The organism is Rickettsia endosymbiont of Rhinocyllus conicus (assembly GCF_964026465.1).
Lineage (GTDB): Bacteria > Pseudomonadota > Alphaproteobacteria > Rickettsiales > Rickettsiaceae > Rickettsia.
Genome location: NZ_OZ032155.1, coordinates 1,325,679 through 1,383,349, shown reverse-complemented (window position 1 = coordinate 1,383,349; position 57,671 = coordinate 1,325,679). Strand labels below are relative to the sequence as shown.

Genomic DNA, 57,671 nt, shown 5'->3' with positions numbered 1-57,671 from the left:
TGATGAAACAGGACAAAAGCTTTCTATTATGGCAGCTTTTACATTATATCTAGACTTCATAAATCTTTTCTTATATCTAATGAGATTTTTAGGCAACAGAAGAGATTAATATATACTCATTTTATTGTCCCAAATTTGGGAGAAAAACCCCGCACTTGCAGTGCGTCGTTTTAACATATAGAATGTAGAGATGCAGTATTACAAGAAGATAAGCCACACAGTTTACGATTGCACTTATCATATAGTATGGGTGACTAAATATCGATATAATATATTGGTTGGTGATATTGGTAGGAGAGTCAAGGACCTAACCCAAGAGATATGTAAGGATAATGGAGTAGAGATATTAAGAGGGAAGATAGCTTCAAATCACGTACATATCTATGTATCTGTGCCACCTTATCAAAGTATTAGTAAGGTGGTACAGTATCTAAAAGGAAAGAGTTCAAGGAAGATTCAGCAGGAATTTCCAGAATTACGGAAACAGTATTGGGGTAAACACTTATGGGCTGTTGGATATTTTGTCAGAACCACAGGCAATGTGACTGACCAAATGATCAAGGATTATATTGATAAACATGAATCGAGAGATGATAAGTTTGGAAACTTTCAAGTTGAAAACTAGCTATAGCTAAGGCATTGATGCCATAATCTTAAGCCCTGCATTTGCAATGCAGGGTGGTTAACTTATCCCGCAACTTAATTACGGGATAGATAAGATAATAATCACCAAACATCTATCTTAGTTAATGCATAATTAGTACTTATTATATGCAAAGAAGTAAGTATTGTTTGTGTGGACTAGTTTCCTATATTACCTTATAACGGCATTGCCTACATCGAAAAACGTGATCGGTGTCATCTAGTTGCTTGTCTTATAGTACCGGACAGTTATTATTCTATGTCATTCCCGCGTAGGCGCAGTAGTGTCCGGAGAAAATTGGAGTATTATTAAAACCGTCATTGCGAGCGGTCGTAGACCGCGTGGCAATTACTTCGTAACGCCAGTTTAGGATAAGAGTGTAAGGAATAAAGATAATAAAGCAGGGTATTTACAAGAGAGGAGTGTTGAGTTACATAGATTTTGAATCAAAAAAATATGCACTCAACAATGAAAAGATGTATCATAACTCTATTTTGTATAATAGATAATTATTGTAAAGTTTACGAAGAATGGGAAGAAAGCAAATTAATACCCACCAGCGTTAGGAAGCGTAGGAGATCAGGGAGTTTAAGGCTTTCAGAACTATATAACTATAGTATTATATTTTTATATATCTCCATGCAAAGATTTTAAGAATTATTATTTATATCATCTATCATGTAAATATAGAGGATATTTTAGTCTTCCTAGTTACAGTCGGATAATCCAGTTGTGGCCAAGATTAGTATTACCTTTAACTATAATGTTACAATTATTTACAGGAGATGAGACTGGTATATATTTTGTTGATTCAACCAAATTATCGATATGTCATGCAAAACGTACAAATAATAATAAAGTGTTTAGTGGCATTGCTAAAATAGGTATGAGTAGTTACGGATGGTTTATGGGATTTAAATTACATATTGTAATTAATAATAAAGGTCAGATTATGGCAATTAAAATAACAAAGGGTAATGCTAGTGATTTATCTGCTGTAGACTCAATTACCAAAGGATTATGGGGTAAATTATTTGGAGACAAGGCTTATATTTCTAAGGAAATGTCCGCTAAATTATTTAGTCGTGGGCTACGGTTATTTACTGGGATTCGCAAGGATATGAAAAATCATTTATTAGATATAGAAGATAAAATACTCTTAAAAAGCAGATCAATAATTGAATCAGTATTTAATGTACTAAAAAACAGCATGAACCTTGAACATTCAAGACATCGCTCCCCTATTAATTTCTTAGTTCATATACTTTCTTGCGTAAATGCTTTTAATTTCAATAAATCTAAAAAATTTCTAACACTACTTGCTTATCCTCAGACCTCCTTATCCTAAACTGGCGTTATTATTTTTGGTACTTTATCCTACCTCAAATTAATTAAAATTTTCATCTATGATGAGAATGATTTTGCTCTAGATATAAAAGCCTTAAAAAGTAATGAAAATTATTTCTGGTCTTATAAAATCAATTATTTAAAAAAGCTGATCAATGTAGGAAAATAAAATGATTATTGCACATAGCATTAATTTATGTTACTATTAGCTCAAGGTCGTTAACTGCGTAGCGGGTAACGACCGCTATCAACGCTGGTTATTTAGGTAAAACTACTAATCCATACCCATCATAAATTCCCTTATCATTTTTTCTGAATTTTTGTTTAATAATTTGAAAATCTTCCTGAACCTTTTTACCGATTATATAACGCCCTATAGGCGATACTACTAAATCTGCCAATTGTAATCCTGCAATATTATTTTTTTTATTCTCTAACTTGAAGTCACAAATACGTTTTTTTAAATATTTTGCTTTAAAATGTCTTGTACCCTGTATTTTTAAATTTTCCCAAGCTATTTTTAATTGATTATCTAAAACAATATTACGACTTTCAGCAACTACTACGCCTTGATTCCCTTTTGATAATTCATAACCAAAACGTTCTAATAATATATTCAAACTCAAAATATATGGATCAAGTGCAGCAAAGCCATAACTATCTAAATGCTTATTTTTATGAATTACACAAGCAACTACTTTATATTGCAGCCTATTCATTAAGTTATTCAATTCTTGATAAAAAAACTCTCTAAAACCTTTATCTTTGAGACATAAAAATTTGTTTTTATTACGGCATATTTCTGCAGTATGCAATATAATATTGTCATTGCTAAAGTAAAGGGGACCACTAAATTGCACGAAAAAGGGACCAGAGAATTTGGTGTAACCTAATAAGGTTATAATGTGCAATATTCACTAGATAATTAATTAAAATAAATATCTAGTGATACAATGATAAGAATAAATATGTACACAACAATTATCACCCTTTATAAGCAAGGCAACAGTCAAAGAAATATTGCCAAACTAACAAGGATAGACCGTAAAACAGTAAGAAAAATAATAAATCGTTACGTAGAGTCTGGTACAGAATATCCTGCACCCTATGAACGATCTTCAGCACTGGATTCTTGGCACGAACAAATAATTGAGTTATTAGAAAAGAATCTAAGTTACATAAGAATTTTTGAAGAGTTAAAAATTCAAGGTTATACAAAAAGTTATGGTTCGCTAACCCGTTATATCAAAAAATATAAGATTCAGAATAACAGTTGCATTCGTTTTCATACTTTAGCAGGAGAGGAAGCACAAGTAGATTTTGGTGACATAGGCTTACAGTATAATGCCCAAGGGCGTAGAGTTAAAGCATATGTGTTTAATATGCGTTTAAGCTATAGTCGCCTTGATTATTATGAAGTAGTGTTTGATCAAAGTTGTAAAACATGGATACAATGTCATATCAATGCATTTAATTATTTTGCTGGTAGTCCAAAAGTAATAAAACTTGATAATCTTAAAGCTGGGGTGGTAGATAGCAATTTCTATGAGCCTGTATATCAGAAGGAATACAAACGTTTAGCTGATCATTATGGGATTTTACTTTCTCCTTGTCGTATATATCAACCTCAAGAAAAAGGCAAAGTAGAATCAGGCATAAAGTATGTCAAAAATAATTTTTTTGCTGGACGTAAATTTCATAGATATGAAGAATTAATACACGATCTTGCAAACTGGTTAAATAAAGCAAATAACCGAATACATGGTACTACTAAAAAAATTCCTCAGGAACTATTTGAGCAAGAAGAAAGTAATAATTTAATGCCCTTACCATTAGAAACGTTTGATTTATCATCGTGGCATAATCGAAAAGTAGCAAAAGATTGTCATATCACCATAGATAATAATTATTATTCCGTACCAGCAAAATATATATACAGTGAAGTATTGGTACAATTATCACCAAACCTTGTTCAAATATTTTCTATACAAAATGATTTAATAGCAAGGCACGTTAGAGTAGATGGCAAAGGAATATTTACCACTAATCCGTCTCATTATGCCAAATATAAACGTCTATGCCCAGGTTTTATAGAATATAGCGAACATTATCAACAACAAATGCAGCAGATAGGCAATAATTGCAGTTTATTATTAGAGTTATTACAACAAACACGAGTAAATGATTGGCAACGTTGTGCCAGAGGTATTATTTCTTTACGTAAGGTTTACAATGATGAGTTAATAGATAAAGCCTGTCATAGAGCATTACATTACGGTATAAGTTCTTACTCTAAAATTAAGAATATCTTAAATAGTAATGCAGTAAACTTACCATTGCCAGAGTTTGGAGGTCAGAATGCAGAACTTGCTTAATGACCTACGTAGTTTTAGATTATCAGGTATAGTCAATAGCTTAAATGAAAGGATTATTTATGCTCAAAATAATAAACTAGGATTTAAAGAATTTCTCTCACTATTATGTGAAGATGAAAAATCTCACCGTAAGGATAATAATTACCGTCGTCGTAAAAATGCTGCTAAATTACCGGTAACTAAAAATTTAGAAGACTTTGATTTTCAGTTCCAACCAAGTATTGATACCAAAGTAATAAGTGATTTATCTACTTGTGATTATATTAATACTAAGGGCAATGTCATATTCATAGGTAATTCTGGAACTGGCAAAACTCATCTTGCTATTGGATTAGCATTAAAAGCTTTAACACGAGAATACTCTGTATATTTTACTACGGTATCGGATATGCTTTATAATTTACATATTGCAAGAGCAGATAATAGCTATCACAAAAAAGTTAAATTACTCTTATCATTTGACTTATTAATTCTTGATGAGTTAGGTTTTAAGCAATTACCAAAACATTCAGTAGATGATTTTTTTAATATTATTGCTAAACGATATGAAAATAAATCTACCATTATCACCACAAACAAGGATTTTGAAAGATGGAATGAAATATTTGCTGATGAGTTATTAACTCATGCAATTATTGATCGAGTAGTACATCATGCACATATACTAAACATCACAGGTAAAAGTTATCGTATTAATAACTATAAATCTGGAGGTAATATGACATAAAAAATTTTAAATAAAGTGGTCCCTTTTTCACGTAATTTAGTGGTCCCTTTTTATTTGACAATGACAATAATATCTGTAGTACCAAAAACTTTTTGCTTAAATTTATTCATTTCATATATTAATTCATTATCAGCATAATTTTTTTCTATAATTACACCTCCAAGTACAAAAATAGGATACGAAGGGTCAATCTTTGTAAGATTGTGATCACCTGACTCGTCAATAAATAATATATGCATTAATTACTACCTTATAAACCAAAAAAGTTATTACATGTTATTCGCCTATTAGCTATAAATTCTACTTTATTTTCATCCTTAAGTTTATACAAATTGTCTATATTTACAACTTGGCAGTAGTTTTGTAAAGCTAATTTTCATCTATGATTAGAATGATTTTGCTCTAGATATAAAAGTCTTAAAAAGTAATGAAAATTATTTCTGGTCTTATAAAATCAATTACTTTAAAAAGCTAATTAATGGGGAGTGATTAAGAAGTGGTGGCCATGGTCGGAATCGAACCAACGACACAAGGATTTTCAGTCCTTTGCTCTACCAACTGAGCTACATGGCCAAATATACTCGTTTTATTTGAAAAATTGGCTCTGCAAAGCTCTAGGAACTCACATGCTCACCTATTAAGTATAGGCTCCGCGTGTTCGCCCCTTGTTTTACATTCCAATTCTCTAAATCATTTGAGTATGTACTCGTTTTATCTAGAAAAGTAATCTAATCCTTATAATAGATTAATTGGCTTTTGTCTATTCTTAATTTACTAGTATTAGACAAAAATAAGAAATTATAGTATAATGCGTAATTATTTATATAGCATTTTCTATGATAAAAATTGGTAATATTGAACTTTCTTCAAACGTAATCCTTGCTCCGATGTCTGGTGTAACGGATTTAGAATTTAGAAGATTAGTGAAAAGATTCGGAGCAGGGCTTGTGGTGTCGGAAATGATTGCAAGCAGAGCAATGATTGTAGAATCTAGGCAATCACTGCAAAAATGTTCTATTATGCAAGACGATGCAACAAGTGCCTGCGTGCAGCTTGCCGGTTGTGAGCCGAACGTTATAGCTGAAGCTGCTAAGATGAACGAGGATATGGGAGCAAAGATTATTGATCTGAATTTTGGCTGTCCGGCGAAAAAAGTTGTAAACGGCTATTCAGGTTCGGCTTTGATGAGGGATGAGGGGCTTGCAGCTAAAATTTTTGAAGCAGCGGTTAAAGCAGTAAAAATTCCTGTAACTGTCAAAATGCGTATGGGCTGGGACGATCAGACAAAAAACGCTCCAACTCTAGCTAAAATTGCAGAAAGATCAGGAATTCAAATGGTGACAGTTCACGGTAGAACCAGATGCCAATTTTATTCAGGTAAAGCCGATTGGGAGTTTATCAAAAACGTTAAAGAGGCAGTAAAAATTCCGGTTATAGCTAACGGCGATATCACTAATTTTGCCAAAGCTAAAGAAGCATTAGAGAAATCCGGTGCGGACGGGGTTATGGTCGGTAGAGGGGCATATGGCAAACCTTGGCTTATTTCACAAATTGACCACTACCTTAAAACAGGCGAGGAAAAACCGGCACCATCTATAGAGAGTCAGCTAGATATAGTGCTTGAGCATTATCAGACTATCGTTGATTATTATGGCGAATCTGCAGGCGTACCTATCGCTCGTAAACATATGGGTTGGTATAGTAGCGGGCTGCCTAACTCGGCAGAATTTAGGGGAGCTGTTAATTTAATGAATGATCCAATAGCAGTAAAAGATAAGATTGTGGAGTTTTATACAAGCGTTATAAATAGAGAGTAATGAGAAAAGTTTTAAGTTTTATTTTTATAATATTGTTTTTTAATTCGAGCTATGCAAATGAAAGGATAGTTGACTATAAATCGGTCTTTTTGCCTGTAATCACTAGCGATAAAGAAACAAAAATTGCTATACGTTCGTACTTAACTAATTCTAAAAAATATTTTGTTTTAGTCGATCCAAATTCCTTTAAAACTGCTCTAATTCCGCAAGACCAAGTGAAGTTACCTAGAAATGAAGCAGAAAAACAAAATCTGCTAAAAAAATTAGGTAATACTCCTTATATCAAAGCTTTAAATAAATATACAAAGCCACCTTATGTGCAGCAAAATTATGGTGCTACTCATTCAATGTATGAGGTGAAAGGACAATTTCTTACAATTGATATGTGTCCTTCTTCTAAAAGCTTTGAGGAAGAATTTTTTAACAAACTTGTTGAGCTATCTGTTAAGTTAAATAAACCTATTCCAATTGCTATATGCGTTTCAGGTTTATGGATTAACAAACATGAGAAAGAATTTTTATGGTTAGTGCAGCAGCAAGAAAAAGGTCATTTACAAATTACTTGGGTTAATCATTCATTTAGCCACCCGTATTTCAAGGATAAACCTCTTGAGAATAATTTTCTTCTCTCTAATAAAGAAAATTTTGAAATAGAGGTTCTTGAAGCAGGGAAAGTATTAGTTGGCCATAATATTGCTCCGTCACCTTTCTTTCGTTTTCCCGGTTTAGTTTCAGATCAAACATTAATAGAAAAGCTAAAAGATTTTGGATTTATTCCGCTCGGAAGCGATGCTTGGCTTGCAAAAGGTGAAAAAGTTCAAGATGGTTCTTTTATCTTAGTGCATGGTAACAGCAACGAAAAAGCCGGAATAAAATTAATTATGCCAATGTTACCAGGTCTCAAATTATTACCTCTTGAAAAGGCATTTCTCTTGGCGAACTAAAAAGATTAGCGTTGTCCACATGGGTCAGAAAGCACGTTCGGTGTCATGCCGTGGCGGTATTGCCCGCGTGGATCGAAAAACGCCCACGGTGTCATCTAGTTGCTTGGGAACTAGATCCAGTTAAAAATATCAATAAATATTGATATTTTTAGTTGTTTTTTTGGATTTAATTCCCAAGCCACGGCAGGACTACCTTAGGGTATTTTTCATTCCACAAATAGCTATTAGTGGCTGTCTGCTACGTTTCCTAATGATACCATTTCATCTGAAGTATGAGTATCATGACCGGAGTTAGAAAAATTATTTAATCCATGATCTCCTGATGTATGCATAGGGGAATCAGAAGAAGTAATAATTGGAGACTTTGAATCATGTTGTAATGTATCTTGTAACGTATGTAAAATTTGTTGACTAATATTTGAACTTAATTCGTGTTGTTGATTTATAATTCCCTTTAATTCGTTTAATATTTGCAATATGTCTGGAGTATTTTTTAAAGTATTATTAAATTTCTCTAATAACTTAACAAGTAGATCGTAGTTTAATTCTGAATTCGTATTGTCTTCTATTTCTTCATATCTCTCTTCACTTTTTGATAATTCCTTAAGGCTTTGTATCAGTGTTGGTATGAATTTTTTTATTTGGTAAGTATTATTGCTTGTTTCTAATAATAGATTTTCTTCATCATGATTTATCTTATTTTTCCCTTTATACCAATCTATTCCACGCTTAATCCCATATCCTAGTAATCCCCCTAATACTATTCCTCCTGCTAAGGTAGTAATAATATAAGCAGCTGTATAGCCACCATCATTTGTATCATCGTTAGGAGTTCCTGCAGTTGTAGGAGGAGTTGTAGTGTCTGGAACGGAAACACCTAACATATGTAGAAACTTTTTTCCCGCTTCATATGCATCATTTGAAGTAATATTAAGATGATTTTTAATATCCCAACCCTTATCAATAGGTGACTCTGTAGTCGTTGTTGTTGTAGTTGTGGTGGTGGTAGGTATCAAGCTTATTAAATAATCTTTAAATTGTTGAAGTGCATTATTAGCTGTTTCAGGGCTACAATCTTCTAAACCTAAATAAGAAATAGTACCATTTGAAGATAATCTAGTATCCATTACCTCATAAAGTTCGTCTAAAACAGTAGCTGTATCATTTTGAGAAACAGTTGCAGCTTGATTTAAAATAACATGATTTTGACCATCTTCATTAATAAGACCCGCTATTTCATGTATTGCATTTCTATTACCACAATTCTTAAATACTGTTGTTAAACTTGCTCCTTCTTGCTTACTATCCTTATAAATCTGCGGTAAATCACATGATAAAATATTAGCGGAATAACCTTCTCTGAATTCTCCATCATCATTTGTTGTATAAACAGACAGAAATGTTTTGCTGGCTATTTGAGAAATTGCATATTTCATATTATTACCTAAATTACTGGTAATTTCGGTTAAACCTACAGGCATAACACATTTAAAAACTTTAGGTATATACATAATTTATTCTCCAATTTAAGTTAAAAACCATAAAATACGGTCCTTTACTAAAGGATATTAATATGTAAGTCAAGAAAAAGTTAAAATAATTTAATGCTAAAAACACTTGAAAGTAATTTTATTAGTTTTAATATTCTACCAAATACAGTATGCTTATATATGATATAAGTTTTTTTGGTTGTTCGTACAAAAAGCTATTCTCTATATATTTTTTCTAGAGACTAATAATAAAACAGGAGAAAAATAACATGACTTATTGTGATAAATCTAATCAAACTTCCTATCCTTTTGTGCTACCTAATTTACCTTATGACAAAGAAAGTTTTAAACCACATTTTACTGCTGAAACTTTTGAGTACCATCATGGTAAACACCATAATGCTTACGTGCAGAATTTAAATAATTTGCTAAAAGATAAAGAAGAACTACAAAAAAAGAATTTAGAAGAAATTATAGACTGGTCATCGCAAAATCAAAATATTGCAATTTTTAATAATGCTGCACAGGTTTGGAATCATACATTTTTTTGGCATTCAATAAAGCCGAATGGTGGAGGAAAGCCAAGTGGTAAAATATTAAAGCAAATTAATGACGATTTTGGTAGTTTTGAAGAGTTTTGTGAACAGTTTAAAGCAGAAGCAACGGGGCAGTTTGGTAGTGGCTGGGCTTGGCTTGTATATCATAATAACAGATTACAGATTGTAAAAACTGCAAATGCTGGTACGCCTATAGCAAATGGTATGCAACCGCTTCTTGCATGTGATGTTTGGGAGCATGCTTATTATATTGATTATCGTAACAAACGTCCTGATTACGTTGACATTTTTATTAAGCATATGATCAATTGGGAATTTGTAGAAAATAATTTAACTAAATGAATATAAATTATGGCAGAAATAGAAAACTTTAAAAAAAATCGAAATTTTATTAAACCTATTGTTGATTTAAAGGAAGTTCAAGAAGAGCAAGTCAAATATATAGATGATCTAAAAGAAGTTCAAGAAACTCCAATTAGAAATATAGAAGATTCTAAAGAAGCTCTTATAGAATATGTAGCTTTTAGTGGTGGTGGGGCTAAAGGGGCTATATATTCAGGTGCTTATGCTGCACTAAAAAAAGCTGATCTTTTAGATAATGTAAAAGCTGTTGCAGGCTCATCAGCCGGTGCTATAACTGCAGCAATAGTGGCATTTGGTACACCAGCTGAGCGATTTGAAGAAATATCTAAAACTACTAATTTACAGGATTTACTAGGACAAAAAGGGTTTTCTGCTGGTGTTCTACAGTTAAATAAAGATGGTAAACCTTTATATAATTTGCTTGATAAAACTATAAAAGATAATGTAGGTGATTTTTTACAAAGACCAGATATTCTAAATGTCAAAGATGATAAAGATTTAGATGAGTTAAGAGAAAGACATAAAAGCGGTGGTAAAATATATTTTAGAGATTTAGCATTACTTCGAAAATATGATCCTGTTAACTATAAAGATTTAGTGGTTACGGCTGTTGAGAAAGATGCAGGTGTGCTAACTATTTTTAGCAGCCTTGATACGCCTGATGTTGAAGTTGCTTTAGCATGCCGTGCTTCTGCTTCTATCCCACTTGTTTTTGAACCAGTAGAAATTAATGGCAAAAAATATGTTGATGGTGGTTATTTGGATAACGTACCGACAAAATATTTTAAAGATAATGAGCCGGAATTTGATGTAAAAGAAATAACGAATGATACAGATGAGATTATATTAGCTAAAAAGCAAGGTAGAACTCTTTCTATGGCTTTTGGTGTTGGCATGGAAGCGGATGCAAATATTGCGATATATAGTGCTAGAGAATTTAAAAGTCCAGGTGAAATTGTAAAATTTTTAGCTGACGTATTATTTAAAATGATTGCAAAAATAGGTGGAAAATTTAAATATACCGACACTCTAAAAGAAACAAATGAGCAGCTACGTGAAAATGCTTTAAATACTGTTGTTTTAGATACCCAAGGAATTGATACTCTTGATTTTAAAGATGCCCAAAAATATGCTAACTATCTACATATTAAAGGATATTGCCAAACTATAGAATATGCTAATAATCATGGGCTTGCTAAAGAAAAAGATAAAACGCTTGAACATCAGAAATTTCTATTAAATGTTTATGAAGTTTATGACAACAAGAATTTAAATAAAACCTTTGGAACCAAATTATTAGAAATGTTTATTCCGTCAAAGGAAAATAATGATTCCAAATGGCAACAAGGAGTCGTTGAAAACCATGATGATAAAGCAAAAATACTATTATCATTTTGTAATGTTAATGCTTTAACTAAAGAAAATTTACAACCACTTCTTACAGAATATGTAATAGCAGCTGCAACTAGCCGTAATGGTACATTAAAAGACAATACAAATTCAGTAAAAGCTTTATTCCATGTATTGAATGATCCGAGTACTTCTAATGAAGTAAAAGAAAGTTTTATAGAGGTGTTTTCTATAGATAAAAGTAAAGATACAAGATTTAATAAAACTAAAACTTATGATGAAAATATTGCTAAGTTCAAATTTACTAAAGATGATTTAGAATCGTTTATAACTAAAAATAAAAGCAATGCAATAAAGGTTCAAAATAAATATGCTCCACCTAAGCATAGGCAGCATGGGTAAACATATTGCTATTTATCTTTTTCTAAGATATTAATAGGGTCATCAAACTCTTTTAAATTTAAAGCTTTACTATCAAAGCTTATAGTAGAATCACATCCAGATATTTTATTAATTTTACCCAATAAAATATCTGAAAAGTCAGTATTATATTTTTCATAATCATTGAGAGAGAGCCATAATATTTCAGCTTGCTCAAATGTAAATTCCGCAGTAGATAATATAATTCTTACTACTGAAATAATTTCTTTTTTAGAGTATTTATAGCCTCTTTCTAAAACCCAAATAAGTTCACAGATTACTATATTATTAATAAATATTGATCCTGTTTGATGCTCATATTGGTGGGCTATGAATCTATTCACTATATTTGCCTGCTTTTCATCATCTTGCGTTAAATATCTAACTAAAATATTAGTATCAACTCCTATCATATCGACCTCTAATAATTTCATTCATTTCATCACAATTTATAGCTTTTTTAGGCTTAGGCAGAATACCTTTTAACTTGTGTACTGAATTATTAATTGGGACAAGAGCTATGTAATTATCTTGGATAATAAACTCAAGTTTAATACCTGAGGTTAAATTTAGCTGTTCTCTTATAAAATTGGGTATAGTTAACTGCCCCTTACTGGTAAGTGTAGAATAATAATTTTTCATAATTACCTTACTTTAAATATAAATTCTTACTTAACATAATAAAGTAAGGAAAAGAATTATTCAATTAAATTATTATTTATTTTGTTAATGAAAAAATTGTTTACTAACTTATTAATGTTATTTATAACTAATTAATATTAACATAATCTAAAGATTATTCATGGAATTACACCCACCTATCGATTCCAAATATGATTATAAAATCAATAATACAACCTCTAAAATTCTAAAAACATTCTTCTAATCTTAAAGCCATTAAAACCAGATAATGATCCAAGTGTTAATGTTGAAACTTTGGGTGCTGCACAGAATGACTCAGAGTTATTAAATTCTGACTAATTTATATTATGGAGTTTTTTGTTGTGTGGATCATTTACCCCTGTCATCCCGTGATTTATTCACGGGATCCAGTTAAAAATACTAATAAAATTAGTATTTTTTATTATTTTCTGGATACCGTGGACAAGCCACGGTATGACACCGAGGGCGTTTTTTTATCCACGCAACAATGCCACCACGGGATAACAATACAAAACTTTAAATAAGTCAATCTGATTTGTAAACTTTGTATGATAATTTGCAAAATGTCATTGCAAGAAAAATTAAATAAATCTAAAGATCAAAATAATTTATTTGTTATTAGTTAATATATATAGTATTATAGGTATATTAAGTATAATACGTAAAACTATATGAATATATCTGCAACTGAATTAAATAAGAATCCTGGAAAAATTATTGATCAAGCATTAAGAGAGCCAATAGTCATTAACAAACAAGGTAGACCTACTGTTGTTTTAGTAGATTATGAATATTTTACTAAACTTGAAGATGATTATTGGGGAAAGGCAGCAAAAAATATTACAGAACAACCGGAGTGGCTATCAGCAAAAGAATCAGAAAAATTTCTTAGAAGCTAATCCATGAGAGAAATAGTTTTAGAAAAAAGAGTAATAAAAACGTTAGAGCGTTACCCTGAAAAGCATCAGCGTCAAATAAAAAATAAAATTCTGTCTTTAATGGAAAATCCAATACCGAATGATAGTAAATTATTAGTAAGTTATCCTCATTTTCATAGATGCGATATCGGAGAATATAGAATAATTTACAGCTTTAATGAAAGTACGATTTACGTCATATTAGTTGGCAAACGTAATGACTCTGAAGTGTATAAGTTATTAAAAAATATTTTCTGAAAATAAAATCTTTATAAGTCTTACACTTTTTATTTATGGCGGTTAGCAAATCATATTTATTTGCTTCCACCATTTAAGTTATACTCTTCAATCACTCCCAATTAATCAATTTTTTAAAGTAATTGATTTTATATGACCAGAAATAATTTTCATTACTTTTTAAGGCTTTTATATCTAAAGCAAAATCATTTTCATCATAGATAAAAATTTTAATTAACTTGAGATATGATAAAGTACCGAGGATAATAGAGCGGAATAAACCTAAGAAAGATTTTAGCAATTGTTTATCAATTATAAGTATAATTTTATTGCATGGCAATTTAAATAAACTACGAATTAAAGTATAATAAGCATAGGATTTATAAGGTTTTTTAGCTAGAATAAATTCTATCATTAAATCCCTATCTATCCCATCTGGATAGATTTCTCGCAATAATTCTTCGCTTTTAATAATAAAATCTAAATATGGCTCGATAAGGGTTATTCTTTTTTCTACACTATTATTCATGGCGGTTTAATCTCCTTTAAACTTAAATTATTCAAGTTGATCACCAAGAAACTAAATATCTCAATGGTGATCAGGGGATTGACAAACCGCTAACAAGAACAGCCATGATAACCTTTAAGCTTAAAATAATATTTAATTCTAAGCTCTGAACATGCGTTACCATCCCCCCGATCCTATGATTGAGGGTTACATCAATTAATGGTAGATGAAGCCACTTGTTAGTTAAGGGATGTCAAGCCCTGAAACAGCCCTAGCTGTTCCAAAAAGATTCTAAGCAAAACTTCAAATAAGTCAATCTGATTATTGATTAATCTTCAAAAATTATTATTTATTTTAAATTAAATATCTATTGTTTTTTTAAAACCCATCGTTATAATTCACTCATGTTTTTATTAACTTTAACTAAATTATAAAAATGAATATAAAAAGCTTTATATTAAGATTTTTTATTATCATATTTATTAGCATACATAATTTTACAGCATTGGGACAAAAAAGCCTACATTATGCTTTTATAACGACTCCTCTATTTGGCTATGTAAATCCTACCCTTGAAATTGTGCAAGCCTTAATTAAGTCAGGACATAAAGTTACTTACTTCAATGTTCCAGCTTATCAAAAACAAATAGAGAATTCAGGAGCAGTTTTTATACCATATCAAGGAACTGCGGCTTCAAATTTTGTAAAAGATGTAAGTTCTAAAACTATTGAATTGAATATATTATATACACAACTTGATAATATTCTTACAGAGGTAGAACCTGCCATCATAGAATTTTTTAATAAAAATGAAATTAATATAGTGATATATGATCAATTTGCGGTATGGGGGAAAGTTATAGCAGAAAAATATCATATTCCTGCTGTGTGTTCTAACCCCATGTTACTAGCTAAGCCTGAAGAATGGACAAAGTCACCTAATGTTATCCCTAGTGATAATAAAAATTTCCCATTTAATTATATGATAAGTAATCTTAGCTGTAGTAATGCTGATGAGATTATAGCTTATACTTCTTCTGAATTACAACCTGAATTTAGTAATCAAGAAAATATAATTTTTTTCGGTAAAAGATTTATTGATAAGCCTATAAGTGAAGCAGTGTTAAAAGATAACTCTTTAATTTATATCTCTTTAGGTACAGTAAATACTAATTTTGATTTATTTAATCAATTAATAGAATTTTTTAAAAATACATCTTATAAAGTTATAATTTCTGTAGGTAATAATGAAGAAATGTATAAAGAATTATCTTCAAAAAAATCTAGAAATATAGAGATTCATAAATTTGTTGATCAAACAAAAATTTTATCAGAGGCAGCTATATTTTTCACACATGTAGGTGCTAATAGTTTATATGAATCAATAAATGCTACTGTTCCAATAATAATTATTCCTCAAGCTGATGAACAAAATCTTAATGCTCGTAGAGCTAAGGAATTGCAATTAGGTTATATTCTGCAATCAGAAAATATTTCTAAGCAAGCAATACAAGATGCTTTTAATGATATGCGAAGTAACTGGAGTAAGTATAAAGAAAATATGCGTAAGTTAAGGGAAACTTTTGTAGATTCTGAGGATGCAAATGCATTAGCTTCAGATTTATCTCATTTGGTTACTATCGAAAATAGCGAAAGTCAGAGCGTTGCTAAATAGTTTTGGTCAATTTCTGCTTTGTTGCATGGCTTGGAAAATGCCCTATATGTCATTCCTGCTTAAGTCATTGCCTGCGTAGATCAAAAGCACCCTCGATGTTATCCCGTGGCTTGTCCATGGGATCCAGTCAATAAAAAGCATGAACATATTAAATTTCTCAAATTAAAAGCTCGATTACTCTTGCTTTTTTCTGGATCTAGTTCCCAAGCCACGGGAGGCATTGTTGCGTGGATCATTTTCTCGTCATTGCGAGGAAATTACGAAGTAATTGACGAAGCAAGGAAGTAAAAAAATGCTAACTTATAGCATTTTTTATTATTTTTTCTGGATTGCCACGCTCCTTTTAGTCCGCTCGCAATGACGATTTGGTATCCACGCAACAATGCCGCCACGGGATGACAATACAAAACTTCTTGCAAATGTTGTTGCATAATAAAGCTATCGCTTATATACTTTACGGGATAAATTAAATCCGTTAAAATTCTGCATGGTAAATAGTAATTTTTATAGAAATCTGGGACCAAGAAAGCTAACGGCAATTGCAGATTTCCTACAAGATTTTATAGAAGCTCCTAAAATTCATGAAGATGTAGCTATTCATGATATTAAAATTTTACAAGAAGCCTCTTCTAATGATATTAGCTTTTTGAGCAATATTAAATATTCTCAATTTTTAAAAAATACTAAAGCTGCAGCTTGTATCGTGCCAAAAGACTTTACTGGAGAAGTAAATCCCAATACTGTTTTATTGCGTGCTGAAAATTCATATTTTGCTTACGGCAAGCTAATAGATTTTTTCTATGCTCCGGTAAAATCGTATACTGCTAAAATAATGAAATCAGCTTATGTTGCAGAATCAGCAACTATAGGTAAAAATTGTTATATAGGTCATAATGCAGTTATTGAGGATAATGTTGTTATAGGCGATAATAGCATAATAGAAGCAGGCAGCTTTATAGGGACAGGAGTGGTTATTGGCAGAAATGCTAGAATCGAATCTAATGTATCAATAAATTATTCTGTTATAGGGGATGATGTTGTAATACTTTCAGGAGCAAAAATCGGACAAGACGGGTTCGGCTTTTCTATTGAAAAAGGTATGCATCATAAAATATTTCATACTGGAATTGTTAAAATCGGTAATAATGTTGAAATCGGTGCTAACACTACTATCGATAGGGGATCGCTGCAAGATACTATTATAGAAGATTTATGCCGTATAGATAATTTAGTGCAGATCGGGCATAGCGTCAAAATAGGTAAAGGCTCTATTATTGTAGCACAAGCAGGCATAGCTGGAAGTAGTGTAATCGGTAAATATTGTGCTCTTGGAGGGCAAGTGGGAGTCGCCGGACATTTAAATATAGGTGATGGAGCTCAGGTAGCAGCACAAGGCGGTGTAGCACAAAATATAGAAGCGGGTAAAATTGTTGGCGGTAGTCCAGCTGTACCTGTTATGGATTGGCATAGGCAATCTATTATTATGAAACAATTAATAAATAAGAGATCTAAATAAATGACTATCGATATTACCGAAATTATGGATTTGATACCTCATCGTTATCCGTTTTTATTAGTGGACAAAGTAGTTGAAATTGATTCTAATAAATCAATAACTGGCATTAAAAATGTTACTGTTAATGAGCCGCAATTTACAGGACATTTTCCGGCAAGACCTGTCATGCCTGGAGTTTTAATGGTTGAAGCTATGGCACAGCTTGCAGCTATATTAGTTGCTAAATCTCTCGGCTCTACTAAAAATAAAGAAGTATTTTTAATGGCTATCGAGAACTCAAAATTTCGCAAAGTTGTCCAGCCAGGGGATACAATGCATATTCATGCTACTATTGATCAGCAAAGAGCTAATGTATGGAAGTTTTCAAGTACGGTTAAAGTTGATGGTGAAATGGCAGCGGAGAGTAAATTTACCGCAATGATCAAAGATAAATCTTAAGGGTATACTCGATCAACTTGAAAAATTGGCTACGTCGCTTCTCATTTTTGATCCTCACGTTACTCGCGTGTACGCTGCGGTCAAAAATTCCGAGGCTTCTTGCTCTTTTCCAAGTTGATTCTCGTCTACCCCTTATATATTTGGAGTATAAATAGTGTCAAGTTCTAATACACAACCGGTAATCCATCCAACTAGTATAATTGCTGAAGGTGCAAAACTTGGTAAGAACGTAAAAGTTGGTCCATATTGTATTATTGGTCCAGAAGTAATACTGCATGATAATGTAGAACTAAAGTCTCACGTAGTTATTGAGGGGATTACTGAAATCGGGGAAAGTACAGTAATTTATCCGTTTGCGTCTATTGGTCAACCTCCGCAAATCTTAAAATATAATAATGAGCGGTCAAATACGATAATCGGTTCTAACAATATTATTAGAGAATATGTTACAGTGCAGGCAGGAAGCCAAGGCGGCGGAATGATTACAAGCATAGGAAATAACAATTTATTTATGGTTGGCGTTCATATCGGTCATGATTGCAAAATCGGTAATAATGTAGTGTTTGCTAATTATGTAAGCCTAGCTGGGCATATAGAAGTGGAAGACTATGTCATAATTGGCGGCTTATCTGCTGTTCATCAATATGCAAGAATCGGGAAATACGCAATGATTGGCGGTTTATCACCAGTTGGAGCTGATGTAATCCCTTTTGGTCTTGCAAGCGGTAAACGTGCAGTACTTGAGGGGCTAAACTTAATCGGCATGAATAGGAAAGGGTTTGATAAAGCAGAGTCTTTAAATGCTTTAAAAATAGTTCAGGAAATCTTTTTAGGTGAGGGTAATTTCGCTGATCGAATCAAGCAAGCTCAAGAGAAATATAAAAACAATTCTATAGTAATGCAAATTATCGATTTCCTTGAGCAGGGTAGTAACAGATCATTTTGTTCTTTTGAAAAAACAATGTCATTACGAGGAGAGCTACAAAGTAATTTGACGAAGCAACCCAATTAAAAAATCCTAAAATTAGCACTTTTTAAATATTTTTGTCATTACTATGCTCTTTAATATAGTAAGTCTATTAATACAAAAAAGCTTAACAAAAGAATTGTTAAGCCTTTTTTCTTTAAACAATAAAAATCTAGTCTTATTTATTATTCTAAATCAAGATTATTTTCTAATTCACCTATTATCTCTATAGATGTTTTAGAAAAGTTTATTAGATTATATGGATTATTAAAGTCTATTTTGCCTAAACTTAGCTCTAATGTACTTGCTCTTTCTGAAAAAATGATATTATTGTTTGGTTGATTTGTATTATGCGAATTAAGATAAAGGTTTGTAATAGTAGTATTTTGTTCAAGTGCATCGCTCAAATGAAGTATAGAAATATCTAAATTTCCAGATCCTGTTTCATTAAAGGTTTGATAGAATTTGATATAAACTTGCTGTTAAAGTCTTGATCAAAATCTAAAATATGCTCGATTTGATAACTAATTACCCCAGGATTTGTTTCGCTTTTTTGACTATCAATAATCTCTTTTTGACTTTTTATAGTATCACTTAATTTTTGCTCAAGCTTTTTTTGATAATTTTCAACGATTTTATTTTTTTCTACTTCTGAGCTATTAAACCATTTAAGAGCAATTTCTTCCTCCTCATTTTCAGACTTACAATTTTTAATTCGGTCTATTTTATCAGTAATTTCTGAAATAGTTTCATCAATAAATTTAATATTAAGAAAATATATTTGATTTAAAAGTTCAGCGGTAGTTTTTTCTAAATTTACTGATTCCACTTTATTGGATAATTTCCATTTAATATATTCTCTGAAATTTGCCTTAAGGTCTATAAATTCATCTATATATTTTAGAATTAGAAATAGTTTTGGGTAATATATAGCTTTTTGAATTAATATTAAATTTAATATATTTAAAAACTTCTTTTTGTGTTTGGTAGTCAAATAAAAATTTTTGCTGTATAGATTCTGCAATAATTTGGATAACGCTATCTCTAAAATTAACTGCTTCTAATTCAATACTTATATCTGTCATCTTAAAAATCTTAATTTAAATTAACTTTTGTAGCGACAAAAATATATTAATAGTTAACTTATGTCAATAATGTTATAATTTAAATTATAGATATTATAAGGATGAATTAACAAAAATAAAGCTAGGGATTTAAAATAAGTAGTAGAATTTTAAATCCCTAAAGTATCTCTATATAACTCAAGCATAGCGTCCTGTTCAGCTAGCTTATCTTTATCAAGTTTTTTTAGCTTTAAAACAGTTTTCATCGCTTTAACATCAAATCCGTGTGAAGAAGCATCTTGAAAAATATCCTTAATTTCTTCAGATAGATCAGCTTTTTCTTGCTCTAACCGCTCTATTTTGCTTAAATATTGCTCTAATTGTTCTTTTACTACTACTTCAGACATAAAAAATTATTTAACCTTTTTGAATTTACTATATAATACAAATATCATTCTTATTCAATAAAATATTAATAATGCAAATTTATCCTTTGAGGCTTTTGCCTAATAAAATCGATTTTGATTTTATGAATTTTAAAAAAGTCAGTTACACTTTCTCAATTATTTTATCACTCATTAGCTTTATTTGGATTGGTATGTACAAATTTAATTTCGGTATTGATTTTGCCGGAGGTATAGTTATAGAAGTAAGGCTTGACCAAACGCCAGATTTACCAAAAATGCGTCAAGTTTTAGGTGAGCTTGGAATTGGTGAAGTAGTGCTGCAAAACTTTGGTAGTGAGCGTGACTTATCGATTAGATTTGGTAGTAGTAGCGAAGATAATTTAATGAAAAATATTGAGCTAATAAAGACAGCTTTACAAAATAATTTTCCTTATAATTTTGAATATCGTAAGGTGGATTTTGTTGGTCCGCAGGTCGGTAGGCAGCTAATTGAGGCAGGTACTATGGCAATGCTATTTTCGTTTGCGGCGATTATGGTTTATATTTGGGTGCGTTTTGAATGGTATTTTGGGCTTGGTATACTTATTGCTTTAGTGCATGATGTTATATTAGCACTTGGATTTATGAGTATAACAAAACTTGATTTTAACTTAAGCACCATTGCGGCAGTGTTAACTATCATAGGATATTCTGTTAATGATTCGGTAGTGATATATGATAGGATCAGGGAAAATTTACGTAAATATCATAAAAAAGGCATCACAGAAATCATAAATTTAAGTATTAATGAAACTCTATCTAGAACAATTTTAACAGTAGTGACTACTCTACTTGCTAATTTGGCACTTGTTCTTTTTGGTGGTGAAGCGATTCGTAGTTTTAGCGTACTTGTATTTTTTGGAATAATAGCAGGGACTTATTCGTCTATTTTTATTTCCGCTCCGATACTTACGATATTTGCCAATAGAAAATTTGAGAAAAAGTAAAAAAGCGTCATTGCGAGCGACTGTAAGGAGCGTGGCAATCTCATGAGATAGTACATGATTCCTAAGATTGCCGCGTCGCTCCGCTCCTCGCAATGACACAACAAGAGTAATTTATGCTGAAAAAAGAAGATAGAATTTTTACTAATTTACATGGTGAGCAAAGCCATGATTTGAAATCTAGCAAGAAGCGTGGTGATTGGGATAATACTAAAGCTTTGCTTAATAAAGGCAAAGAATGGATTATTGAAGAAGTTAAGAAATCGGGACTTAGAGGACGAGGAGGTGCAGGATTTTCTACCGGCACTAAATGGTCGTTTATGCCTAAAGAATCAAAAAAGCCATCTTATCTAGTAGTTAATGCTGATGAATCTGAACCCGGCACTTGCAAAGATCGAGATATATTAAGATATGAACCACATAAGTTAATAGAGGGGTGTTTGCTCGCCAGTTTTGCCATAGGAGCAAATAGCTGTTATATTTATATTAGAGGGGAGTTTTACAACGAAGCTTCCAATATTCAGCGTGCGTTAGACGAAGCATATAAAGATGGTTTGATAGGAAAAAATGCTTGCGGTTCAGGCTTTAATTGTGATATTTATTTGCATCGTGGAGCTGGAGCTTATATTTGCGGCGAAGAAACAGCCCTGCTTGAAAGCTTAGAAGGTAAAAAAGGTATGCCGAGGCTAAAGCCGCCTTTTCCGGCAGGCTTCGGATTATATGGCTGTCCAACCACTATAAATAATGTTGAATCTATTGCGGTAGTACCAACTATTTTAAGGCGAGGGGCTAGTTGGTTTGCATCGATCGGTAAGCCAAATAATACCGGTACTAAGATTTTTTGTATATCAGGTCATGTTAATAAGCCTTGTAATGTTGAAGAGGCAATGGGGATTCCTTTAAAAGAAATCATTGAGAAATATGCGGGCGGTGTTCGTGGTGGTTGGGATAACCTTAAAGCCATAATACCAGGTGGCTCTTCTGTTCCTCTGCTTCCTAAGTCTCTATGCGAAACTGCCGATATGGATTTTGATAGCTTAAAGGCAGCAGGTTCTAGTTTAGGTACTGGCGGGATTATTGTTATGGATAAATCAACTGATATTATTTATGCAATAGCACGTCTTAGTAAGTTCTATATGCACGAGTCTTGCGGTCAGTGTACGCCGTGCCGTGAGGGTACGAGCTGGATGTGGCGTGTTATGATGCGGCTCGTTAAAGGTGATGCCAAAAAATCCGAGATAGATCAGCTTCTTGAAGTTACAAAGGAAATAGAGGGGCATACTATTTGTGCTTTAGGTGATGCTGCCGCTTGGCCAATTCAGGGGCTTATACGTCATTTCAGAAGCGAGATTGAAGAAAGAATGCAATAGCCTTTATGTCATGTGTAGGGGCATAGGTGTTAACTTAAAGAGTATTATTGTTGCATGGGTCGAAAAACGCGTTCGGTGTCATCCCGTGGCTTGACCACGGGATCCAGAAAAAGAAGCCTAAATACAACAAGTTTTTAAAGCTAAAAGCTCGATTTTATCTCGCTTTATGCTGGATCCCGTGGTCAAGCCACGGGATGACACCGGTACTTAAGTTGATGCCCTAAGGATGACATACGAGCATTAATAACACAGCAAATAAATATAACTAAAAAAAACTTTATGCAAACAAATACTGAATCAAACAATAATAAAACAACTGCTCAAGAATGGAAATCTTTTATTTTAGTAGTAGTTGTTGCACTAATGATTAGAATATTAATAATAGAATCTTTTGTGGTTCCAACTGGGTCAATGAAAGCTACTATACTTGAAAATGATCAGATTTTTGGTACAAAATATAGTTATGGATATAGTAATTATTCTTTATCTTTTTTTGACTTTATTCATTTATTTAAGGGGCGAATATTTGCTCGCACGCCAGAGCGTGGCGATATCATAATTTTTCGTCCTCCTCACGAAATGAATACTAGATATATAAAGCGTTTGATAGGGCTTCCCGGGGATAAAGTGCAATTAATTGATGATGTAATATACATTAACGATGAAAAAATAGAGCGTATAGAGTCAGGAACTTATGTTAGTGAAGAGGGAAGAAAATATTTAAAATTTAAAGAAACATTGCCAAATGGCAAAACATATTTTTCTTATAAGCTTGCTCCTGTTTTAGGAATTATGTCTAACGATAAATATGGTAATACAGATGCTTTTTATGTACCGGAAGGGGAATATTTCTTTATAGGTGATAATAGAGATCAGTCAAATGATAGTAGGATTGATTTAGGTTTTGTGCCGTTTGAGAATTTTATTGCCAAAGCACAATTTATTTGGTTTTCAACAAAAATAACATGGTGGGATAGTGATATAGGGGTTGTTAATCTGATATTAAAGTTAAAGCCTTGGGTAGAGTCTATTAGGTTTAATAGGATATTTAGAAATCTATACAGCATAGAGGATTGATGGAGTCATTTAAGGAGTTAGAAAAATTACTAGATTATAGTTTTAAGAATAAGGCACTTTTAACAGAAGCCTTAAGTCATCCCTCTTTAAGACAGCATCATGAATATAAGGCTAATAAAGATTATGAGCGGTTGGAATTTCTAGGTGATGCAGTATTAAATTTAATTATCACAGAAATTTTATTTAATAATTTTAAAGAATATAACGAAGGAAACTTAGCTAAAATTAGATCATATTTAGTTTGTAAGGAAACAATTTGTGTAGTAGGAGCTAAGCTTGGTTTAAAAAATTATATTATTATGACTCATGGCGAAGAAATAGCCGGCGGGCGTGATAATCCTAATAATATTGAAAATGTTACGGAAGCTTTAATCGCAGCTATATATCTCGATAGTGATATTACTACAATTCATAATATTATAGGGAAATTATGGGCTGAATTTATAAAAGTCAAAGATTTAACAGATTATGACCCTAAAACCGCCTTACAAGAATGGGCACAAAGCAAAGATCATCATATCCCGATATATCGACTTATTAAAAGAGAGGGCGTAGCTCACTTATCAACCTTTACAGTATCAGTAAAAATAAACGGCTACGAGCAAACAGGTAAGGGACACTCTATAAAAGAAGCTGAAAAAAACGCCGCAAGAAGTTTATTGCATAGGCTTAAAAATGATTAAACAAAAAACAGTCTCAGTTTGTATTATCGGCAGACCAAATAGTGGCAAGTCCACTTTGCTAAATAGAATAATTGGCGAAAAGCTTTCGATAGTTACCCCCAAAGTTCAAACAACTAGGTCAATTATTACCGGCATTATTACCCTAAAAGATACGCAAGTGATCTTATATGATACGCCAGGGATATTTGAGCCGAAAGGGACTTTAGAAAAGGCAATGGTTAGATGTGCTTGGTCTAGCCTGCATAGTGCCGATATTGTCATGTTAATTATTGATAGCTTAAAGCCATTAGATAGCATAACGCATGATATTTTAAATAAGCTTTGCTCACTTAATATTGTCCCAGTAATTTTATTAAACAAAATAGATATTGAGTCAAAATATCTAAACGACATTAAAACTTTCTTAACAGAGCAATATCCTGACAGCTTACTTTTTCCTATTTCTGCTATATCGGGTGAGAATGTTAATAAGCTACTTGAATATATAACAAGTAAAGCAAAAATCGCTCCTTGGCTTTATGAAGAGGATGACATAACCGATTTGCCGATGCGTTTTATCGCCGCAGAAATTACGAGAGAACAGTTATTTTTAGGGTTGCAGCAAGAACTGCCTTATAAGCTAACTGTGCAAACCGAAAAATGGGAAGAGCTTGAAGATAAATCCGTAAAGATTAATCAGGTTATAGTAGTTTCAAGAGAAAGCTACAAAACTATAATACTCGGTAAAAATGGCTCAAAAATCAAAGAACTCGGAATGAAATCTCGCAAACAGATGGAACAGTTTTTTGGCTTCCCCGTGCATTTGTTTTTATTCGTCAAGGTGCGTGAGTTATGGGAAGATAATTCTGATTATTATCAACATATGAAAATATGAGGAATTCAAACGTCATTGCGAGGAGAGGCAATGCATCGACGCGGCAATCTCTGGAATCTTGTTTTTCTCATAAGAGTGCCACGCTCTTTTTAGTCGCGACGTTGTTACATGGCTCGAAAAACGCCCTCGGTGTCATACCGTGACTTGGGAACTAGATCCAGAAAAACAACTAAAAATATCAATGTTATTGATATTTTTAACTGGATCCCGTGAATAAATCACGGGATGACAGAGGAAAAATCGAGCCATGCAACAAAGCCTTTAGTCGCTCGCAATGACATTTTGAGAAAAATAATAATAAACTAAAAACAACAATGATAGTACTTGGGATTGATCCAGCACTTGGGAGTTTGGGATGGGCGGTGGTTGCAAAAGAGTCGGCAAAACTGAAATACTTAGCTAGCGGTACGATAAAAACAACTAGTAAAGATGAAATACATCATAGGCTTAGCTATATCAATAGTATATTAGAAAAAGTGATATTAGAATATAAGCCGAATATGGCAGCGATTGAAGAAACGTTTGTTAATACTAATAGCGTAACTTCGTTAAAGCTTGGCTATGCTAGAGGTGCTATAATGTCGCTGATTGGTAGATATGGTTTAGATATGCGAGAATTCAAACCTAACACGATAAAAAAAACTGTCACAGGATATGGTCATGCCGAAAAGGATCAGATTTTGCATATGATTAAGTTACTTCTGCCTGGCACTTCCCAAATTACTAACTCAGATGAAGCTGATGCTGTAGCAATCGCTTATACCTGTTTAGTTACGAAAAATTACTGAAATGAAGCCTATAATAATATTAGTCGCACCGCAAATGGGTGAGAATATCGGTGCTACCGCAAGAGCCATGAAGAATTTTGGCTTAGATGAGCTTAGAATAATAACCCCAAGAGATGGTTGGCCAAACGAACAAGCCCGCAATAATGCAGTTGGAGCAGTAAATATTATAGATGATGCAAAAATTTATAATAGCTTAGAGGAATGTATTAAAGACCTCGAATATTTATATGCGACTACTTGCATCAAGCGAGCGATGAATAAAGATTATGTATTTTCACAAAATTTGACTACCGATTATCCGAATTCTGCAAAAGTCGGGATAATGTTTGGGCGGGAAAATAATGGGCTTAGTAATGAAGAAATATCGCTTGCCAATAAGATTATCACTATTAATACTACAGAATTTAGCTCGCTAAACATCGCACAAGCAGTTATTATTGTATGTTATGAATTATTTCGTAATTCTGCATCAAGAGAAGATATTTATAATATTCAAAAACTTGCTACTAAAGAAGAAATAGATCATTTCCTAACAAATTTATTCGGAAAATTAGACAAAGCCGGATTCTTTAAAGCCCCTGACAAGAAACACTCCATGCAGCAAAATATTACCAATATATTTATGCGTATCAATAACCTTTCCACCCCTGAAGTCCAAACTTTACAAGGTATTATAAAGTCACTGAATCAATAATACTTAGCAACTTCTTAAATTCAGGAGTATAATTTTTGATATGTTCATAAATTTCATCGGCAAGCTTCTTATTATAGGTGTATGAGGTCATATTACGATCAAGAAGCATGTGAATCCATAAATCTTCATCATTTATAATGCCCACTGCGTAAGCTTCTTTAATGACTTCTTTGGGATAATTAAGAACTATACCCATTTGAGCAAAATACTCTTTTAAAAATTTCCAAGCAAGTTCAAAAGTAAATTCAAATCTTTGAATTGTTGCGTCTATATAAGCACGATCTTCTGTGATTGGTTTTAAATAAATAGCTTCAAGTGCTATAAAAGCTTTACGAAAGTTTTCAAGTTTTGTTTTAAGTTTAATATTTATTTTTAACATATAAAATCTTTTTATTTCTTATTATATTTTCATAAAGCTCACGGCTTATTTTCGTGTTATCGAACCTGACACAATCTATTTTTAAAAGCGTATCAGCATCATTTATAATATCTACAACTTTTAACCATTCTTGATCTGTAATATTAGGGCAAATGATAGCAAGATCAATATCGGAACGCTCGTTGTTATCGCCTCTAGCACGAGAACCAAAAAGCCATATTTCTTCGATAAATGGTAAAGATTTTAGCTTTTTGATAAATATGTAGGATTGTATATCTTTATTCATTTAATTACCAGCTTTTATATTAAAGGTTTAATAATCTCAGCAACTCTTTCAGCTTCATCTAAAGGTGGATAGCTATACTCTTCTAATTTCGTTACAGACTCATCAAACATTTTTGCTATTTTCAGCTCAACCAGTTTTTTTACAAAAATTTTGTGCTTTGCAGAATTAAAATTTGAAGGGCAGAATATATAAAGAGGTTTGCCGCTTGAAGCTGCCTCGCTGCACATTGATATAGAATCGGCTGTAGAGATTATATATTTTGCTTTAGCGAGCATAGCGATATATGGGTTAAACCCTGTATCAGTAGTTGGATCATATATAATTGTTGAAATCGGCATGTTATTTTTAATAATTGATTTTACTGTGTCAGGTGTGCGTCTGCTAAAACTAATGAAAAAAGGAGTTTTTTGATTATCATATATTCTTTTTAACAATGAAGAAAAATGAATAGCTTCTTTTTCGGTAAAATTAAATTTTTTATTATTCCCGCCAATTATTATGGCAATAAATTCTTTAAGCTTAGGATAATGTTTTTGTAGTTCTGCCTCTGCTGTAGCAAATTTAGCAGTTACGTTATTGATAGCTCCGTTTATTGGGATGATGAAATCGTCATTGCGAGGAAATGCATAGCATTGACGAAGCAATCTAGTGAAAAAGTCCTGAGATTGCCACACTCCTTGCAGTCGCTCGCAATGATCTTGATCATGATAAGGCAAGATCACCGCCTCAAACACTTCATAAGATAAATTAGGTTGCATTATTTGAATCAGTTTAATTTCTTTTTTTAACTTGTTTTTTAAATAAAATGCTAAAGCTGCCGTTCTTCTTCCAGCAGTAATAATTATGCTAGGCAAAGGTTTCGCCGTAATATCTTGTAATATCTCTTTTTTTATATGAATAGGATAATATTTAAGTAAAAAATTCGGCAACTTGGCTAAGCAATTATATTCAAGCCTAATGACTGTATATTCTTCTGCTAATTTTTCAGCAAGTGAAATTGCTTGGTGGTTATTTCCCGTTCTACTATCTGTAAACACCCAGATCATAAATATTCCTTTAAAGGTAATGTTAGTAAGTCGGTAAGCGGGAGTGATTTATCGCAAGCATAGGCTATTTTTGACATAACAGGAATTTGGGCTATTAAAGGTATGTTATATTTTTGTGATAAATGACTTCCACTATTACCATCAAATAAATCGCTCATATTCTCGATTATTCCGAGTATCGGTAAATTTAATTTTTGATATAAATCTATCGAGCGTACGACATCTATTTCCGACATTTTTTGCGGAGTAGTAACGATTACCACGCCGTTTAAATGATAATTCTCCAGCATACTTAAATGAATGTCCCCTGTCCCTGGTGGCATATCAATAATTAAATAATCAAGGCTATCCCATTTTGTCACTGATAATAATTGATAAATAGTTTTACTAGCCATAGGACCACGCCAAATAATTGCGGAATAATCTTTAACGAAGAAGCCTATAGATATTACTTCGATATTTTTTGCTCTTACCGGTATTATTCGCCCATTGACTGTTTGCGGCACTTCATTAATACCAAATATATGGGGAATTGAAGGTCCATAAATATCAGCATCAACTATGCCAACTCGGTAATTCTCTAAACTTAATTGCTGAGCAATAAGAGCCGAAATAGTAGATTTGCCGACTCCTCCTTTACCTGAAGCGACTAGGATAATCTTTTTAACATTCTCTACAAAATGTTTGGGTTTTTGAGGTTTTTTTTCCACTATTCTACTTTCAGTAAAAACAATAGTTATTTTACCTATGCCGACTATTTCATTAAGCTTTTTAATTGCTTCATTCTTTATTTCTTCTGCTTCTAATTTGTCAATGCCTGATATATCTATTGAAAAACCAACATTATTATGTTTAATTATAATATTTGATATAACTTGTTTTAAAAAAGTACCGTCTTTAAAAGCAATATTATGCAGTTTATCGATAATTTGGTTTTGGTGTAAATCAGCCATAATTAAATTTCCTTTTTAAGTCTGCTATAAGTTCGCAACTTGACGTTAAATACTATAATATATATAATCACTAAATCTTCAAATTTCAAAATTAATATAAAAAGCAAATGCTTAGTAAAAAATATATCCTAATTTTCAAAAAATCTCCGTGGAAAGATTTTGATAACGATAAAGATGATAACATATTCACAAGACCAAGAAAAAATCAATTTAATTTCAGTACAAAAACAATAATTTTAGTTGCTCTAGCATCTTTTATTTTGTGGCTTGCCTCAGGTATTTATGAAGTAAAAGAGGGTGAAGAAGCGGCTGTAACAAGGTTTGGACGTTTTGTTCGTAAAGGTTACGCTGGTCTTAATTATCGTTTACCTGCTCCATTTGAAAAAGAAATAGTCGAGAAAGTTAAACAATCAAGACGAATTGAGATTGGATATCGTACAAATAATTCTGTGCGTAGTGGTGGTGATACCAAAAATATTGCCGGTGAAAGTATTATGTTAACTGGTGATGAGAATATTGTTGCTTTAAATTGTGACGTAATGTGGCATATTAGTAATCTTGAGGATTTTATGTTTAACGTACAAAAGCCTGAAGAAACAGTTAAGTCAACAGTAGAAAGTGCCGTTAGAGAAGTGATAGGGAACACGCCTATTTCTTGGGTATTATCTGATCAGAAGCAGGAAATTACTCATAAAATAGAAACATTAGCACAAAAAATTCTAGATAGTTATAACGTTGGAGTAATGATTGAAAAGGTGCAATTATTAAAAGCTGAGCCACCTGCTGAGGTAATAGATGCTTATAGAGATGTGCAAACTTCAAAAGCAGATAAAGAAAAAGAAATAAATCAAGCTCAAGCCTATAATAATAAAGTATTACCGGAAGCTAGAGGGGCAGCAGCTAGAATTATAGAAGAAGCAGAAGCCTATAGAGAGGAAATAATATCAAAGGCCGAAGGAGATAGCCAAAGATTTAGTGCAATTTATAACCAATATGCTGCAAATAAGCAAGTAACTAGAGACAGGCTATATTTAGAAGTAGCTGAAGAAGTATTAAGTGGTTCAAGTAAAACTATTATTAATAATGCTCTATTACCGCATATGTCTATTAAGTGATGATGTAGTGTCATCCAGTCATTGCGAGGAAATTACGAAGTAATTAACGAAGCAATCTCAGGAGTATCGCATTGTTTCATGAGATTGCCACGTCGATTCTACGAATCTCCTCGCAATGACGAAGCTAATTAAACAATAAAAAATGTTAAATTAAATGCAAAAGATTTACTATATAATTTTTACGGCTATTTTTGGGCTGATATTAATTTCTAGCTCACTATTTTCAGTTGATCAACGTCACTCTGCTGTAGTATTCCAATTTGGTGAAGCAGTAAGAACCATAGAAAAACCTGGACTACATATTAAAGTTCCGTTAATTCAAAATGTTGAATTTTTTGATAAGCGTCTTTTAGATGTTGAAGTTGAAGCAAAAGAGTTAACGGCTGCTGATGGTAAAAGAGTTATTGTTGATGCTTATGCTAAGTTTCAAATTAATAATCCTGTAATGTTTTATAAAACTGTTCATGATTATCAGGGAGTCAAAATTAGGCTGACTCGTAACCTTGAATCTTCAATGCGGAAAGTAATAGGTAAGATTTCACTAAGTAGTTTATTATCGCAAGAGCGTAGTAATGTAATGCTTAATATTTTAAATCAAGTAGACGGCGAAGCTAAAAGCTTCGGTATTGATGTGGTTGATGTTAGAATTCTAAGAGCTGACTTACCAAAGGAAAATAGTGCGGCTATTTATCGTCGTATGCAAACTGCTCGTGAAAAAGAAGCGACACAAATTAGGGCAGAAGGGCAAGAAGAAAGTGTTCGTATTCGCTCAAAAGCCGATAAGGAAAGTAAGATAATACTTGCTAAAGCTTACAAAGATGCCCAAATTATCAAAGGTGATGGTGACGAGAAAGCGGCTAAAATATATAATTCTGCTTATTCTGCCGATCCGGAATTTTACAAATTTTATAAGTCGCTTTTAGTATATAAAAATTCTTTAAAGAAAGAAGATACTAATTTTATCATTTCGCCCGATGCTGAAGTTTTAAAATATCTTAATTTAGCTAAGTAGTATATGAATCTGAAAATATTTTTTGTTATAATAATTTTAATATTTAATAACAATGTTTTAGCGAAAGAAAATAATAAATCTTCAAAAGCAATAGATTTGGAGGAGGAAAGTGAGTTTACTGAAATAAATTCCATACCTCTAAAAGTAAATAATGCATCACGTTATAGTTTTGCTGATATAGTTGAGCCTTTAATCCCTGCTGTTGTTAATATTTCTACTATAGAATATGTTAATAGTAAGGCAGAAGCTGCAGAAAAAGATCCTTTACAAGAAAAAAAACCTCTGGATTTCATTAATGATTTTCTAGAACGTCTTAACATACCTCTTAACCTTGAAGAAGTTGACCCTACTCCAAAAGCGATGCCGCTCGGTTCTGGCTTTATTATTGAACCTAATGGTTTGATAGTTACAAATTATCACGTGATTGCTAATGTTAGTAAAATTAATGTAAAATTAGCTGATAACACTGAATTACCAGCTAAACTAATAGGTAGTGATACTAAAACTGATTTAGCTCTTTTAAAAATAGATGTTGAGGAACCGCTGCCTTTCGTCGAATTTGGTGATTCAAATGATGCAAGAGTAGGGGACTGGGTTATTGCAATCGGTAATCCTTTCGGTAATCTTGGTGGTACTGTTACTGCGGGTATTATTTCTTCAAAAGGACGGGATATTGATATTGACACTAACAATATAGTCGATAATTTTATCCAAACAGATGCGGCAATTAATAACGGCAATTCTGGTGGTCCTATGTTTAATCTGGATCAAAAAGTAATTGGTGTAAATACGGCAATTTTTTCACCGCTTGGCACTAATATAGGTATTGGTTTTGCTATTCCTTCAAATACTGCAAAGCCTATAATTGAGCGTCTTAAAAAAGATGGTAAAATAAATAGAGGTCGTCTTGGTGTAACAATACAAGATTTGACCGAAGAAATATCAGAAGGATTAGGGCTAAAAGACACTAATGGTGTGTTGGTTGCTAAAATCCAAAAAGATGATCCAGGTGATAAAGCAGGCATCAAAACAGGTGATATAATATTAGAATTTGCAGGGCAGACAGTTAAAAATACTAAAAGATTACGTGTAATTGTTGCTGATATTCCTGTCGATCAAGAAGTGAAAGTAAAAGTATTAAGAGACGGAGAAACAATAGAACTACCAATAAAAATGACTTCAGATAATGAGGAAGTTAAACAAGAAGCTGTAGAAGAAAATATAGAAAAAGTTACCAAGAAAGAAGATAATGGCACGTCTATTGTAAAAAGTAATATCACTTTTAGTAACTTGACTGAGGAGTTAAAGCAAAAATTTGCTATATCTGATGATAAGGTAGGATTAGTTATTACGAATGTTGATGAAGAAGATAGTAGCTTTAGAGTTGGTGATTTAGTAAGTAATGTTAACCAAGAAAGCATAAGCGATATAAATAAACTAGAAGAATTATATGAAAATGCTAAAAAATCAGAAAAGCAAAATATTTTGCTTTTGATTGAGAGAGGTGATAGTAGTATGTTCGTGCCATTATCGGTTACTAATTAAGTATCATGTCGTGGCGGTGTTATCTGCGTGGATACCAAATACGTTATTGCGAGCGACTGTAAGGAGCGTGGCAATCTTAGGAGATTTTTATGAGATTGCCACGTCGCTTTGCTCCTCGCAATGACAATAAAAACAACCAATACCATAATTTATGAGTGAAAAAATTGCAATTTTAAGTGCATATAGTTTTGTAAATATAGAAGAGCCGGAAAGCTTAATACCGAAACTATTATTTGTCGGTAAAAGAAAATATGTTAAAGGTACTATCTTATTATCGAAAGAAGGTTTTAATGGTTCTTTTTCAGGTTCATATGAAAGTGTAAATCTTGTACTTGAGGAATTAAAAAAACTAACTAATGCGAAAGACGTGAATGTTAAAATAAATTACAGTGAAATACATCCTTTTCAAAAGTTAAAAGTCAGGCTTAAAAAAGAAATCGTTGCGATGAATGTTGACAATTTAAATGTTAATCTGTTTAAAGGCGAGTATATAGAGACAAAAGATTGGGATGAATTCATTACGAAACAAGATGTTATAGTAGTGGATACACGTAACGACTATGAAGTGGAAGTCGGTACATTTAAATCGGCAATTAATCCTTATACTGAAACATTTAAACAATTTCCGGCATGGGCTGAGCAAAATGCTGAATTACTTAAAGGTAAGAAAATTGCAATGTTCTGTACCGGCGGCATACGTTGTGAGAAATCTACTAGCTTACTGAAAAGTATGGGACATGAAGAGGTATATCACTTAAAAGGTGGTATATTGCAATATCTAGAAGATACACAAAATAAGAATAATTTATGGCAAGGTGAGTGCTTTGTTTTTGATGATAGAAGAGCGGTGGCGGATGATCTAGCACCTGCTGAAGGGTACTGGCTCGAGAGAAAGTAATACTCGCTTTATTTGAAAAATTGGCTACGTTGTTTTTTGCTTTTAATCCTCACGTACTATATGTACGCTGCGGTTAAAAGCTTCAAAACGCCTTGCTCTTTTCCAAATAAAGCTTCGTCTTAAAAGTATAATACAAACCAATAATATAATATGACTAAGACCAAACAAGAAATTTATAATAAGCGTCCGATTTCGCCGCATTTAACTATATATAAGCCGCAAATAAGTTCTACCTTATCGATTTTGCATCGTATGACAGGGGTAGCTTTATTTTTTGCAGTTTCAATTTTGGCATGGTGGTTTATTCTCAGTAAATTTAATAGTAATTATATACAGCTAGCTAATTGTTGTTGCATTATAAAAATATGTTTGATCCTAACTAGCTTTGCTTGGTTTTATCATTTATGTAACGGCATCAGGCATTTATTTTGGGATATTGGATTAGGCTTTTCTATAAAAGCAGTTAATTTAACAGGCTGGAGTGTGGTTATTTGTTCTGTCTTATTTACGATATTGTTGTGGGTGTAGTAATATTATTTGTCATCTCATGGTTTGCTGGTGTTGTTGATGGGGCTTGTCATCCCGTGGCTTGTCCACGGGATCCAGCCTAAAGCGAGATAAATCGAGCTTTTAATTTTAAGAAGTTATTGCGTTTATATTTTTACTGGATCCCGTGGACAAGCCACGGGATGACACCGAGGGCGTTTTTTGGATCCCGCTACAAGCTCGCGGGATGACATACTTAATAACAAAAAAAATGTGTTTAGAGAAAATTAATGACATATGATTTTAGAGCAGAGATTGTAAAAGCAAAAAATACTGGTTCTGCTAAAAGTGGTTCACATCATTGGTTGCTACAAAGAATTACCGCTATTATATTAGTGTTGTGTTCTTTATGGTTACTATATTTTACGCTAGCCCATAAAAACAGTGATGTAAATATTATTATTTGGGAACTGAAAAGACCTATTAATTTAATACCTTTATTAATCGCAGTAATTACTTCTTTATATCATGCCATGCTTGGAATGCAGGTAGTAATAGAGGATTATATAAGCTGCAACAAGTTACGGAATACATTAATTATAGCAGTGAAGCTATTTAGTATTCTAACTATCATAGCTTTTATAGTAGCTGTGTTTTATAAAGGATAATTAATAAATGTGTCATGCCGTGGCTTGACCACGGCATCCAGAAAATAATAAAAAATACTAATATTATTAGTATTTTTAGCTGGACCCCGTGGACAAGCCACGGGGTGACAATAGTGGAAGAAACCCATACAAACATTTAAAAATAGAAAATTAACTTAATGACCAAATCGTATAATATAATTCATCATAAATTTGACGTAATAGTCGTAGGTGCAGGCGGGGCAGGTTTACGTGCTGCGTTCGGTATGGCTAAAGAGGGTCTTAATACGGCTTGTATATCAAAGCTTTTTCCTACTCGTAGCCATACTGTTGCAGCACAAGGCGGTATTAGTGCAGCTCTTGGTAATATGGGAGCGGATGATTGGCGTTGGCATATGTATGATACAGTTAAAGGTTCTGATTGGTTAGGTGATCAGGATGCAATCGAATATATGTGCAAGAATGCTCTGGATGCGATTTTAGAGCTTGAGCATTACGGCGTACCTTTTTCAAGAACCGAAGAGGGAAAAATTTATCAGCGTCCTTTTGGCGGTATGACTACCGAGTACGGCAAAGGCAAGGCAGCACAACGTACATGTGCAGCAGCAGATCGTACTGGACATGCTATACTTCATACTTTATATCAACAATCATTAAAGCATAAAGTACAGTTTTTTATCGAATATTTCGCTATTGATTTATTAATGGAAGATGGTGAATGTAGAGGGGTAGTTGCATGGAATTTAGATGATGGTAGTCTGCATTGTTTCAGAGCACATAATGTAGTACTTGCAACGGGCGGATATGGGCGTGCTTATTTTTCAGCAACTTCGGCTCATACTTGCACGGGTGACGGGGGTGGTATGGCGATTAGAGCAGGCTTGCCGCTGCAAGATATGGAGTTTGTCCAGTTCCATCCGACCGGAATATATTCAGCTGGTTGTCTTATAACAGAGGGAGCTAGAGGTGAGGGTGGTTATCTTGTTAACGCTAATGGTGAGCGTTTCATGGAACGTTATGCACCGGCTGCAAAGGATTTAGCCTCAAGGGATGTGGTTTCAAGAGCGATGACTATCGAAATCCGTGAGGGACGAGGAGTTGGAGAGCATAAAGATCATGTATTCCTGCATTTAAATCATTTATCACCTGAAATTTTACATAGTCGTTTACCTGGTATTTCTGAAACAGCTAAAATTTTTGCTGGTGTTGATGTAACCAAAGAGCCGATACCAGTACTTCCTACAGTGCATTATAATATGGGCGGAATACCTACTAATTATCATGGTCAGGTAATAATTAAAGACGGCAAAAACCATAATAGCGTAGTAAAAGGTCTTATGTCGATCGGTGAAGCTGCTTGTGTATCGGTGCATGGTGCTAATCGTCTAGGATCAAATTCTTTGCTTGATTTAGTAGTATTTGGCAGAAGTGCAGCACTAAAAGCAGCTGAGCTTATTAAGCCAGCAAGTCCGCATAAGCCTATATCAGAAGAATCACTTGAAAAAATTATTAGTAGATTTGATAAAATTCGTCATAGTAGTGGTAATATTTCGGTTGCAGATTTAAGGCTCAAAATGCAACGAACTATGCAAAGTCATGCTTCAGTATTTAGAACTCAAGAAGTGCTAGATGAGGGGGCAGAAATGATTAGCGAGATAAGAAGCGGTTATAAAGATATAAAAATTAATGATAAATCTTTAATTTGGAACAGCGATTTAGTTGAAGCCTTGGAGCTAGATAACTTACTTGATCAAGCTTTAGTAACTGTATATTCAGCAGCTGCAAGAAAAGAAAGCAGAGGAGCACATGCAAGAGAAGATTATCCCGATCGTAATGATAAAGATTGGATGCAGCACACTCTTAGCGGGGTTGATGAATCCGGCAAGGTGGTGCTTGATTACAAACCTGTTACTTTAACTACTTTGAGTGATGAAGTGAAAGCAATTCCACCGGCGAAAAGGGTGTATTAAAAAATTGTCATTGCGAGGAAAAACTGTAAGTTTTGACGAAGCAATCTCATGAAGTAGTATAAAATTCCTGAGATTGCCACGTCGCTCCGCTTCTCGCAATGACAATTTAGTATCTACACTGGCAAACTAACAACACAAAAAACATGCTTGAATATTTAATAAAATTTTCTCCAAAAATTCTTTTTATCGTAGAAGGGACTTTGGTTACTTTGAAATATAGCGTTATTGCTGTTATATTTGGTCTAGTTATAGGAATATTGCTAGCACTATGTAAGGTAAATAAAAATCGTGCGTTAAGACTTTTTGCAGATTTTTATACTTCTATTTTTAGAGGTACGCCTTTATTAATCCAATTAAGTATTATATATTTTGCCTCACCTTATATAGGTATTAAATTTACTGTATTTATGGCAGGTGCTATTTCTTTTTCTCTTAATTCAGGTGCTTATGTTTCGGAAGTAATAAGAGCAGGAATTAATGCAGTTGATAAAGGGCAGTTTGAGGCGGCAGAAGCTCTTGCTATCCCCAAATTTTTGATTATGAAAGATATAATTTTGCCACAAGCAATTAAAAATATTTTTCCATCGCTAACCAATGAGCTTATCAATTTAATCAAAGAGTCAGCCATTATTTCAATGTTTGGAGAAATGGACTTGATGAAAAGAGCACAAATTGTATCGCTTGAGACGTATAATTATTTTTTCCCCATGATTGTTGCCGCTTGTTGTTACTATATTTTAGTGATGCTAATAAGTTTTATAGCAAGAATAATAGAGAAAAAACTAATTGTTAGTTAAAACATACTTGCTTTTATGGAAAAAGTAATTATAATTTAAATTTAGTGTAATTTAATTTGACAGTGTAAATATATTATTTGCATTTGTAAAATCATTTAAAATTCAAAGGGCAAAAGTAGTTTTTGCCCTTTAATCATCGTATATGTAAGTTTTTTTTGGAGTGTTTTTTTAATGCCAACATATAATCAATTAGTACGTTTTGGAAGAAAATCAAAAGTTCGTAAAACTAAATCTCCTGCGTTAGAGGCTAATCCTTTTAAAAGTGGAGTTTGTTTAGTAGTAAAAACTGTTACTCCTAAAAAGCCTAACTCAGCTCTTCGTAAAGTAGCAACTGTGCGTTTAAGTAATAAAAGAACAGTAAATGTTTATATTCCTGGTGAAAAGCATAGTGTGAAAGAGCACGATAGAGTATTAGTAAGAGGCGGGCAGGTTCCTGATCTTCCAGGGGTAAAATATCACGTGGTACTCGGTGCTTATGATATTGCCGGAGTTAAAGGGCGTAAACAAGGTCGTTCACGTTATGGTGCTCCTCGTAAACAAGTTGTAGCTACAAAAAAATAATTATTAGTTAGAGAGAAAAAGTCAAATGTCACGTCGTCACGCCGCAGAAAAGCGAGTAATTTTACCTGATATGAAGTATAACAGTGTTTTACTTTCTAGGTTTATCAATAATATTATGAAAGAGGGAAAAAAAGCTCTCGCAGAAAAAATAGTTTATTCTGCTTTCGATAAAATTGAAAAGAAACATAAAGCTGATCCGTATCAGACTTTCAATAATGCTATGAATAATGTAAAGCCATATTTGGAAGTAACTTCTGTAAGAGTAGGTGGAGCTAATTATCAAGTTCCAACTCCGGTTGATGAAAGAAGAGGCTATGCTCTTGCATCTCGTTGGATTATTACAGCGGCAACAAAACGTTCTGAAAAAATGATGATTGATAAACTCGCTGAAGAATTATTTGAAGCTTCAAATAATAGAGGTGTTGCTATTAAGAAGAAAGAAGACACCCATAAAATGGCTGAAGCTAATAAAGCTTTCTCACACTTTAGCCCTAAAAAAACAAAGCAGGGTAACTAAATATGAGTAAAAAGCTTGAAAATATCCGTAATATCGGTATATGTGCTCATATTGATGCAGGTAAAACTACTACTACAGAACGTATTCTATATTATACAGGTAAATCCCATAAAATAGGTGAAGTTCATGAGGGCGGTGCTACCATGGACTGGATGGAGCAGGAGCAAGAACGTGGTATAACAATTACCTCGGCTGCTACTACTTGTAGATGGCAAGATAAACAAATTAATATTATTGATACTCCTGGACACGTTGACTTTACTATCGAAGTAGAGCGTTCTTTACGTGTTCTTGATGGTGCTGTTGCAGTATTTGACGGCGTTGCAGGTGTTGAACCTCAATCTGAAACAGTATGGAGACAAGCTGATAAATATAATGTTCCTAGAATGTGTTTTGTCAATAAAATGGACAGAATGGGAGCGGATTTTTATAGATGCGTTGACATGATCAAGGATCGTTTAGGAGCAAAACCTTTAGTTATTCAGCTTCCAATAGGTATTGAAGAAAATTTCAAAGGAGTTGTTGATCTTGTTAAAATGCAAGCAATAGTTTGGAAAGACGAGTCTTTAGGTGCTGAGTATTCTTATCAAGAAATTCCTGATGATCTGAAAGTAAAAGCAGAAGAATATCGTGCTAATTTGCTTGATATGGTTGTTGAACTAGACGATAAAATCATGGAAAAATATTTGTCTGGTGAAGAAGTAACTGAAGAAGAGATTAAAAAATTAATTAGAAAAGGTACTATTACGGCAGCTTTTTATCCAGTTTTATGTGGTAGTGCATTTAAAAATAAAGGTGTACAGCCTCTACTTGATGCTGTAGTAGATTATTTACCATCACCTATTGATATTGCTACAGTAAAGGGCGTTGAAGTTAGTACAGGTGAAGAAAAAGATTTCCCTATTTCTGTTTCTGAGCCATTTTCTGCCTTAGCATTTAAAATTATGAATGATCCGTTTGTTGGTTCATTAACTTTTATTAGAGTGTATTCAGGTAAGATTACTTCCGGGACAACTGTTATTAATACTGTAAAGAATAAAAGAGAGAAAATAGGTAGAATGCTATTAATGCATGCTAATAACCGTGAGGATGTAAAAGAAGCATCAGCAGGTGATATAGTAGCATTAGCAGGGCTTAAAGATACCACTACTGGTGATACATTATCAGATGAAGATAAAAAAGTAATTCTAGAAAGAATGGAATTCCCTGAGCCAGTTATTGAGCTTGCGGTAGAGCCTAAATCAAAGGTCGATCAAGAAAAAATGGGACTAGCTCTTTCTCGTTTAGCAGCTGAAGATCCTTCATTTAGAACTTCAACTGATCAAGAAACAGGGCAAACTGTTATTAAAGGAATGGGTGAGCTTCATTTAGAGATCATCATCGATCGTATGAGAAGAGAGTTTAAAGTTGAAGCAAATATTGGAGCTCCTCAAGTTGCATATCGTGAAACAATTACTAAAGCTTGCGAAATTGATTATACCCATAAAAAGCAATCAGGTGGTGCAGGTCAATTTGCACGTGTAAAAATTATTTTTGAACCTCTAAAAGATGTAAAAGATCTAAAAGAAGAAGATAAAAATAAGAGTTTTATTTTTGAAAGTAAAATTGTTGGTGGTGCTGTACCTAAAGAATATATTCCTGGTGTAGAAAAAGGATTAAATAACATTAGGGAAACAGGCGTAATTGCAGGTTATCCGATGATCGATTTTAAAGCTACATTAATTGATGGTGCTTTCCATGATGTAGATTCTAGTGTACTTGCGTTTGAAATTGCAGCAAAAGCAGCATTTAGAGAGGGGATGCCTAAAGGTAATCCTAAATTACTTGAACCTATTATGAAAGTTGAGGTGATTACACCAGATGAGTATATGGGTGATGTTATTGGTGATCTAAATAGTCGTAGAGGACAAGTTCAAGGTATGGAGCCAAGAGGTAATGCTCAAGTGATCAAGGCATATGTTCCTTTAGCTGAAATGTTTGGTTATGTTAATACGCTTAGATCTTTATCGCAAGGTAGAGCTCAGTATAGTATGGTATTTAATCATTATGATCAAGTGCCAACTCAAGTTGCAGATACTATTAAAGCTAAAAAATAATATTTATTATTAGCTTAAAATTAAAAATATTATATTTAAATAAAAAGGTTTCCAATAAATTTTGTTGATTTTTTATTTAAAATATGATAGGAGTGTAGCTCAATTGGTAGAGCGCCGGTCTCCAAAACCGGAGGTTGCGGGTTCGATGCCTGTCGCTCCTGCCATTACAAGTAATAGGGTTTTTACTATAAAATAACTTATAAATATGTTTAAAGAATATAAAATATACAAGTTTTTTGAACAAGTTAAACAAGAAGCTTATAAAGTAGTTTGGCCCACTAAAAAAGAGTTAACTGCTTCGACTTTAGTAGTCATATTAGCGGTTTTTGTTTTTAGCCTAATTTGTTTAGTGCTCGATTATGGTATACATAATATAATACAAATTTTACTTAACATCGGTAAATAAGTTATCAAGGAATAAATTGTGGCAGAACAAAATATAGATGATATATTGTCAAATTCTGAAAAAGATACAAAAAAGTGGTATGTTATACATACTGCATCAGGAGCAGAAAATCGTATAAAACGAGTGATGCTTGAGAGAATTAGCAAGCAAAAAATGTCAGATTTTTTTGATGATATATTAGTACCGGTTTTTGGTGTTTCCGAAGTTAAACGCGGTAAAAACGTCAAGGTAGAAAAAAAATTAATGCCTAGTTATATTCTAATAAAAATGAATATGACAGATAAATCTTGGCATTTAGTAAAAAATATACCAGGAGTAACAGGCTTTTTAGGTAGTAAAACTACTCCAAAAGCTCTTACGGAAAGCGAAATACAGAATATTAGATTAGAAACCGAAGCTAAAGAAGCAAAAGATGCGAAATTATACGAGGTCGGCGAAATAGTGACTGTTACAGAAGGACCTTTTGAAACCTTTACAGGTACTGTAGAAGAAGTAGACCAAGAAAAAGCTAGATTAAAAGTTTCAGTATCAATATTTGGCAAAGCAACTCCGATAGAGTTGAGCTTTACCCAAGTAAAGAAAAACGACTAATGTAAATAAATGAATAGAATTATTATTTGATTATCTTTAAAGATAAAAAAATTTAAGGCTATGATTAAGAGAGAAAAGAAGGATATTCGTAAATGGCACAAAAAAAAATAGAAGGTCATATTAACTTTTATGTAAAGGCTGGTGAAGCTACCCCTGCTCCTCCTATAGGGTCAACGCTTGGACAAAGAAAAGTTAATATCATGGAATTTTGTAAAGCTTTTAATGCTGTTACACAAGGTATTGAAAAAGGGACGCCTCTTCCAACTGTTATTACTATATATGCAGATAAGAGTTTTACTTTTATAGTTAAAACACCGCCGGCATCTCATCTTATAAAGAAATATGCTAAAGTCACCAAAGGATCTGGGGCTACTAAAAAGGAAGCTGTGGTAGGTAAAATCACTATGGATGATTGCCGTGAGATTGCAAAGTTAAAAATGCCTGATTTAAATACAAAAGATATTAAAGCTGCAACAAAGATTATTTGTGGTAGTGCAGCATCCATGGGAATTGAAGTTGTAGGGAATTAATTATTATGTCAAATAACAAAGATGTTGCTATAAAATCTAGCGGCGGTAAGAAAATAAGAGAAGCACGCGTTAAAGTAAGATCGGATAGTTTATATAATTTAACAACTGCGGTTGAGAGATTAAAATCCGCTTCTTATGTTAAATTTGATCCAACCTTAGAAATAGTTATGAAGCTTGGAATTGATCCAAGACATTCTGATCAAATGGTACGTGGTGTAGTGAATTTACCAGCAGGAACAGGTAAGACTGTAAGAGTTGCCGTTATTTGTAAAGAGGAAAGAGAAGAAGAAGCTAAAGCTGCTGGTGCAGATTTAGTAGGCTCAAGCAATATTATTGATGAAATTAAAGCTGGTAAGATCAATTTCGATGTATGTATAGCTACTCCCGATATGATGGCAGCTATAGGTTCAGTTGCAAGAATTTTAGGACCAAAAGGTTTAATGCCGAATCCTAAACTCGGGACTGTGACATTAGATATTAAGGGTGCTGTTAAGAATGCTAAAAGCGGTCAAGTAGAATATAGAGCAGAAAAAGCAGGTATAATTCACGCAGGTCTTGGAAAATTATCTTTTCCAGATCAAGATTTATTAAAAAATTTGAAAGCGTTTATTGATGCAGTAGTTAAAGCAAAACCTACTGGAGTGAAAGGAAGTTATTTAAAAGCAATATATTTATCTTCTACTATGGGTGCATCAGTACAAATAGATTTAGCTAGTATAGCATAATACATTTGAGTCTATATTTTTTAGCTATCTAACTTATTGATTTATGCAAAGTCTAATATATATTAAACTTATTTGTACTAAATTTTATAAATATAGCTTAAAGTAAAACTTCAAATATTAATCTAAATTTTTGTAAGTAGACTAATAAAGTATAAAAAAATAGCTATCTTAATAAATAATAAGTTATTAAGAAAAATATAGAAACATCTCAAGTGTTGTAACAAGGAGAATTAATAGAGTGTTAAGATCAGAAAAACCGGAAGTTGTAGAAGAAATAGCAAGTATTTATAAAGATTCACCATCTGTAATCGTTGCTCATTATCACGGATTAACTGTTAGTGAAGTCAATTCACTTAGGGAGTCTCTTAAGTCTAAGGATGCAGGTTTTAAAGTTGTAAAAAATACTTTAGCAAAAATAGCAGCAAATAAAGCAGGTCTTGATGATATCGTAAGCTTATTTTCGGGTCCTACCGCTATTGTTTATTCTAAAGAACCGGTTGAAATGGCAAAGTTAGTAGTTAATTTTGCTAAAAGCAATGAAAATCTTAAGATTGTTGGCGGTATAGTCGATAAACAAGTATTAAATGAACATTCAATAAAAGAACTTTCTAAGTTACCTTCATTAAATGAGCTTAGAAGTAAAATTGTTGGGTTATTACAAGCTCCGGCTACTAAGATTGCAGGTGTTTTACAAGCACCGTCTTCAAGCTTAGCCAGGGTAGTACAAGCAAATGCTAGTAAAAATTAATTCAGATAATAATATATAAAAGTAAAAAGGAAAAAATTATGGCAGATTTAGCTAAAATTGAAGAACAATTATCATCTTTAACATTAATGCAAGCAGCTGAGCTTGTAAAAATGTTAGAAGAAAAATGGGGTGTATCTGCAGCAGCACCTGTAGCTGTAGCAGCTGCCGCCGCTCCTGCTGCTGAAGCAGCTGCTGAAAAAACTGATTTTGAAGTAGTTTTAGCTGCTAGTGGTGATAAAAAAGTGGAAGTAATTAAAGTTGTAAAAGAAATTACAGGTCTTGGTTTAATTGAAGCTAAAAAATTAGTTGATGAAGCTCCAAAGCCAATTAAGAGTAATGTGAAAAAAGCAGAAGCAGAAGAAATTAAAAGCAAATTAGAAGCTGCTGGAGCAAAAGTAGAATTAAAGTAATTTTATTTTTATAATAAATTTTTTACGTTAATATAAAATTTAAAATTGCTTATTAGAATTTTTAAAAGCCTTATTTTAGTAGTTAAATTTAAATAAGGCTTTTAGCTATTTTGTTAATGAATTACTTTTTTATAAAGTGATTTGTTAGTAATTTCTAGTAGTTAACGCTAAGTTAAAAATTACCATTAAAAATTTTTATCAAAATTATCTTCATTTAACAAAAATTTTAGTTAATGTAGTTAAGTTATGAAACTGTAAAACCGTATTTACGTTAATAACTTAAACTCTAAGCATTAAAAATTAAAAGTTAATGATGCAGATTTAAGATAAGAATTTAATCTTAAATTCGACTAAAAAGATTAGGGCTCTAGTAAGACTTGTCCTTAATTATAAGTGAAGATTTACCGTAAGTTATATTAAAAAGATTTACAGTATAAAAATGATAGCAAAAGCCACCTTAAGCTATTATTTTCCTTGTTTTTCCAGTATTAAGACAAGATTTTATAAAATCTTATCATAATGCTTGCGTTAATAAAGTTTAATAATTAAGTCTATTTAAGTTTCTTTAACTATTAACTTCAATGTTGATAGTTAATTTTTTATCAGTCAGGAGATTATATGGTTTCATTAAGGGATAATATTGAAGTACAACCCTTGTTACATAATAAAAGAGTAAGAAAAAATTTTGGTCATATAAATTTAGTAGCAGATATACCGAATTTAATTGAGATTCAAAAAAATTCATATGAAAAAAATTTTCTACAGCTAGATACAAAAGATTCCGAAAGAAAAAATAAAGGCTTACAATCTATATTAAATTCAATTTTTCCTATCTCTTCTAATATTGCTAACTTAGAATTCGTTAAATATGAATTTGATACTCCAAAATATGATGTAGAGGAATGCACTCAAAGAAGCTTAAGTTATGATTCTTCTCTTAAGGTAACCTTAAGGTTAAGTATTTGGGATATAGACGAAGATACTGGTAGCCGAGAGATTAAAGGTATCAAAGAACAACAAGTATATATGGGTAACATCCCATTAATGACTAAAAATGGTACTTTTATTATTAATGGTACAGAAAGGGTAGTTGTATCGCAAATGCATCGCTCACCTGGGGTGTTTTTCTATCATGATGAGGGCAAAGTTCACTATTCTAGAAAACTTTTATATTCTGCACGTGTTATTCCATATAGAGGATCATGGCTTGATTTAGAGTTTGATGCTAAAGATATTATTTATTTTAGAATAGATAGAAAAAGAAAACTTTATGCTACTACTTTGCTTAAAGCAATAGGCATGAGCACAGAGGAAATTATAAAATTTTATTATGATTCAGTAAATTATAAAGTGGTTAAAAATAAGGGATGGGCAGTTAAATTTATGCCTAGCCATATTACTGCACATAGATTAACAAGTGATTTAATAGATGCTGATACAGGAAATGTTTTACTTAAAGCAGGACAAAAAATTACTCCTCGTTTAGTTAAAAAATATGCTGGGGAAGGGCTTAATAATATTTTAGTATCTCATGAAGCTTTAATTGGTAAATATTTATCTGAGGATTTAAAAGATCCTGAAAGCGGTGAAGTATTAGCAAAAATCGGCGAAATGGTTACTGTTGAGTTACTTAGTGTAATTAGTGATCTGAAAATTAAAAATATTAGCGTACTAGTAATTAATCCTCAATCCGGTCCATATATAAGAAATACTTTATTTTCTGATAAAAACCAGGATCGTGAATCAGCATTATTTGATATTTTTAGAGTATTAAGACCTGGTGAACCTGCTAATATTGAAGCTGCTGAAAGTTTATTTTATAATTTATTCTTTGACCCTGAAAGATATGATCTTTCAGAAGTAGGTCGAATAAAAATGAATTCAAGGTTAGAACTAAATATCTCTGATGAAACTACTGTTTTAACTACAGATGATATAAAAAATATATTAAGAGTTTTAGTAGAGCTTAAAGATGGCAAAGGGATTATAGACGATATTGATCACTTAGGTAACAGAAGAGTTAGATCGGTTGGTGAATTGATAGAAAATCAATTCAGAATAGGTCTTGTCCGGATGGAAAAGTCAGTGGTTGAAAGAATGTCGGCAGGTGATATTGATACAGTAATGCCTCACGATTTAGTGAATTCTAAAATTTTGGTTTCAGTAATAAAGGAATTTTTCAACACTTCGCAATTATCCCAATTTATGGATCAAACAAATCCATTGTCTGAAATAACTCATAAAAGAAGATTATCAGCATTAGGTCCTGGTGGTCTTAGTCGTGATAGAGCAGGTTTTGAAGTGCGTGACGTGCACCCAACTCACTATGGTCGTATTTGTCCTATTGAAACACCTGAAGGTCAAAATATCGGACTAATTAACTCTATGGCAACTTATGCTAGAATAAATAAGCATGGTTTCATAGAAAGCCCATATAGAAAAGTCAAAGACGGACATGTAACCGATGAAGTAGTATATCTTTCAGCTATTGAAGAAGGGAAGTATAAGATCGGTCAAGCAAATTCTAAGGTTGATAAAGATGGAGTATTGCAGGGCGAATTTATTAATTGCCGAGTTGAAGGTGGCAATTTTGTAATGGTAGAGCCACATGAAGTAGACTTCATTGATATAACGCCTATGCAGGTTGTATCTGTTGCAGCTTCTCTTATACCGTTCTTAGAAAATGATGATGCTAACCGTGCTTTGATGGGATCAAACATGCAAAGGCAAGCGGTTCCTTTAATTAAAACCGATGCACCTTTTGTAGGTACAGGAGTTGAGGGAGTGGTAGCAAAAGATTCTGGAGCATCTGTACTTGCATTAAATGATGGTATAGTTGAACAAGTAGATTCAAATAGAATTGTAATTAGAGCTATTGGTCAAAAAACCGAAAGTGCCCCTTCAGTTGATATTTATAACTTATTAAAATTCCAAAAATCTAACCATAATACTTGTATCAATCAAAAGCCTTTAGTTAAGGTTGGTCATTATGTTAAGAAGAATGATATTATAGCTGATGGACCTAGTACCGATAATGGTGAAATTGCTTTAGGCAGAAATGTTTTAGTCGCTTTCTTGCCTTGGAATGGATACAATTTTGAAGATTCAATTCTAATATCAGAACGAATAGTAAAAGAAGATGTCTTTACTTCTGTTCATATTGAAGAGTTTGAAGTAATAGCAAGAGATACTCGCCTTGGTCCGGAAGAAATTACTCGTGATATACCGAACGTAAGCGAGGAAGCTCTGCGTCATTTAGATGAAGTCGGGATAATTTACGTAGGTGCAGAAGTAAAAGCAGGAGATATTTTAGTAGGGAAAGTAACGCCGAAAAGTGAATCACCTATTACTCCTGAGGAAAAATTACTGAGAGCTATTTTTGGAGAAAAAGCTTTTGATGTGAAAGATTCATCGCTGCATGTTCCTTCCGGGGTTAGCGGAACGGTAGTAGAAGTAAGAGTATTCTCTCGTCGAGGTGTTGAAAAAGATCAGCGTGCTATTGCTATTGAAAAACAACAAATTGAGAAATTAGCAAAAGACCGTGATGATGAATTAGAAATTATCGAGCATTTTGTATTTAGTTGGCTTGAGAAGCTTTTAGTAGGACAGATAAGTATTAATGGTCCTAAGACAGTAAAGACTGGGCAAACTATTACAAGCGAAATATTAAAAGGTTTATCTAAAGGACAACTTTGGCAGTTTACTGTTGAAGATGCAAATGTAATGAACGAAATAGAACAGCTAAAAGGTCATTATGATGGCAAAAAAGAAGCTCTTAATAAAAGGTTCGCTACTAAGGTAGAAAAATTACAAAGCGGAGATGATTTACCTCAAGGTGCTTTAAAAGTTGTAAAAGTATTTATTGCAACTAAGCATAAATTACAACCTGGTGATAAGATGGCAGGAAGACACGGAAATAAAGGTGTTATTTCACGTATTGTGCCAGAAGAGGATATGCCATTCTTAGAAGATGGGACGGTAGTTGATATTGTTCTCAATCCTTTAGGTCTTCCTTCTCGTATGAATATAGGGCAGGTGCTTGAAACTCATCTTGGTTGGGCATCAGTGAATCTAGCAAAAAAAATAGCAGGGTTAGTAGAAGAACATAAAACTAAACATGCAAGTATTGAGAAGATTAAGAAGTTTTTAATCGAGCTATATGGTGAGAATATTAATTATATACTTGAAAAATCTGACGAAGAAATTATTGCATTCTGTAATGAAGCTGCTAAGGGAGTATATTTTGCAACTCCAGTATTTGATGGTGCAAAGGTTGAAGACGTTAAGGATATGCTAAGGCTTGCAGGTCAAGATCTTTCAGGGCAAGTAAAGCTAATTGATGGTAGAACTGGTGAGTATTTTGATCGCCTAGTAACTGTAGGGCAGAAATATTTATTAAAGCTACATCACTTAGTAGATAATAAAATTCACTCTCGTTCTATAGGTCCTTATAGTTTAGTGACTCAGCAACCTCTTGGAGGAAAATCGCATTTTGGTGGTCAGCGTTTTGGGGAAATGGAATGCTGGGCATTACAAGCATATGGGGCTGCTTATACTTTACAAGAAATGTTAACTGTTAAATCAGATGACGTAAATGGTAGAATTAAGATTTATGACTCTATAGTGCGTGGTGAAAATAATTTTGAATCTGGTATTCCTGAATCATTTAACGTGATGATAAAAGAATTTAGATCTTTATGTCTTAATGTAAAACTTGAAGTGACATCTTAAGAATCATTAAATAAAACTATTAAAATTTTCTTTTAGGAGGAGTATATAATGCTGCTCTTGAAAGAAAAGAAGTATACTCACACAACGACTCTAATAAAGAAGTATAATGCAGATACTTCAAAATTTGGGAGCAAATAAGCGGTGAGGCGTAGAAAATTACGTGAGCACAAGCCCTCAAATCTTGAAGCATCAAAGGTATATAAGAGCAATTTTAAGGAAAAAGTATTTATGAGTGTAGTAAATTTTTACGGACAATTAAGTAATACTCAACAATTTGATCAGATAAGAATTAATATAGCAAGTCCAGAACAAGTACGTTCATGGTCTTTTGGTGAAGTAATAAAACCTGAAACTATTAATTATCGTACTTTTAAACCTGAAAAAGATGGTTTATTTTGTGCAAGAATTTTTGGTCCAGTAAAAGATTATGAATGTCTTTGCGGTAAGTATAAGCGAATGAAAAATCGTGGTATTACTTGTGAAAAGTGCGGTGTTGAGGTTACTGTTTCTAGAGTAAGACGTGAAAGAATGGGGCATATTGAACTTGCTGCTCCCGTTGCTCATATTTGGTTTCTAAAATCTCTTCCTTCAAGAATTAGTACGCTTCTTGATATGACGATGCGAGATATAGAAAAAATTCTTTATTTTGAAAATTATGTTGTAGTTGATCCTGGATTATCTATTCTACAAAAAGGCGAGCTTTTAACTGAAGAAGAACTGCAAAAAGCAAAGGATAAATACGGGGAAGATGCGTTTACTGCGTCTATTGGTGCAGAAGTAGTACAACAAATGCTAAAAGAGCTTGATTTCCCAACATTAAAGCAAGAGCTATACGAAGAACTACAAAATACGACTTCAGAAGTAAAAAAGAAAAAGTTAGTAAAGCGTTTAAAATTAGTAGAAGACTTTTTAGAATCTAAAAATAAGCCAGAATGGATGATTATGAACGTATTGCCGGTCATGCCTCCTGAACTTAGACCGCTTGTTATGTTAGATGGCGGAAGATTTGCTACTTCAGATCTTAATGAACTTTATAGAAGAGTAATTAATAGAAATAATCGTTTAAAGAAGCTTATAGAGTCAAAAGCACCTGATATAATTGTTAGAAATGAAAAAAGAATGCTGCAAGAAGCAGTAGATGCGTTATTTGATAACGGACGCCGTGGTAGAGCAGCAAAAAATGCTAATAAGCGTCCGTTTAAGTCATTAAGCGATATGCTAAAAGGTAAGCAAGGTCGTTTCCGTCAAAACTTACTTGGTAAAAGGGTGGACTACTCAGGACGTTCAGTTATCGTAGTAGGACCTGAGCTTAAACTTCATCAGTGTGGTTTACCTAAAAAAATGGCTCTAGAATTGTTCAAGCCGTTCATTTATTCAAAACTTGAATTATATGGTATTGCTACAACTATTAAAGCAGCTAAAAGAATGGTTGAGGCTGAAAAGCCTGAAGTTTGGGATGTGCTTGAGGAAGTCATAATAGAACACCCTGTATTACTTAACAGAGCTCCGACATTGCACCGTTTAGGTATTCAGGCATTTGAGCCGTTATTAATTGAAGGTAAAGCAATACAGCTTCACCCGCTTGTTTGTGCTGCTTTTAATGCGGACTTTGACGGGGACCAAATGGCTGTACATATTCCTTTATCGATTGAAGCCCAGCTTGAAGCTAGGGTATTTATGATGTCTACTAATAATATCTTAAGTCCTGCTAATGGACGTCCTATTATTGTACCAGATAAAGATATAGTACTCGGCTTATATTATTTAACGCTTGCTTTTGATCATGAGGTAGGTGAGGGTATGATGTTCTCAGACTTAACTGAAATGGAGCATGCTTTATATAACAAATTTATAACGATTCATACTAAGATAAAATATCGTCGTAATCAGTTAAATGCTGAGGGTAAAATAGTTCCTGTTATAGTTGATACTACTTATGGAAGATTAATGGTTGGTGAGTTGTTGCATTCTAATCCTAATATAGAATATAAGTTTATTAATAAGCCTTTAACTAAAAAGGATATATCTCTAGTAATAGATTTAGTCTATCGTCACTGCGGTCAAAAAGCTACAGTAATTTTTGCTGATCAGTTGATGAAACTTGGTTTCAAATATGCTTGTTCTTCAGGCATTTCTTTTGGTATGGATGATATGGTTGTACCAAAATCTAAAATTGTTCATATCGATGAAACACAGCTTGAGATTAAGGAATTTGAGCAGCAATATTCAAATGGTTTAATTACTTACGGCGAAAAATATAACAAGGTAATTGATGCATGGTCAAGATGTACTGATAGAGTAGCTAATGACATGATGAAAGAAATTGCTAAGCCACCTGTTAGTGATGATTCAAATCAACAGAAGATAAACTCTATATATATGATGGCTATTTCAGGTGCTAGAGGGTCTTTCCAGCAGATTAAACAGCTTGGTGGTATGCGTGGACTTATGACTAAATCAAATGGTCAAATTATACCAACACCTATTATCGCTAACTTTAAGGAAGGATTAACAGTATTTGAATGCTTTAACTCTGCTAACGGAATGCGTAAAGGACAAATAGATACAGCTTTAAAAACCGCAAGCTCAGGTTACTTAACAAGAAAATTAGTGGATGTTGCACAAGATTGTATTATTACTGAAAAAGATTGTAACACCGATAAGGGTATTGAAGTAAAGAGTATTATAGAAGGTGGTGAAGTAATAGTGCCTTTAGCTGAAATGATTTTAGGTCGTACGGCAGCTATTAATATATATCATCCGGTGACTAATGATTTAATTCTCACCAAAGGTGAATTAATTAATGAGTCTAAATTAGAGCAAATCGAGTCTGCAGGTTTAGATAGAATTATGATTAAGTCAGTACTAACCTGTGAAAGTTCCACCGGTATATGTGCTATATGTTATGGTAGAGATCTTGCTACTGGTTCGTTAGTTTCCGAAGGGGAAGCTATAGGGGTGATCGCTGCTCAATCTATCGGTGAGCCAGGTACACAGCTTACAATGAGAACTTTCCATATCGGAGGAGCAGCAACGAAAGGAGCAGAAGTATCTTCTGTAGAAGCTTCATATGATGCAAAAGTAAAAATTCTTAGCCGTAACGTGGTTATTAATTCCGAAGAACGCAAAATTGTTATGAGCCATAACTGTGAGTTATTATTACTTGATAATAACGGCAATGAAAAAGCTCGTAGTAAAATCCCATATGGTGCAAGATTACTTGTTGATGAGGGCGATATGGTTACTAAGACGCAAAAGCTTGCAGAATGGGATCCATATACCATACCTATTATTACTGAAAAATCTGGTAAGGTATTATTCAAAGATATGGTTGAGGGGATTTCGGTTCGTGATGTAACTGATGAAGCAACTGGTATTCCAAGCAAAGTTATCATCGAATCAAAACAATATTCACGTGGAGCCGAACTAAGACCACGAATCCAGCTTCTTGACGCTAAGGGTGAAATTATCATGTTATCAAATGGTTTAGAAGCAAGATATTATTTACCAGTTGGAGCGGTTTTAAGTGTAGAAGATGGGGTACAAATATCAGTAGGTGATATAATTGCACGTATTCCTAAAGAGTCAACTACTACTAAGGATATTACTGGTGGTTTACCAAGAGTAGCTGAGCTTTTCGAAGCAAGACGTCCAAAAGATCATGCAGTGATTGCTGAGATAGATGGGAGAGTAGAGTTTGGTAAAGATTATAAATCTAAGAGACGTATTATTATACACCCAGTTGATGGTTCAATGGGTCTTGAGTATATGGTACCGAAAGGTAAGCATGTTGTGGTTAATGAGGGAGACTTTGTTAAGAAAGGTGACTTATTAATTGATGGTAATCCAGTACTTCAGGATATTTTAAAAGTGATGGGTGTAGAGCTTCTTGCAAGCTATATTGTTAAAGAGGTTCAAGCTGTTTATCGTCTACAAGGGGTAAAAATTGATGATAAGCACATAGAAGTAATTATTCGTCAGATGTTACAGAAAGTAGAAATAACAGACTCAGGCGGTACTACATTATTAGTAGGCGAGAAGATAGATCGACGTGAATTTGATGAAATAAATGAAAAAGCAATTAAGAATGGTTTAAGACCTGCTGATGCTCAGTTAATATTACAAGGTATTACTAAGTCTTCTCTGCAAACTAGATCATTTATATCTGCTGCATCATTCCAAGAAACTACTAGGGTTTTAACTGAAGCTGCTATTGCTGGTAAGGTTGATAAGCTACGAGGACTGAAAGAGAATGTTATAGTTGGGCGTTTAGTACCTGCAGGAACAGGTTTCTTTATGGATAAAATGCGTAAAGTAGCAGCAAAACTTGACGAAGAAAATGCTTAAGGTTAAAAAGCAATCTCATAGTGATATTCCTGAGATTGCTTCGTCAAAATTCAGCTATTAATTAAAAAAGATATAGAGTCTTGTTATACTGACTAAAGATAGTATTATCCGCTTTTTTCTCAACGGATAATACTAAAGTTATTAATTATTTCCCCTTTTCCACACCTGGTTTACAGAATAATTTTCCTAAACATAAAAATGAATATATCCCACAAAAACCAATAATTATATAAAGTAACTTAACAATAATTGGAAATGAACCGAATAAAAGTGTTACTAGGTTAAAATTGAATAATCCAATTAGCCCCCAATTTATAGCACCTATAGAAGATAGTAAATGTATAGTAGTGATAAGTGGATTACTAGAAGTATTTATTAGCATATTTTGCTCTCCATATTATTGATGTTTAAGTAAATCTAGACTTCAAAACAATTTACCATACAATTATAATTTCCTATTTTTAGATAGATGTCCATTTAAATTTTTATATTTGTAAAATTATTTTACAAGTTATTAATTTTTCTTAAATGTTTGGTATATTACAGGGATAACAAAAATTGTAAATATAGTACCAATGCTTAAGCCACCAACTATTACAAGACCAATAGAATTACGGGCAGCAGCTCCCGCACCTGTTGCAAAAATTAGTGGTATACTACCTACGACAGCAGCAAGTGTAGTCATTAAAATTGGTCGCAGGCGAAGAGTACAAGCTTCTATTATAGCATTTCTAATATTTGCTCCTTTTTCCCTTAGTTGGTTAGCAAATTCTACTATCATAATAGAGTTCTTAGTGATTAGCCCAATTAAAGTAATAAGCCCGATATTACTATACATATTAAGGCTGTTACCTGAAATCCAAAGAGTAAGCACCCCACCGGTTATTGAAAAAGGTACAGCAAGCAATATTAATAACGGATCAACAAAGCTTTCAAATTGTGCTGCAAGCACCAAATAAATGAATATGAGAGCAAAGCCAAATGTCATAAGCATATTACTATCTGCTTCTTTCATTTGTTTAATTTCTCCGATATATTCGAGTATAGTGTTACTCGAATCAAGTAAGTTAGCTGCTATTTTATTAATTTCGTTAATCGCATCTTCAATTTTGCTATCAGGGCTAAGGTCGGAAGAGATGGTAACAGATTTTGAGTTGTTATAATGGCTATATGATTTTACGGATATTTTTTCTGTGATATTAGCTATTGATTCAAGGGGCAACATATTATTATTCTTTGTCGGTATTAGAATTTTACTAAAATCACTAATGCTACTACGATCTTTTTGATTAAATTGCAGAATTACTTCATATAAATCGTTCCCCATTCTAAAATCACCTACTTGTTGACCTGCCAGCAAATATTGCACTGTTTTACCAATATTTGCCATATTCATTCCATATAAATAAGCTTTATCACGATTAATTTCGATAGCAATAGTTGGCATTGCTGATTGTAGGTTCCTATTAACATTAGAAAAAATCGGGTTTGCTTTCATTATATCTATAAATTGCTGCGATATTTTATCTAGATCATCATACTCAAGATTTGTTTGAATAGTAAATTCGATAGGGCTACCTCCGCCACTACTGACCATTGAGCGAGGATCCATAGCAAAAACTTGCATACCTACTATCTCGGAGAACTGCTTATTCAGCATATTCTTAATTGTTTCTTGCGATCTAGAACGCTGCTTCCAATCTTTTAATGGTACGAAAGAAAAGACATTATCACTACCGCCTGCTCCTATTACCATTAAGTAACCTGCTATATCTTTGTAATTAGCAAGGATTTTCTCGGCTTCTATTACTATTTCGGTGGAATGCTCTAAGCTGGATCCTTCCGGTCCTTTAAAAGATAATTGCAAGAACCCATCATCTTCTTGAGGTATAAAGGTTTTTTGCACAAACTTAAAACTGATTATTAATACCACAAACGACGCAGCAATAATTAGGACAAATTTCTTTTTATTATCAAAAGTTAGGTTTAGGTAATGAATATATCTATCCTGTATTAATTGTAAAAGCTCATTAAATTTAACTAAAAATTTAAGAGTCGGAGCGTTATGCTTAGTAATCATACGGCTTGACATCATGGGTGTTAAGGTTAAGGCTACAAACCCCGAAAATAAAACGCAGAATGCTAAAGTCCATGCGAATTCTATGAATAATTTCCCAACAAACCCATCTATAAATCCAACAGGTAAAAATACAGCAGCAAGTGTAATAGTCATTGCAATAATTGCGAACCCTATTTCTTTAGATGCGAGCAATGCCGCCTCCATAGGTTTATGACCCATTTCATTGTATCTAAATATATTTTCAAGCATAACTATTGCATCATCTACCACAAGCCCGATTGCAAGGATCATGGCAAGTAGCGTAAAGATATTGATAGAAAACCCCATAGCATACATTACGCTGAAAGTACCTATTAACGATACAGGAATAGTAACAAATGGAATTAGGGTAATTTTAGCAGAGGCAAGAAATAAATATGTTACTAAAATCACTAATATTAAAGCTTCAAAAATGGTTTGAAATACTGCATAAATTGAAGCTCTAACAGGTTTTGCTCCATCATACGCAATATTTAAGCTTATTCCTTTAGGAAGTGACTCTTTTACTTTTTCAATCTCTTTTGTAACATCATTTGATAAATCTATAACGTTAGCTTTAGATTCTTTGATAACCCCAAGAGCAATAGAATTTTTCCCATTATACCTAAATAATACTTCACTATCTGGAGCAGTTAAATATACTTTAGCTATATCTTGTAGTTTGATTATACTATTATCTTGGACTTTTATTATAATATTGCCAAATTCTTCCGGTTTAGATAAAGAACCTTCAAGAGTTACTATAAAATTATTTACTCCCGTTTTAATGTTACCAGCAGGATAATCTTTATTCTGTTCTCTTATGGCAACCTCAATATCTAATAAAGAAATTTTATGTTGATATAATTTTTTAGGATCAGGCTCTATTCTCATTATATATTCATTGCCGCCATAAATTTGTGACTGTCCTACGCTTTCTAGTTTATCTAAAGGAGTTTGCAAATAATCTTCAACAATTTTTGTTAACTCTAAATCATTATATTGTTCACTTTCAACGCTTATAAAAAGACTTGGAAAGCTATCAGCATCAAGCTTTGCAACTGAAGGTGCTTTCATATCCTGTGGAAACATATAAGTTATATCTGATATTTTAGAGCGTACATCGTTTAATGCTACTTCAATATCTGTAGATAATAAGAAAGATAAAGTAATACTACTTTGCCCAGTACTACTTTGTGAGGTTATATAATCTAGATTTTTAACTGTTTTTAAAGCCTTTTCTATTCGGGTTGTGATTTCTTTTTCCATATATAAAGCATCAGCACCAGCATAAAAAGCATTGACGTTTATACTAGGAATTGAAATATCTGGCGTACCTCTAATTTGTAGCTTAGTGAAAAAAATTGTTCCAAGAACTAAAATAACTAAACTTAAAACAGTTGCAAATACCGGACGTTTTATGCAAATTTCAGATAATAACATTTGATTTGATGTTCTCTTTGATATATTTATTGTAAATTTTTACTTGAATTATTTAATTATATCCAGCTTTGAAAGCATAACTGATGTAAAATGGCTACATTTTTTTATCAATTATACAATTATATATATCTTTAAAATTTTATAAATAACGGATATTTGCAGTAAACTAAGAGTTTGTTATAATTAAATAACCTAGTTAAAAAATAAAAAAATATATTGATGTGCATTATTGCTAGTTGTATATATTGTACTACGACAGTAATGTATTAACCCATTAAATAGAGAGTTGATTTTTTATGAGTACACAACCTAAAAAAATGAATAAGACAGAATTTATTGCTTTTATGACTGAGCATGGTCACCACCATAAACATCAGGGGCATAAATCATTTACAAAAGCTGATGCAGAAAAGGCACTTAATTGGGTGCTTGAATCTATA

The 57,671-nt window shown here is 32.8% G+C and carries 56 protein-coding genes, 2 tRNA genes and 1 pseudogene (2 of these 59 cut by a window edge); 43 read left to right on the top strand and 16 right to left on the bottom strand.

Annotated features, from left to right (window positions below):
- From AAGD54_RS07450 to AAGD54_RS07440, 3 genes are all read left to right on the top strand, one after another.
- Positions 1-109, top strand: partial view of a Bax inhibitor-1/YccA family protein gene (locus AAGD54_RS07450; protein WP_341788363.1) — the final stretch only. 605 nt of this gene lie to the left of the window's left edge; the window shows 109 of its 714 coding nt (coding positions 606-714); its start codon lies off the left edge, out of view; it ends in the stop codon at positions 107-109.
- An 81-nt stretch (positions 110-190) separates the two neighbouring features.
- Positions 191-625 carry an IS200/IS605 family transposase gene (gene tnpA / locus AAGD54_RS07445; protein WP_341794258.1) on the top strand — a complete coding sequence of 145 codons (435 nt, stop codon included), beginning with the start codon at positions 191-193 and terminating at the stop codon, positions 623-625.
- Between the two features lie 625 nt (positions 626-1,250).
- Positions 1,251-1,991 carry an IS982 family transposase gene (locus AAGD54_RS07440; protein WP_341795150.1) on the top strand — a complete coding sequence of 247 codons (741 nt, stop codon included), beginning with the start codon at positions 1,251-1,253 and terminating at the stop codon, positions 1,989-1,991.
- Between the two features lie 256 nt (positions 1,992-2,247).
- On the opposite strand, the gene AAGD54_RS07435 is transcribed toward AAGD54_RS07440, so the two are convergent.
- Positions 2,248-2,805 (bottom strand): DUF3800 domain-containing protein, encoded by a 558-nt coding sequence (locus AAGD54_RS07435; RefSeq protein WP_341794498.1) that lies wholly within the window; start codon positions 2,803-2,805, stop codon positions 2,248-2,250.
- Between the two features lie 153 nt (positions 2,806-2,958).
- Here AAGD54_RS07435 and istA point away from each other — a divergent pair, with 153 nt between their 5' ends.
- Both istA and istB read left to right on the top strand, forming a co-directional pair.
- Positions 2,959-4,365 carry an IS21 family transposase gene (gene istA, locus AAGD54_RS07430; RefSeq protein ID WP_341794291.1) on the top strand — a complete coding sequence of 469 codons (1,407 nt, stop codon included), beginning with the start codon at positions 2,959-2,961 and terminating at the stop codon, positions 4,363-4,365.
- The gene (istB, locus tag AAGD54_RS07425) at positions 4,349-5,092 is read left to right on the top strand and encodes an IS21-like element helper ATPase IstB (RefSeq protein WP_341794290.1); all 744 of its coding nucleotides are present in this window, start codon (positions 4,349-4,351) and stop codon (positions 5,090-5,092) included. The genes istA and istB overlap by 17 nt, the downstream gene beginning before the upstream one ends.
- Before the next feature lie 50 nt (positions 5,093-5,142).
- On the opposite strand, the gene AAGD54_RS07420 is transcribed toward istB, so the two are convergent.
- On the bottom strand, positions 5,143-5,331 hold the full coding sequence (locus AAGD54_RS07420) for a DUF3800 domain-containing protein (RefSeq protein WP_341794497.1): 189 nt from the start codon (positions 5,329-5,331) through the stop codon (positions 5,143-5,145).
- 258 nt (positions 5,332-5,589) lie between these two features.
- Positions 5,590-5,665, bottom strand: a tRNA-Phe gene (locus tag AAGD54_RS07415).
- Between the two features lie 263 nt (positions 5,666-5,928).
- Here AAGD54_RS07415 and dusB point away from each other — a divergent pair.
- Positions 5,929-6,909: a tRNA dihydrouridine synthase DusB gene (gene dusB / locus AAGD54_RS07410; RefSeq protein ID WP_341788418.1), complete on the top strand. Its 981-nt coding sequence runs from the start codon at positions 5,929-5,931 to the stop codon at positions 6,907-6,909.
- On the top strand, positions 6,909-7,853 hold the full coding sequence (locus tag AAGD54_RS07405) for a hypothetical protein (RefSeq protein ID WP_341794496.1): 945 nt from the start codon (positions 6,909-6,911) through the stop codon (positions 7,851-7,853). Before dusB ends, AAGD54_RS07405 begins: the two co-directional genes overlap by 1 nt.
- 224 nt (positions 7,854-8,077) lie before the next feature.
- Here AAGD54_RS07405 and AAGD54_RS07400 read toward each other — a convergent pair whose 3' ends face one another.
- A complete protein-coding gene (locus AAGD54_RS07400; RefSeq protein WP_341794495.1) occupies positions 8,078-9,364 on the bottom strand; it encodes a DUF5460 family protein in 1,287 nt (428 codons plus the stop codon).
- Between the two features lie 248 nt (positions 9,365-9,612).
- Here AAGD54_RS07400 and AAGD54_RS07395 point away from each other — a divergent pair, with 248 nt between their 5' ends.
- Positions 9,613-10,242: a superoxide dismutase gene (locus tag AAGD54_RS07395; RefSeq protein WP_341788415.1), complete on the top strand. Its 630-nt coding sequence runs from the start codon at positions 9,613-9,615 to the stop codon at positions 10,240-10,242.
- A 9-nt stretch (positions 10,243-10,251) separates the two neighbouring features.
- A complete protein-coding gene (locus tag AAGD54_RS07390) occupies positions 10,252-12,015 on the top strand; it encodes a patatin-like phospholipase family protein (RefSeq protein ID WP_341794494.1) in 1,764 nt (587 codons plus the stop codon).
- A gap of 8 nt (positions 12,016-12,023) precedes the next feature.
- Here the strand turns inward: AAGD54_RS07390 and AAGD54_RS07385 are convergent, their stop codons facing one another.
- Both AAGD54_RS07385 and AAGD54_RS07380 read right to left on the bottom strand, forming a co-directional pair.
- Positions 12,024-12,467, bottom strand: coding sequence for a type II toxin-antitoxin system VapC family toxin (locus AAGD54_RS07385; RefSeq protein WP_341794493.1), 444 nt, complete (start codon positions 12,465-12,467; stop codon positions 12,024-12,026).
- The gene (locus tag AAGD54_RS07380) at positions 12,433-12,675 is read right to left on the bottom strand and encodes an AbrB/MazE/SpoVT family DNA-binding domain-containing protein (protein ID WP_341788412.1); all 243 of its coding nucleotides are present in this window, start codon (positions 12,673-12,675) and stop codon (positions 12,433-12,435) included. Before AAGD54_RS07380 ends, AAGD54_RS07385 begins: the two co-directional genes overlap by 35 nt.
- 692 nt (positions 12,676-13,367) lie before the next feature.
- On the opposite strand from AAGD54_RS07380, the gene AAGD54_RS07370 reads away from it, so the two are divergent.
- Positions 13,368-13,595, top strand: coding sequence for a type II toxin-antitoxin system Phd/YefM family antitoxin (locus AAGD54_RS07370; RefSeq protein WP_341788411.1), 228 nt, complete (start codon positions 13,368-13,370; stop codon positions 13,593-13,595).
- Between the two features lie 3 nt (positions 13,596-13,598).
- Entirely contained in the window at positions 13,599-13,871 is a 273-nt protein-coding gene (locus AAGD54_RS07365) for a type II toxin-antitoxin system RelE/ParE family toxin (protein WP_341794492.1), read from the top strand.
- A 91-nt stretch (positions 13,872-13,962) separates the two neighbouring features.
- Here AAGD54_RS07365 and AAGD54_RS07360 read toward each other — a convergent pair whose 3' ends face one another.
- Positions 13,963-14,379: a hypothetical protein gene (locus AAGD54_RS07360; protein ID WP_341794491.1), complete on the bottom strand. Its 417-nt coding sequence runs from the start codon at positions 14,377-14,379 to the stop codon at positions 13,963-13,965.
- Positions 14,380-14,863: 484 nt separating this feature from the next.
- On the opposite strand from AAGD54_RS07360, the gene AAGD54_RS07355 reads away from it, so the two are divergent.
- The 4 genes from AAGD54_RS07355 (at position 14,864) to lpxA (ending at position 18,999) form a co-directional block, all read left to right on the top strand.
- A complete protein-coding gene (locus tag AAGD54_RS07355) occupies positions 14,864-16,033 on the top strand; it encodes a glycosyltransferase (RefSeq protein WP_341794490.1) in 1,170 nt (389 codons plus the stop codon).
- Between the two features lie 487 nt (positions 16,034-16,520).
- Positions 16,521-17,549 carry a UDP-3-O-(3-hydroxymyristoyl)glucosamine N-acyltransferase gene (lpxD, locus tag AAGD54_RS07350; RefSeq protein ID WP_341794489.1) on the top strand — a complete coding sequence of 343 codons (1,029 nt, stop codon included), beginning with the start codon at positions 16,521-16,523 and terminating at the stop codon, positions 17,547-17,549.
- Positions 17,550-17,987, top strand: coding sequence for a 3-hydroxyacyl-ACP dehydratase FabZ (gene fabZ, locus AAGD54_RS07345; RefSeq protein WP_341794488.1), 438 nt, complete (start codon positions 17,550-17,552; stop codon positions 17,985-17,987).
- 181 nt (positions 17,988-18,168) lie between these two features.
- Positions 18,169-18,999, top strand: coding sequence for an acyl-ACP--UDP-N-acetylglucosamine O-acyltransferase (gene lpxA, locus AAGD54_RS07340; RefSeq protein WP_410526062.1), 831 nt, complete (start codon positions 18,169-18,171; stop codon positions 18,997-18,999).
- Positions 19,000-19,139: 140 nt separating this feature from the next.
- Here the strand turns inward: lpxA and AAGD54_RS07335 are convergent, their stop codons facing one another.
- The 3 genes from AAGD54_RS07335 to AAGD54_RS07325 form a co-directional block, all read right to left on the bottom strand.
- Positions 19,140-19,361 carry a hypothetical protein gene (locus AAGD54_RS07335; RefSeq protein ID WP_341788405.1) on the bottom strand — a complete coding sequence of 74 codons (222 nt, stop codon included), beginning with the start codon at positions 19,359-19,361 and terminating at the stop codon, positions 19,140-19,142.
- A gap of 17 nt (positions 19,362-19,378) precedes the next feature.
- Positions 19,379-19,948: a hypothetical protein gene (locus tag AAGD54_RS07330; protein ID WP_341794486.1), complete on the bottom strand. Its 570-nt coding sequence runs from the start codon at positions 19,946-19,948 to the stop codon at positions 19,379-19,381.
- Between the two features lie 240 nt (positions 19,949-20,188).
- A complete protein-coding gene (locus AAGD54_RS07325) occupies positions 20,189-20,425 on the bottom strand; it encodes a DUF2312 domain-containing protein (protein ID WP_011477844.1) in 237 nt (78 codons plus the stop codon).
- 71 nt (positions 20,426-20,496) lie between these two features.
- Here AAGD54_RS07325 and secF point away from each other — a divergent pair, with 71 nt between their 5' ends.
- The 7 genes from secF (at position 20,497) to AAGD54_RS07290 (ending at position 26,894) form a co-directional block, all read left to right on the top strand.
- Entirely contained in the window at positions 20,497-21,411 is a 915-nt protein-coding gene (gene secF / locus AAGD54_RS07320; protein WP_341788402.1) for a protein translocase subunit SecF, read from the top strand.
- 113 nt (positions 21,412-21,524) lie between these two features.
- Entirely contained in the window at positions 21,525-22,778 is a 1,254-nt protein-coding gene (gene nuoF / locus AAGD54_RS07315) for an NADH-quinone oxidoreductase subunit NuoF (RefSeq protein WP_341794485.1), read from the top strand.
- 279 nt (positions 22,779-23,057) lie between these two features.
- The gene (gene lepB, locus AAGD54_RS07310; protein WP_341794484.1) at positions 23,058-23,855 is read left to right on the top strand and encodes a signal peptidase I; all 798 of its coding nucleotides are present in this window, start codon (positions 23,058-23,060) and stop codon (positions 23,853-23,855) included.
- Positions 23,855-24,538 carry a ribonuclease III gene (rnc, locus tag AAGD54_RS07305; protein ID WP_341788399.1) on the top strand — a complete coding sequence of 228 codons (684 nt, stop codon included), beginning with the start codon at positions 23,855-23,857 and terminating at the stop codon, positions 24,536-24,538. The genes lepB and rnc overlap by 1 nt, the downstream gene beginning before the upstream one ends.
- Positions 24,531-25,412, top strand: a complete 882-nt coding sequence (era, locus tag AAGD54_RS07300; RefSeq protein WP_341794483.1) for a GTPase Era — start codon at positions 24,531-24,533, stop codon at positions 25,410-25,412. The genes rnc and era overlap by 8 nt, the downstream gene beginning before the upstream one ends.
- A gap of 314 nt (positions 25,413-25,726) precedes the next feature.
- Positions 25,727-26,200 (top strand): crossover junction endodeoxyribonuclease RuvC, encoded by a 474-nt coding sequence (ruvC, locus tag AAGD54_RS07295; protein ID WP_341788397.1) that lies wholly within the window; start codon positions 25,727-25,729, stop codon positions 26,198-26,200.
- A gap of 1 nt (position 26,201) precedes the next feature.
- Positions 26,202-26,894 (top strand): RNA methyltransferase, encoded by a 693-nt coding sequence (locus AAGD54_RS07290; protein WP_341788396.1) that lies wholly within the window; start codon positions 26,202-26,204, stop codon positions 26,892-26,894.
- On the opposite strand, the gene AAGD54_RS07285 is transcribed toward AAGD54_RS07290, so the two are convergent.
- The 4 genes and pseudogenes from AAGD54_RS07285 to AAGD54_RS07270 all read right to left on the bottom strand — a co-directional run bounded on the left by AAGD54_RS07285 (position 26,872) and on the right by AAGD54_RS07270 (position 29,558).
- Positions 26,872-27,273, bottom strand: a complete 402-nt coding sequence (locus AAGD54_RS07285) for an HI0074 family nucleotidyltransferase substrate-binding subunit (RefSeq protein WP_341794482.1) — start codon at positions 27,271-27,273, stop codon at positions 26,872-26,874. The two genes, AAGD54_RS07290 and AAGD54_RS07285, sit on opposite strands and share 23 nt — an antisense overlap.
- Positions 27,254-27,559 (bottom strand): nucleotidyltransferase domain-containing protein, encoded by a 306-nt coding sequence (locus tag AAGD54_RS07280; protein ID WP_341788394.1) that lies wholly within the window; start codon positions 27,557-27,559, stop codon positions 27,254-27,256. The genes AAGD54_RS07285 and AAGD54_RS07280 overlap by 20 nt, the downstream gene beginning before the upstream one ends.
- A gap of 4 nt (positions 27,560-27,563) precedes the next feature.
- Positions 27,564-28,605: pseudogene (locus tag AAGD54_RS07275) on the bottom strand (mitochondrial fission ELM1 family protein).
- Positions 28,602-29,558 (bottom strand): Mrp/NBP35 family ATP-binding protein, encoded by a 957-nt coding sequence (locus AAGD54_RS07270; protein ID WP_341788392.1) that lies wholly within the window; start codon positions 29,556-29,558, stop codon positions 28,602-28,604. The pseudogene AAGD54_RS07275 and the gene AAGD54_RS07270 overlap by 4 nt, the downstream one beginning before the upstream one ends.
- Before the next feature lie 107 nt (positions 29,559-29,665).
- Between AAGD54_RS07270 and hflK the strand changes: the two genes are divergently transcribed.
- The 20 genes from hflK to rpoC all read left to right on the top strand — a co-directional run bounded on the left by hflK (position 29,666) and on the right by rpoC (position 53,690).
- Positions 29,666-30,673, top strand: a complete 1,008-nt coding sequence (hflK, locus tag AAGD54_RS07265; RefSeq protein WP_341794480.1) for an FtsH protease activity modulator HflK — start codon at positions 29,666-29,668, stop codon at positions 30,671-30,673.
- 154 nt (positions 30,674-30,827) lie between these two features.
- Entirely contained in the window at positions 30,828-31,685 is an 858-nt protein-coding gene (gene hflC / locus AAGD54_RS07260) for a protease modulator HflC (RefSeq protein ID WP_341788390.1), read from the top strand.
- 3 nt (positions 31,686-31,688) lie between these two features.
- Positions 31,689-33,230: a Do family serine endopeptidase gene (locus AAGD54_RS07255; RefSeq protein ID WP_341794479.1), complete on the top strand. Its 1,542-nt coding sequence runs from the start codon at positions 31,689-31,691 to the stop codon at positions 33,228-33,230.
- A 151-nt stretch (positions 33,231-33,381) separates the two neighbouring features.
- On the top strand, positions 33,382-34,128 hold the full coding sequence (locus AAGD54_RS07250; RefSeq protein ID WP_341788389.1) for a rhodanese domain-containing protein: 747 nt from the start codon (positions 33,382-33,384) through the stop codon (positions 34,126-34,128).
- A gap of 150 nt (positions 34,129-34,278) precedes the next feature.
- The gene (sdhC, locus tag AAGD54_RS07245; RefSeq protein WP_341788388.1) at positions 34,279-34,656 is read left to right on the top strand and encodes a succinate dehydrogenase, cytochrome b556 subunit; all 378 of its coding nucleotides are present in this window, start codon (positions 34,279-34,281) and stop codon (positions 34,654-34,656) included.
- A 248-nt stretch (positions 34,657-34,904) separates the two neighbouring features.
- Complete coding sequence (gene sdhD, locus AAGD54_RS07240) at positions 34,905-35,282, top strand: succinate dehydrogenase, hydrophobic membrane anchor protein (RefSeq protein ID WP_341788387.1); 378 nt, start codon at positions 34,905-34,907, stop codon at positions 35,280-35,282.
- Between the two features lie 158 nt (positions 35,283-35,440).
- Positions 35,441-37,231, top strand: coding sequence for a succinate dehydrogenase flavoprotein subunit (gene sdhA, locus AAGD54_RS07235; protein WP_341794478.1), 1,791 nt, complete (start codon positions 35,441-35,443; stop codon positions 37,229-37,231).
- Positions 37,232-37,374: 143 nt separating this feature from the next.
- A complete protein-coding gene (locus AAGD54_RS07230) occupies positions 37,375-38,028 on the top strand; it encodes an amino acid ABC transporter permease (RefSeq protein ID WP_341788385.1) in 654 nt (217 codons plus the stop codon).
- 171 nt (positions 38,029-38,199) lie between these two features.
- Positions 38,200-38,589, top strand: a complete 390-nt coding sequence (rpsL, locus tag AAGD54_RS07225; RefSeq protein ID WP_341788384.1) for a 30S ribosomal protein S12 — start codon at positions 38,200-38,202, stop codon at positions 38,587-38,589.
- A 25-nt stretch (positions 38,590-38,614) separates the two neighbouring features.
- Entirely contained in the window at positions 38,615-39,106 is a 492-nt protein-coding gene (rpsG, locus tag AAGD54_RS07220; RefSeq protein ID WP_341788383.1) for a 30S ribosomal protein S7, read from the top strand.
- Between the two features lie 2 nt (positions 39,107-39,108).
- Positions 39,109-41,202 carry an elongation factor G gene (fusA, locus tag AAGD54_RS07215; RefSeq protein ID WP_341794477.1) on the top strand — a complete coding sequence of 698 codons (2,094 nt, stop codon included), beginning with the start codon at positions 39,109-39,111 and terminating at the stop codon, positions 41,200-41,202.
- An 88-nt stretch (positions 41,203-41,290) separates the two neighbouring features.
- Positions 41,291-41,366 (top strand) — tRNA-Trp (locus AAGD54_RS07210).
- A 41-nt stretch (positions 41,367-41,407) separates the two neighbouring features.
- Complete coding sequence (gene secE / locus AAGD54_RS07205; protein WP_341788381.1) at positions 41,408-41,608, top strand: preprotein translocase subunit SecE; 201 nt, start codon at positions 41,408-41,410, stop codon at positions 41,606-41,608.
- A gap of 18 nt (positions 41,609-41,626) precedes the next feature.
- Positions 41,627-42,199, top strand: a complete 573-nt coding sequence (gene nusG / locus AAGD54_RS07200) for a transcription termination/antitermination protein NusG (RefSeq protein WP_341788380.1) — start codon at positions 41,627-41,629, stop codon at positions 42,197-42,199.
- 92 nt (positions 42,200-42,291) lie between these two features.
- Positions 42,292-42,729, top strand: coding sequence for a 50S ribosomal protein L11 (gene rplK, locus AAGD54_RS07195; RefSeq protein WP_341788379.1), 438 nt, complete (start codon positions 42,292-42,294; stop codon positions 42,727-42,729).
- Between the two features lie 5 nt (positions 42,730-42,734).
- Positions 42,735-43,454 carry a 50S ribosomal protein L1 gene (rplA, locus tag AAGD54_RS07190; RefSeq protein ID WP_341788378.1) on the top strand — a complete coding sequence of 240 codons (720 nt, stop codon included), beginning with the start codon at positions 42,735-42,737 and terminating at the stop codon, positions 43,452-43,454.
- A gap of 238 nt (positions 43,455-43,692) precedes the next feature.
- On the top strand, positions 43,693-44,202 hold the full coding sequence (gene rplJ, locus AAGD54_RS07185; protein ID WP_341788377.1) for a 50S ribosomal protein L10: 510 nt from the start codon (positions 43,693-43,695) through the stop codon (positions 44,200-44,202).
- A gap of 38 nt (positions 44,203-44,240) precedes the next feature.
- A complete protein-coding gene (gene rplL, locus AAGD54_RS07180; protein WP_341794476.1) occupies positions 44,241-44,612 on the top strand; it encodes a 50S ribosomal protein L7/L12 in 372 nt (123 codons plus the stop codon).
- Between the two features lie 618 nt (positions 44,613-45,230).
- Positions 45,231-49,343 (top strand): DNA-directed RNA polymerase subunit beta, encoded by a 4,113-nt coding sequence (gene rpoB, locus AAGD54_RS07175; protein ID WP_341794475.1) that lies wholly within the window; start codon positions 45,231-45,233, stop codon positions 49,341-49,343.
- A 228-nt stretch (positions 49,344-49,571) separates the two neighbouring features.
- A complete protein-coding gene (rpoC, locus tag AAGD54_RS07170; RefSeq protein ID WP_341794474.1) occupies positions 49,572-53,690 on the top strand; it encodes a DNA-directed RNA polymerase subunit beta' in 4,119 nt (1,372 codons plus the stop codon).
- A gap of 145 nt (positions 53,691-53,835) precedes the next feature.
- On the opposite strand, the gene AAGD54_RS07165 is transcribed toward rpoC, so the two are convergent.
- A complete protein-coding gene (locus AAGD54_RS07165; RefSeq protein WP_016947643.1) occupies positions 53,836-54,072 on the bottom strand; it encodes a DUF378 domain-containing protein in 237 nt (78 codons plus the stop codon).
- Positions 54,073-54,204: 132 nt separating this feature from the next.
- Positions 54,205-57,231: an efflux RND transporter permease subunit gene (locus tag AAGD54_RS07160; RefSeq protein WP_341794473.1), complete on the bottom strand. Its 3,027-nt coding sequence runs from the start codon at positions 57,229-57,231 to the stop codon at positions 54,205-54,207.
- Positions 57,232-57,548: 317 nt separating this feature from the next.
- On the opposite strand from AAGD54_RS07160, the gene AAGD54_RS07155 reads away from it, so the two are divergent.
- A protein-coding gene (locus tag AAGD54_RS07155; RefSeq protein WP_179852190.1) for an HU family DNA-binding protein crosses the window boundary here: on the top strand, positions 57,549-57,671 show its 5' portion. The gene runs 183 nt beyond the window's last position; the window shows 123 of its 306 coding nt (coding positions 1-123); it begins with the start codon at positions 57,549-57,551; the stop codon falls past the right edge of the window.

Coding starts and splice junctions, on each gene's coding strand:
- tnpA (WP_341794258.1), top strand. CDS start 191: ATGCAGTATTACAAGAAGATAAGCCACACAGTTTACGATTGCACTTAT.
- istA (WP_341794291.1), top strand. CDS start 2,959: ATGTACACAACAATTATCACCCTTTATAAGCAAGGCAACAGTCAAAGA.
- istB (WP_341794290.1), top strand. CDS start 4,349: ATGCAGAACTTGCTTAATGACCTACGTAGTTTTAGATTATCAGGTATA.
- AAGD54_RS07420 (WP_341794497.1), bottom strand. CDS start 5,331: ATGCATATATTATTTATTGACGAGTCAGGTGATCACAATCTTACAAAG.
- dusB (WP_341788418.1), top strand. CDS start 5,929: ATGATAAAAATTGGTAATATTGAACTTTCTTCAAACGTAATCCTTGCT.
- AAGD54_RS07405 (WP_341794496.1), top strand. CDS start 6,909: ATGAGAAAAGTTTTAAGTTTTATTTTTATAATATTGTTTTTTAATTCG.
- AAGD54_RS07400 (WP_341794495.1), bottom strand. CDS start 9,364: ATGTATATACCTAAAGTTTTTAAATGTGTTATGCCTGTAGGTTTAACC.
- AAGD54_RS07395 (WP_341788415.1), top strand. CDS start 9,613: ATGACTTATTGTGATAAATCTAATCAAACTTCCTATCCTTTTGTGCTA.
- AAGD54_RS07390 (WP_341794494.1), top strand. CDS start 10,252: ATGGCAGAAATAGAAAACTTTAAAAAAAATCGAAATTTTATTAAACCT.
- AAGD54_RS07385 (WP_341794493.1), bottom strand. CDS start 12,467: ATGAAATTATTAGAGGTCGATATGATAGGAGTTGATACTAATATTTTA.
- AAGD54_RS07380 (WP_341788412.1), bottom strand. CDS start 12,675: ATGAAAAATTATTATTCTACACTTACCAGTAAGGGGCAGTTAACTATA.
- AAGD54_RS07370 (WP_341788411.1), top strand. CDS start 13,368: ATGAATATATCTGCAACTGAATTAAATAAGAATCCTGGAAAAATTATT.
- AAGD54_RS07365 (WP_341794492.1), top strand. CDS start 13,599: ATGAGAGAAATAGTTTTAGAAAAAAGAGTAATAAAAACGTTAGAGCGT.
- AAGD54_RS07360 (WP_341794491.1), bottom strand. CDS start 14,379: ATGAATAATAGTGTAGAAAAAAGAATAACCCTTATCGAGCCATATTTA.
- lpxD (WP_341794489.1), top strand. CDS start 16,521: ATGGTAAATAGTAATTTTTATAGAAATCTGGGACCAAGAAAGCTAACG.
- fabZ (WP_341794488.1), top strand. CDS start 17,550: ATGACTATCGATATTACCGAAATTATGGATTTGATACCTCATCGTTAT.
- AAGD54_RS07325 (WP_011477844.1), bottom strand. CDS start 20,425: ATGTCTGAAGTAGTAGTAAAAGAACAATTAGAGCAATATTTAAGCAAA.
- secF (WP_341788402.1), top strand. CDS start 20,497: ATGCAAATTTATCCTTTGAGGCTTTTGCCTAATAAAATCGATTTTGAT.
- nuoF (WP_341794485.1), top strand. CDS start 21,525: ATGCTGAAAAAAGAAGATAGAATTTTTACTAATTTACATGGTGAGCAA.
- lepB (WP_341794484.1), top strand. CDS start 23,058: ATGCAAACAAATACTGAATCAAACAATAATAAAACAACTGCTCAAGAA.
- rnc (WP_341788399.1), top strand. CDS start 23,855: ATGGAGTCATTTAAGGAGTTAGAAAAATTACTAGATTATAGTTTTAAG.
- era (WP_341794483.1), top strand. CDS start 24,531: ATGATTAAACAAAAAACAGTCTCAGTTTGTATTATCGGCAGACCAAAT.
- ruvC (WP_341788397.1), top strand. CDS start 25,727: ATGATAGTACTTGGGATTGATCCAGCACTTGGGAGTTTGGGATGGGCG.
- AAGD54_RS07290 (WP_341788396.1), top strand. CDS start 26,202: ATGAAGCCTATAATAATATTAGTCGCACCGCAAATGGGTGAGAATATC.
- AAGD54_RS07285 (WP_341794482.1), bottom strand. CDS start 27,273: ATGTTAAAAATAAATATTAAACTTAAAACAAAACTTGAAAACTTTCGT.
- AAGD54_RS07280 (WP_341788394.1), bottom strand. CDS start 27,559: ATGAATAAAGATATACAATCCTACATATTTATCAAAAAGCTAAAATCT.
- AAGD54_RS07270 (WP_341788392.1), bottom strand. CDS start 29,558: ATGGCTGATTTACACCAAAACCAAATTATCGATAAACTGCATAATATT.
- hflK (WP_341794480.1), top strand. CDS start 29,666: ATGCTTAGTAAAAAATATATCCTAATTTTCAAAAAATCTCCGTGGAAA.
- hflC (WP_341788390.1), top strand. CDS start 30,828: ATGCAAAAGATTTACTATATAATTTTTACGGCTATTTTTGGGCTGATA.
- AAGD54_RS07255 (WP_341794479.1), top strand. CDS start 31,689: ATGAATCTGAAAATATTTTTTGTTATAATAATTTTAATATTTAATAAC.
- AAGD54_RS07250 (WP_341788389.1), top strand. CDS start 33,382: ATGAGTGAAAAAATTGCAATTTTAAGTGCATATAGTTTTGTAAATATA.
- sdhC (WP_341788388.1), top strand. CDS start 34,279: ATGACTAAGACCAAACAAGAAATTTATAATAAGCGTCCGATTTCGCCG.
- sdhD (WP_341788387.1), top strand. CDS start 34,905: ATGACATATGATTTTAGAGCAGAGATTGTAAAAGCAAAAAATACTGGT.
- sdhA (WP_341794478.1), top strand. CDS start 35,441: ATGACCAAATCGTATAATATAATTCATCATAAATTTGACGTAATAGTC.
- AAGD54_RS07230 (WP_341788385.1), top strand. CDS start 37,375: ATGCTTGAATATTTAATAAAATTTTCTCCAAAAATTCTTTTTATCGTA.
- rpsL (WP_341788384.1), top strand. CDS start 38,200: ATGCCAACATATAATCAATTAGTACGTTTTGGAAGAAAATCAAAAGTT.
- rpsG (WP_341788383.1), top strand. CDS start 38,615: ATGTCACGTCGTCACGCCGCAGAAAAGCGAGTAATTTTACCTGATATG.
- fusA (WP_341794477.1), top strand. CDS start 39,109: ATGAGTAAAAAGCTTGAAAATATCCGTAATATCGGTATATGTGCTCAT.
- secE (WP_341788381.1), top strand. CDS start 41,408: ATGTTTAAAGAATATAAAATATACAAGTTTTTTGAACAAGTTAAACAA.
- rplK (WP_341788379.1), top strand. CDS start 42,292: ATGGCACAAAAAAAAATAGAAGGTCATATTAACTTTTATGTAAAGGCT.
- rplA (WP_341788378.1), top strand. CDS start 42,735: ATGTCAAATAACAAAGATGTTGCTATAAAATCTAGCGGCGGTAAGAAA.
- rplL (WP_341794476.1), top strand. CDS start 44,241: ATGGCAGATTTAGCTAAAATTGAAGAACAATTATCATCTTTAACATTA.
- rpoB (WP_341794475.1), top strand. CDS start 45,231: ATGGTTTCATTAAGGGATAATATTGAAGTACAACCCTTGTTACATAAT.
- rpoC (WP_341794474.1), top strand. CDS start 49,572: ATGAGTGTAGTAAATTTTTACGGACAATTAAGTAATACTCAACAATTT.
- AAGD54_RS07165 (WP_016947643.1), bottom strand. CDS start 54,072: ATGCTAATAAATACTTCTAGTAATCCACTTATCACTACTATACATTTA.
- AAGD54_RS07160 (WP_341794473.1), bottom strand. CDS start 57,231: ATGTTATTATCTGAAATTTGCATAAAACGTCCGGTATTTGCAACTGTT.